General features: G+C 69.2%; 44 protein-coding genes and 5 pseudogenes (1 of these 49 cut by a window edge). 28 read left to right on the forward strand and 21 right to left on the reverse strand.

Going from position 1 to position 57,457, the window contains the following annotated elements; all coding sequences use genetic code 11:
- Positions 1-814 precede the first annotated feature (814 nt).
- Positions 815-2,413, forward strand: coding sequence for a tyrosine recombinase XerC (xerC, locus tag AB2U05_RS07570; RefSeq protein ID WP_369182830.1), 1,599 nt, complete (start codon positions 815-817; stop codon positions 2,411-2,413).
- On the opposite strand, the gene AB2U05_RS07575 is transcribed toward xerC, so the two are convergent.
- Positions 2,388-3,446, reverse strand: a complete 1,059-nt coding sequence (locus AB2U05_RS07575; RefSeq protein WP_369182831.1) for a nitrilase-related carbon-nitrogen hydrolase — start codon at positions 3,444-3,446, stop codon at positions 2,388-2,390. The genes xerC and AB2U05_RS07575 overlap by 26 nt on opposite strands.
- 280 nt (positions 3,447-3,726) lie before the next feature.
- On the opposite strand from AB2U05_RS07575, the gene AB2U05_RS07580 reads away from it, so the two are divergent.
- The 4 genes and pseudogenes from AB2U05_RS07580 to AB2U05_RS07595 all read left to right on the forward strand — a co-directional run bounded on the left by AB2U05_RS07580 (position 3,727) and on the right by AB2U05_RS07595 (position 6,985).
- Positions 3,727-3,999, forward strand: a complete 273-nt coding sequence (locus tag AB2U05_RS07580) for a MerR family transcriptional regulator (RefSeq protein ID WP_369182832.1) — start codon at positions 3,727-3,729, stop codon at positions 3,997-3,999.
- 177 nt (positions 4,000-4,176) lie between these two features.
- Entirely contained in the window at positions 4,177-4,590 is a 414-nt protein-coding gene (locus tag AB2U05_RS07585) for an ATP-binding protein (protein ID WP_208615433.1), read from the forward strand.
- Between the two features lie 223 nt (positions 4,591-4,813).
- Entirely contained in the window at positions 4,814-5,209 is a 396-nt protein-coding gene (locus tag AB2U05_RS07590; protein ID WP_045711095.1) for a hypothetical protein, read from the forward strand.
- A 475-nt stretch (positions 5,210-5,684) separates the two neighbouring features.
- Positions 5,685-6,985 (forward strand): annotated as a pseudogene (locus AB2U05_RS07595) (PP2C family protein-serine/threonine phosphatase).
- Positions 6,986-7,158: 173 nt separating this feature from the next.
- Here the strand turns inward: AB2U05_RS07595 and AB2U05_RS07600 are convergent.
- A complete protein-coding gene (locus tag AB2U05_RS07600; protein ID WP_369182833.1) occupies positions 7,159-7,389 on the reverse strand; it encodes a hypothetical protein in 231 nt (76 codons plus the stop codon).
- Positions 7,390-8,521: 1,132 nt separating this feature from the next.
- Between AB2U05_RS07600 and AB2U05_RS07605 the strand changes: the two genes are divergently transcribed.
- Positions 8,522-8,803, forward strand: a complete 282-nt coding sequence (locus tag AB2U05_RS07605; RefSeq protein ID WP_107072915.1) for a MerR family transcriptional regulator — start codon at positions 8,522-8,524, stop codon at positions 8,801-8,803.
- 137 nt (positions 8,804-8,940) lie between these two features.
- Here the strand turns inward: AB2U05_RS07605 and AB2U05_RS07610 are convergent, their stop codons facing one another.
- The 3 genes from AB2U05_RS07610 to AB2U05_RS07620 all read right to left on the reverse strand — a co-directional run bounded on the left by AB2U05_RS07610 (position 8,941) and on the right by AB2U05_RS07620 (position 11,603).
- Positions 8,941-9,321, reverse strand: a complete 381-nt coding sequence (locus AB2U05_RS07610; protein ID WP_045694352.1) for a CBS domain-containing protein — start codon at positions 9,319-9,321, stop codon at positions 8,941-8,943.
- A gap of 160 nt (positions 9,322-9,481) precedes the next feature.
- A complete protein-coding gene (locus AB2U05_RS07615; RefSeq protein ID WP_045694353.1) occupies positions 9,482-11,029 on the reverse strand; it encodes a DEAD/DEAH box helicase in 1,548 nt (515 codons plus the stop codon).
- Between the two features lie 370 nt (positions 11,030-11,399).
- Positions 11,400-11,603 (reverse strand): cold-shock protein, encoded by a 204-nt coding sequence (locus tag AB2U05_RS07620; protein ID WP_045694354.1) that lies wholly within the window; start codon positions 11,601-11,603, stop codon positions 11,400-11,402.
- A gap of 507 nt (positions 11,604-12,110) precedes the next feature.
- Between AB2U05_RS07620 and AB2U05_RS07625 the strand changes: the two genes are divergently transcribed.
- Complete coding sequence (locus AB2U05_RS07625) at positions 12,111-12,338, forward strand: hypothetical protein (RefSeq protein ID WP_078859755.1); 228 nt, start codon at positions 12,111-12,113, stop codon at positions 12,336-12,338.
- A gap of 522 nt (positions 12,339-12,860) precedes the next feature.
- On the opposite strand, the gene AB2U05_RS07630 is transcribed toward AB2U05_RS07625, so the two are convergent.
- The 6 genes from AB2U05_RS07630 to AB2U05_RS07655 are packed head-to-tail and all read right to left on the reverse strand — an operon-like array spanning position 12,861 to position 17,646.
- The gene (locus AB2U05_RS07630) at positions 12,861-13,565 is read right to left on the reverse strand and encodes a TauD/TfdA family dioxygenase (protein ID WP_369182834.1); all 705 of its coding nucleotides are present in this window, start codon (positions 13,563-13,565) and stop codon (positions 12,861-12,863) included.
- The gene (locus AB2U05_RS07635) at positions 13,495-13,683 is read right to left on the reverse strand and encodes a DUF255 domain-containing protein (protein WP_078859756.1); all 189 of its coding nucleotides are present in this window, start codon (positions 13,681-13,683) and stop codon (positions 13,495-13,497) included. The genes AB2U05_RS07630 and AB2U05_RS07635 overlap by 71 nt, the downstream gene beginning before the upstream one ends.
- 45 nt (positions 13,684-13,728) lie before the next feature.
- A complete protein-coding gene (locus AB2U05_RS07640; protein WP_052706769.1) occupies positions 13,729-14,532 on the reverse strand; it encodes a methyltransferase domain-containing protein in 804 nt (267 codons plus the stop codon).
- Positions 14,529-15,899 carry a cytochrome P450 gene (locus AB2U05_RS07645; protein WP_045694358.1) on the reverse strand — a complete coding sequence of 457 codons (1,371 nt, stop codon included), beginning with the start codon at positions 15,897-15,899 and terminating at the stop codon, positions 14,529-14,531. The genes AB2U05_RS07640 and AB2U05_RS07645 overlap by 4 nt, the downstream gene beginning before the upstream one ends.
- Entirely contained in the window at positions 15,896-16,954 is a 1,059-nt protein-coding gene (locus AB2U05_RS07650; RefSeq protein WP_369182835.1) for a terpene synthase family protein, read from the reverse strand. Before AB2U05_RS07650 ends, AB2U05_RS07645 begins: the two co-directional genes overlap by 4 nt.
- Complete coding sequence (locus tag AB2U05_RS07655; protein ID WP_045694363.1) at positions 16,951-17,646, reverse strand: hypothetical protein; 696 nt, start codon at positions 17,644-17,646, stop codon at positions 16,951-16,953. Before AB2U05_RS07655 ends, AB2U05_RS07650 begins: the two co-directional genes overlap by 4 nt.
- Positions 17,647-18,004: 358 nt before the next feature.
- Here AB2U05_RS07655 and AB2U05_RS07660 point away from each other — a divergent pair, with 358 nt between their 5' ends.
- From AB2U05_RS07660 to AB2U05_RS07670, 3 genes are all read left to right on the forward strand, one after another.
- Positions 18,005-18,982: a cyclopropane-fatty-acyl-phospholipid synthase family protein gene (locus AB2U05_RS07660; protein WP_369182836.1), complete on the forward strand. Its 978-nt coding sequence runs from the start codon at positions 18,005-18,007 to the stop codon at positions 18,980-18,982.
- Positions 18,979-19,995 (forward strand): polyprenyl synthetase family protein, encoded by a 1,017-nt coding sequence (locus tag AB2U05_RS07665; RefSeq protein WP_369182837.1) that lies wholly within the window; start codon positions 18,979-18,981, stop codon positions 19,993-19,995. Before AB2U05_RS07660 ends, AB2U05_RS07665 begins: the two co-directional genes overlap by 4 nt.
- Positions 19,996-20,121: 126 nt before the next feature.
- Positions 20,122-20,799 carry a hypothetical protein gene (locus tag AB2U05_RS07670; RefSeq protein WP_369182838.1) on the forward strand — a complete coding sequence of 226 codons (678 nt, stop codon included), beginning with the start codon at positions 20,122-20,124 and terminating at the stop codon, positions 20,797-20,799.
- Positions 20,800-20,977: 178 nt separating this feature from the next.
- Here the strand turns inward: AB2U05_RS07670 and AB2U05_RS07675 are convergent, their stop codons facing one another.
- Positions 20,978-21,292 (reverse strand): hypothetical protein, encoded by a 315-nt coding sequence (locus AB2U05_RS07675; protein WP_244178710.1) that lies wholly within the window; start codon positions 21,290-21,292, stop codon positions 20,978-20,980.
- A 115-nt stretch (positions 21,293-21,407) separates the two neighbouring features.
- On the opposite strand from AB2U05_RS07675, the gene AB2U05_RS07680 reads away from it, so the two are divergent.
- The 3 genes and pseudogenes from AB2U05_RS07680 to AB2U05_RS07690 all read left to right on the forward strand — a co-directional run bounded on the left by AB2U05_RS07680 (position 21,408) and on the right by AB2U05_RS07690 (position 23,087).
- Positions 21,408-21,818, forward strand: coding sequence for a hypothetical protein (locus AB2U05_RS07680; RefSeq protein ID WP_369185919.1), 411 nt, complete (start codon positions 21,408-21,410; stop codon positions 21,816-21,818).
- Between the two features lie 636 nt (positions 21,819-22,454).
- Positions 22,455-22,664 (forward strand): annotated as a pseudogene (locus tag AB2U05_RS07685) (Arm DNA-binding domain-containing protein); the annotation flags it as partial.
- Positions 22,665-23,087 carry a hypothetical protein gene (locus AB2U05_RS07690; RefSeq protein ID WP_369186066.1) on the forward strand — a complete coding sequence of 141 codons (423 nt, stop codon included), beginning with the start codon at positions 22,665-22,667 and terminating at the stop codon, positions 23,085-23,087.
- Positions 23,088-23,110: 23 nt separating this feature from the next.
- Here AB2U05_RS07690 and AB2U05_RS07695 read toward each other — a convergent pair whose 3' ends face one another.
- Positions 23,111-23,572 (reverse strand): SMI1/KNR4 family protein, encoded by a 462-nt coding sequence (locus AB2U05_RS07695; RefSeq protein ID WP_369185920.1) that lies wholly within the window; start codon positions 23,570-23,572, stop codon positions 23,111-23,113.
- An 80-nt stretch (positions 23,573-23,652) separates the two neighbouring features.
- On the opposite strand from AB2U05_RS07695, the gene AB2U05_RS07700 reads away from it, so the two are divergent.
- Positions 23,653-24,533 (forward strand): IS5 family transposase gene (locus tag AB2U05_RS07700; RefSeq protein WP_369182839.1). Its coding sequence is split into 2 segments (ribosomal slippage): positions 23,653-24,025 and positions 24,025-24,533, totalling 882 coding nucleotides; the frame shifts between segments, so codons are not numbered across the junction.
- A 107-nt stretch (positions 24,534-24,640) separates the two neighbouring features.
- Here the strand turns inward: AB2U05_RS07700 and AB2U05_RS07705 are convergent.
- Positions 24,641-25,129: a hypothetical protein gene (locus AB2U05_RS07705; RefSeq protein ID WP_369182840.1), complete on the reverse strand. Its 489-nt coding sequence runs from the start codon at positions 25,127-25,129 to the stop codon at positions 24,641-24,643.
- Here AB2U05_RS07705 and AB2U05_RS07710 point away from each other — a divergent pair.
- The 4 genes and pseudogenes from AB2U05_RS07710 (at position 25,117) to AB2U05_RS07725 (ending at position 26,910) form a co-directional block, all read left to right on the forward strand.
- Entirely contained in the window at positions 25,117-25,656 is a 540-nt protein-coding gene (locus AB2U05_RS07710; RefSeq protein WP_369182841.1) for a winged helix-turn-helix domain-containing protein, read from the forward strand. The two genes, AB2U05_RS07705 and AB2U05_RS07710, sit on opposite strands and share 13 nt — an antisense overlap.
- Positions 25,581-25,760 (forward strand): annotated as a pseudogene (locus AB2U05_RS07715) (IS630 family transposase); the annotation flags it as partial. The gene AB2U05_RS07710 and the pseudogene AB2U05_RS07715, both read left to right, overlap by 76 nt.
- A gap of 86 nt (positions 25,761-25,846) precedes the next feature.
- Complete coding sequence (locus AB2U05_RS07720) at positions 25,847-26,386, forward strand: winged helix-turn-helix domain-containing protein (RefSeq protein WP_369182841.1); 540 nt, start codon at positions 25,847-25,849, stop codon at positions 26,384-26,386.
- Complete coding sequence (locus AB2U05_RS07725; protein WP_369185921.1) at positions 26,383-26,910, forward strand: transposase; 528 nt, start codon at positions 26,383-26,385, stop codon at positions 26,908-26,910. The genes AB2U05_RS07720 and AB2U05_RS07725 overlap by 4 nt, the downstream gene beginning before the upstream one ends.
- Before the next feature lie 17 nt (positions 26,911-26,927).
- Here the strand turns inward: AB2U05_RS07725 and AB2U05_RS07730 are convergent, their stop codons facing one another.
- Positions 26,928-27,134 carry a hypothetical protein gene (locus AB2U05_RS07730; RefSeq protein ID WP_369182842.1) on the reverse strand — a complete coding sequence of 69 codons (207 nt, stop codon included), beginning with the start codon at positions 27,132-27,134 and terminating at the stop codon, positions 26,928-26,930.
- Between the two features lie 148 nt (positions 27,135-27,282).
- On the opposite strand from AB2U05_RS07730, the pseudogene AB2U05_RS07735 reads away from it, so the two are divergent.
- Positions 27,283-28,101, forward strand: a pseudogene (locus AB2U05_RS07735) (IS5 family transposase); the annotation flags it as partial.
- A 49-nt stretch (positions 28,102-28,150) separates the two neighbouring features.
- Positions 28,151-28,573, forward strand: coding sequence for a hypothetical protein (locus AB2U05_RS07740; RefSeq protein WP_369182843.1), 423 nt, complete (start codon positions 28,151-28,153; stop codon positions 28,571-28,573).
- On the opposite strand, the gene AB2U05_RS07745 is transcribed toward AB2U05_RS07740, so the two are convergent.
- From AB2U05_RS07745 to AB2U05_RS07755, 3 genes are all read right to left on the reverse strand, one after another.
- Positions 28,565-28,846: a hypothetical protein gene (locus AB2U05_RS07745; RefSeq protein ID WP_369182844.1), complete on the reverse strand. Its 282-nt coding sequence runs from the start codon at positions 28,844-28,846 to the stop codon at positions 28,565-28,567. The genes AB2U05_RS07740 and AB2U05_RS07745 overlap by 9 nt on opposite strands.
- A 66-nt stretch (positions 28,847-28,912) precedes the next feature.
- Positions 28,913-29,449 carry an SMI1/KNR4 family protein gene (locus AB2U05_RS07750; RefSeq protein ID WP_369182846.1) on the reverse strand — a complete coding sequence of 179 codons (537 nt, stop codon included), beginning with the start codon at positions 29,447-29,449 and terminating at the stop codon, positions 28,913-28,915.
- A 35-nt stretch (positions 29,450-29,484) separates the two neighbouring features.
- The gene (locus tag AB2U05_RS07755) at positions 29,485-41,148 is read right to left on the reverse strand and encodes a LamG-like jellyroll fold domain-containing protein (protein ID WP_369185922.1); all 11,664 of its coding nucleotides are present in this window, start codon (positions 41,146-41,148) and stop codon (positions 29,485-29,487) included.
- A gap of 271 nt (positions 41,149-41,419) precedes the next feature.
- Between AB2U05_RS07755 and AB2U05_RS07760 the strand changes: the two genes are divergently transcribed.
- The 3 genes and pseudogenes from AB2U05_RS07760 to AB2U05_RS07770 all read left to right on the forward strand — a co-directional run bounded on the left by AB2U05_RS07760 (position 41,420) and on the right by AB2U05_RS07770 (position 44,168).
- Positions 41,420-41,956 carry a hypothetical protein gene (locus AB2U05_RS07760; protein ID WP_369182847.1) on the forward strand — a complete coding sequence of 179 codons (537 nt, stop codon included), beginning with the start codon at positions 41,420-41,422 and terminating at the stop codon, positions 41,954-41,956.
- A gap of 958 nt (positions 41,957-42,914) precedes the next feature.
- Positions 42,915-43,124, forward strand: a pseudogene (locus AB2U05_RS07765) (Arm DNA-binding domain-containing protein); the annotation flags it as partial.
- Positions 43,125-44,168, forward strand: a complete 1,044-nt coding sequence (locus tag AB2U05_RS07770; RefSeq protein WP_369185923.1) for a tyrosine-type recombinase/integrase — start codon at positions 43,125-43,127, stop codon at positions 44,166-44,168.
- Positions 44,169-44,484: 316 nt separating this feature from the next.
- Here the strand turns inward: AB2U05_RS07770 and AB2U05_RS07775 are convergent, their stop codons facing one another.
- Entirely contained in the window at positions 44,485-45,579 is a 1,095-nt protein-coding gene (locus AB2U05_RS07775; RefSeq protein ID WP_369182848.1) for a three-Cys-motif partner protein TcmP, read from the reverse strand.
- Between the two features lie 90 nt (positions 45,580-45,669).
- Positions 45,670-46,425, reverse strand: coding sequence for a DUF5131 family protein (locus tag AB2U05_RS07780; protein WP_369182849.1), 756 nt, complete (start codon positions 46,423-46,425; stop codon positions 45,670-45,672).
- A gap of 261 nt (positions 46,426-46,686) precedes the next feature.
- Between AB2U05_RS07780 and AB2U05_RS07785 the strand changes: the two genes are divergently transcribed.
- From AB2U05_RS07785 to AB2U05_RS07805, 5 genes are all read left to right on the forward strand, one after another.
- A complete protein-coding gene (locus tag AB2U05_RS07785) occupies positions 46,687-46,881 on the forward strand; it encodes a hypothetical protein (RefSeq protein ID WP_369182850.1) in 195 nt (64 codons plus the stop codon).
- A gap of 191 nt (positions 46,882-47,072) precedes the next feature.
- Entirely contained in the window at positions 47,073-48,578 is a 1,506-nt protein-coding gene (locus tag AB2U05_RS07790; RefSeq protein ID WP_369182851.1) for a DUF2397 family protein, read from the forward strand.
- A gap of 74 nt (positions 48,579-48,652) precedes the next feature.
- Positions 48,653-49,891: a DUF2398 family protein gene (locus tag AB2U05_RS07795; protein ID WP_369182852.1), complete on the forward strand. Its 1,239-nt coding sequence runs from the start codon at positions 48,653-48,655 to the stop codon at positions 49,889-49,891.
- On the forward strand, positions 49,884-55,265 hold the full coding sequence (locus AB2U05_RS07800) for an SbcC/MukB-like Walker B domain-containing protein (RefSeq protein ID WP_369182853.1): 5,382 nt from the start codon (positions 49,884-49,886) through the stop codon (positions 55,263-55,265). Before AB2U05_RS07795 ends, AB2U05_RS07800 begins: the two co-directional genes overlap by 8 nt.
- Positions 55,265-56,554: a DUF2399 domain-containing protein gene (locus AB2U05_RS07805; protein WP_369182854.1), complete on the forward strand. Its 1,290-nt coding sequence runs from the start codon at positions 55,265-55,267 to the stop codon at positions 56,552-56,554. Before AB2U05_RS07800 ends, AB2U05_RS07805 begins: the two co-directional genes overlap by 1 nt.
- Before the next feature lie 59 nt (positions 56,555-56,613).
- On the opposite strand, the gene AB2U05_RS07810 is transcribed toward AB2U05_RS07805, so the two are convergent.
- Positions 56,614-57,457: the 3' end of a UvrD-helicase domain-containing protein gene (locus tag AB2U05_RS07810; protein WP_369182855.1), read on the reverse strand. It continues 1,499 nt past the right edge of the window; only the last 844 of its 2,343 coding nucleotides appear in the window; the start codon falls outside the window, past its right edge — the gene reads right to left on this strand; it ends in the stop codon at positions 56,614-56,616.

Here is a 57,457-nt window from a genome sequence, read left to right on the forward strand (position 1 = left end):
AACAACAGAAAGAGCCGGCACTCGGTTTCCCAAGTACCGGCTCCCACAACCGACATCACTGTCGGGACGACAGGATTTGAATCTGCGACCCCTTGACCCCCAGCAGGAAGGGTTTCCCTATTCCTACCTGAAATGCGCTCGTGCACACGTCGCGCGCGTGCAGATGAGCATGTTTCGCGCACCTCGTGCGCCAGCGCGCATGACGTGTGGTCCCCAGCTGGTCCCCAGTCCAGGGGCTTGACGGAGGGTCCGGGTGGCGTTCATGTCTCCAGGGTAGCTCCGCTCCGAGCGATGATCCAGCGATCCCCGAGGATCGCCGAGGATCGCCGAGGATCGCCGAGAAACTCATCAGACAGCGGCCATGAACTGCCGGTAGAAATCAGTCCGATCCGGGCCGAACGCCAGCCATAAACTAGCCACCGAAAATCCCGGACTCACCCATTCCCTGCAGGCTCGAAGAATTCTCGGCGTTGGCCGTCGCGTATTCCGGGGACCGGTCCGAGACTCGGCTCCCTCGCGCCGCACCTGCTCCGGGTTGTACGAGCCCCACAAGCCACGGCCGACCGACAGACGCCTTCTCCCGACCTGTGACCACTCCTCCGAGCAGCAACCCCGTGCGGGCAGAATCGGCGCGATCAAGCTGCCCTACCCACCGCACATGCTCCGCGATCACCCTCGCGGCGTGTCATCGGGCGCGTGTCCCGGCCAGTCGATCTTGTCCGTGCTCCACGCCCCGCCCCGCACGCTCTGCCGCCACACCCACCACTCCCGCAACTCTGGACACGCCATCACCACCAGGTTCGAGGAGGACTCCATGGCACAGCGTCCCAAGCGGGGCAGGGTGTACCGCAGGTGCGGATGCAAGGACGGCACCAGCGGGAAGCAGTTGGGTTCGTGGTGCCCGCGGCTGGCCACCGACACCACGCATGGTCGGTGGACGTACGCGGTGGACCTGGCGCCGGAGGACGGCAAGCGCCGCACCCGGCGGCGGGGCGGGTTCGCCAGCCGGGCGGAGGCGGCCCGGGAGATGGCGCGGGTGCTGGATGCCGAGTACCGAGGCGTGTACGAGGACCGCACCCTGCGCGTCGGGCTGTTCCTGTACGAGTGGCTGGAGGCGAAGCGGCCGGCGCTGGCCCCGAACACCTGGGCGGGCTACCGGGCGTGCATCGAGCGCGACCTCGTCCCGGCGTTCGGCGGCATGCTGCTCATCGATCTGCGGCCCAAGCACGTCGACGCCTGGGTAGGCGCGCAGCTCGCCGCCGGCCGCGGGCGCACCACCGTTCACCACGCGGTGGCGATGCTGCGCAACGCCCTGAACCACGCGGTGCGCACCTGGCGGCTGCGCTACAACCCGGCCAAGCACTCCGTACCCGCCAAGCCCCGCGCCGCGGTGCGCACATGCTGGACCCCGGACCAGGCCGCGGCGTTCCTGCGGCACAACGCGGAGCACTACGCCGACCGGCTCACCGACCTGTTCGAGGTCATGCTCGGCACCGGCATGCGCCGCGGGGAGATCCTCGCCCTGCACTGGTCCGACGTGCACCTCATGGACCGCCAGCTTTACGTCCGCTGGACCCTCACCGCCGTGAACAACGGGAAGATCCACCTCAGCGAGCCCAAGACCGAAGCCAGCCGCGCCTGGATCAGCCTCTCCCCCAGAGTCATGGCCGCCCTCCACCGCCAGGCCGCCCTCCAGATGGCCGCCCACCCGCAGGGCAAGCTGGAGGGGCTCGTCTTCGCCCGTCCGGACGGCGAGCCCCTGCGCCCGCAGTGGGTCCTCGACCAGCTCCGCAAGCGCAGCGCCGAACTCGACCTGCCGAAGATCGGCCTTCACGACATCCGGCACACCGCGGCCAGCATCATGATCGCCGCTGGCATCCCCTCGCCGTCGTCTCCAAGACCCTGCGCCACTCCAACCTCGCCATCACCGTCGACCTCTACGGCCACCTCCTCAAAGACTCCGCCGACGACGCCGTCAAGGCGCTCGCCGCCGCTCTCGACCAAGCGGACGCCCACCAGCGGAACGGCAGTCGCCAAGATGGTCCTACCGTTCGCTTGGCCGCATAGGTGTAGCGGGCGGTCGGCCGCGCGCGCAGCCGGGGCCGGGAGCTCGAGCGCGCTCTCACACAGTCCCCGGTTCTGCTCGTCGTCGACAGTGTGGAGGCGGACGGACCTACTACCGGAACGGGACCGGGCCGCGACTCGCTCACGGTCGCCCTCAGCTGATGAGCATGACCTCTGCCCGGTGGACCGCCTCGATGTCCGACCGCTCTTCCCGGTCTGCATTCGCCGAGGCGAAGCGCTTGTTCGGGTGGTTGGCCACGCCCTCGTCCTCGAACCGCTTGTCCGCCATGACACCTGGGGCCAGAACTTCGCCAGCGCGCGAGTCACTCAAGCCCGTGCCGATCCGTGACCAGTCGGTTCGGCTGCAGTTCCCGGTGGTCTGCCGTTACGGCGCCTCTTCTTGATCGGTTGATCAGCCCATCGAACGGGTCTGCCTGGGTGGTGATCAGCTCGCGGGCTTCAGGACGGGGTTGAGGGTGAGGCGACTGTCGGTGGGGTGGTGGCCTTCGGGGCTGAAGGGCGGGACGGCAGCGGGCAGGCAGTCGGCGATGAGCAGGCAGTCGTGGTGGCGGTCCTCGGCGGTGGCGGCGACGAGGGGTTCGCCGTCGGGCCCAGATGCCGGAGTTGCCCTGGTACTGCCAGGAGCCTGCGGGGACCTGTTCCCAGCCGCGGCGGTTGGCGTAGGCGATGAACAGGCGCCAGATGCTGGTCATGGCGGGGATGATGTGGCGGGTGGCGTCCTGGTAGGGGACCTGGCTCATGGCGCCGTCGGCCAGACGGAAGTGTCCGTCGGCGGCGGTGGGCCCCAGGACGACCTGCGCGCCGCGCTCGGCCAGGTACTGGTACAGCGACGGGAACTCGCACTCGTAGCAGTTGAGTACCCCCACGCCGATGCCATTCATGGTGACCACGGGTGGCAGGTCCTGTCCGAAGGAGTAGTTGCGGCGCTCGGCGGCGCCATACAGGTGGGTTTTGCGGTAGTTCGCCGCCACCAGTCCGTCGGCCGCGATCACACTGATCGAGTCGTAGAAGTCCCTTCCGTCGCGTTCGGGGTAGGGCAGGACGACGGCGAGGCCGTTCTCTTTGGCGGCCAGCCTGGCGCGTTCGACCGAGGGGCCCTCGCGGTGCTCGGCCAGCTCGCGGCACTGCCCGGGGTCGATGGCGTAGCCGGTGGTGTACTTCTCCGGGAACACCACCGCCTGGCAGCCGTAGTCTGCCGCCAGCGCGGTCACCTCGACCAGGAGCTTCAGGTTCTGCTCCACTGCCTGTCGGCTGCCAACCGGGCCCTGGCCCTGGTACAGGGCCGCCACCCGCAGCCCTTCGCCGAAAGCGGGCGCCGTGCGCGAAGCAGAGCGGAAGACGACGCGGACGGGCTGGGTCATCAGCACAAGATCCCTTGGTAGAGGACGGTCCACGTGACCGCCACTCCAGGAAGAACGATTCACCGCACCGCCGGACGCCAAGATCCTCGTCGGCACGAGCCGTCGGCGATCGACCCTCGCACCCGATCGCAGGCCTCGGCGCGGGCCGTCCACGGGGAAATCGTGGGTGACCGCTGTCAAGTGGGCGGCCCGAGCAGCTCTATATGGTGCAGGGACGGTACGGGCGAGAGGTCAGGCCACGACCGCAGCGGCTTGGTTCTCCGGGGCGGCCAGGGCCACCATGAAGCGCTCGGCGTCAAGGGCGGCCTGGCTACGCGCCCTTGGTGAACACGGCCTCATCACCCCACTGCGCTCCGACGGCGGCCACCGCCGCTTCTCCCGCTACCAACTACGCATCGCGATGCGCGCCCGCGACCTCGTCGACCAGGGCACCCCCATCGACGCAGCCTGCCGCATCATCATCCTCGAAGACCAACTCGAAGAAGCCCTGCGCATCAACGAACAGCTCCGCGCGGGACACTCGGACCGACAGTCGCCGGCAGCCAGCATCTGACCCGCGAGCCGCCGCTCTCTCTTCCTGCCCCCGCCGGCTCCCCCGGGGTGTGCGTGCGGGGCCGGACGGGGGGGGTAGGCGCACTCTGCAGCTGTTGCTGCTTCGAGAGAGGTAGTGATGCGGCAGATGGCGTGCGAGAACGAGACCCGGCCCCTGGAGGTCCGTCGGGAACTGTCGATGAGGGTGTTCGTCGACGGTCAGCCGCTCGCGTGGGCCCGCCGCACCGCCCGGGACTTCCTGGCCCGGGCCCGTGACGCCCACAGGGTCGCGGTCTCAGATCGGGTGATGGACACCGTTCAGCTGGTCGTCTCTGAGCTGGCGACCAACGCCCGCACGTACGCGCCGGGGCCGTGCCTGCTGGAGCTAACGATCACCGACAGCGCCGTGGAGGTCAGCGTGTGGGACAGCGAGCCCACCCTCCCCATGGCACACGCCCCCGACCCGGCCCGCATCGGCCGCCACGGCCTGGAGAGCGTGGCGGCCGTCAGCCTGCGCTTCGAGATCCGCCGCGAGATCGTTGGCAAGCGCGTCACAGCCGCCGTCGCCCTCGCGGACGCCCCGGCGGGGAACCCGGAAGGCCCGGTGACATGACCAGCAGGCCCGGCCGGCATCTGCATCCGGGCGGCCGCTTTCAGGGACCACACTGTCGCCCCGAACCACCGCGGATGCGCCATGTCCGGGACCAGCCCACCACCAGGCCCCACAGCCCCCACCTGAACTGCGGTCTTGCCCGGCTCGACTCCCGCCTCGGATACCGTGTCCCTGCACGGGGTGCCATAACGGATGTGGCGCCCCCTACGGAGGTAACCAGCGTATGAGTTCCAAGCGCAGCCAGAATCCAGCCCTGCCCGTCCTCGACGATGCATACCGACTCGCGTCGGTCAAGGACACCGAAGAGTCCACCCGCGACTTGGCCGCACGGCTGGCCACAACCGAGCTGCGCCGCGTCTCCCACCCCGGCCGGGTCACCTGGGACCCCATCGATCAGGCCGATCCAGTACCGGCCCCGCCGACTGTGGTCGACGGTGACGGGGACCTGTGGCTGCGGGACCGGAGCACCGGCACCTGGACCATGCCCGAATTCGACCCGAAGACGTTCCCGGCCCGCTGCGGCGAGGTTCTGACATGGAACGAGCTCGCCTGTGAGTACGGCCCGCTGACCGCACTGGCCAACGACCGCCACATCGGCGGCGGCGGCCGCCGCCGCTGACCGCGTAGCCCTCTGAGCAGACCGCGCCCCTGCAAGGCACCGACCCGGCCCCGACAGTAGCCCTTCTCCCCGACCAGGCGCGGATCGGGCAACACGGTCCGGCGGTTGTCCTGGCCGTGTTCCCACTTCGAGGTGCTGCGTGCGCCGGCGGGCGAGCGAACCGCCGCCACGGGATGCCTGACCTGACTGGTGATGCCCTGGGAGCAAGCCCGCAGCAGCGGCCGAGGCGGAGCACACCTGCTCCCTGGTGGGGCCGCTGAGATGCACTGATCTTCACGGCGCTGAGCGGTCGCGGTCGGCGATGGGCATGCCTACGGTTGAACGCAGGACGCGCCGATGCGTCCGGCTCCGGGTTGCGCCAAGCGCCGAAGGTGCGGTCGTCCAACAGGGTCATCGAAGATGGGCCGGGTGGATCCGGACGACGGATCCGGGTGGAACGGACGTGTCGGACCACAGTCCCCGAGTCGATACCGAGATGGACCGGATCGTCGGAGGTCTACGGGACATGGTCCACACGCAGCGCCGTTTCCAGGACCTGCTGGACGCGGTGATGGCGGTGGGCCGGGACCTGGACCTGCCGGTCGTGCTCCGCCGGGTGATCACCACCGCGATGGGCCTGGTCGACGCCCGCTACGGCGCACTCGGCGTACTGAGCGACGACGGCGAACACCTGGAGGAGTTCATCCCCGTCGGGCTGAGCCAGCAGCAGGTCACAGCTCTGGCCGGGGTCGCGCTCCCGCAGGGGCGCGGACTCCTGGGACATCTCATCAAGCACCCCGAACCGCTGCGTGTCGCGGACATCGGCGGCCACCCGGACGCGGTCGGCTTCCCACCGGGCCACCCGCCGATGCGGACACTGCTCGGGGTGGCAGTCACCGGACGCGGGCGGGTCTACGGCAACCTCTACCTGTGCGAGCGGCGCGACGGGCAGCCCTTCGACGACAACGACCAGGACATCCTCGTAGCGCTCGCCGACGCGGCCGGCCTCGCCATCGAGAACGCCCGCCTCTACCGACAGGTCCGCGCCAACGCCGAGTACTTCCAGCGCCTCCTCCTTCCCGGCCTGCCCGATGTGACGCCCTTCTCCGTCGCCGCGATCTACCGCCCCGCCGCCACCCCGGACCACGTCGGCGGAGACTGGTACGACGCCCTGATGCTCCCGACGGCGCCTGCGCCCTGGTCATCGGCGACGTCGCCGGACACGACCTGAAGTCCGCCGCCACCATGGCCCAGACCCGCAACATGCTGCGCGCCCTCCTCTACGACCGCCGCACCCCGCCCAGCGCCGTCCTGGCGCAGCTCGACCGCACCCTCCAGGCGATCACCGGCAACCCGATCACCACCACCTGCCTCGCCCGCATCGAACCCGCCGAGGACGGCTGGACACTCCACTGGAGCAACGCCGGACACCCGCCACCGCTCCTGATCAGCCCCGACGGCACCACCGGCTACCTGCACGCCGACCCCGGCCTGCCCCTCGGTGTCGACCCCGACGTGCCCCGCCCCGACCACAAGCGCCCACTGCCCGGCAACGCCACCCTCGTGCTCTTCACCGACGGCCTGGTCGAGCACCCCCACCGCCCCCTGGACGCCGGCCTCACCGCCCTCGCCCAGGTCGCCGCCGCCCACGCCGCTCTGCCCCTCGCAGACCTGTGCCGCACCCTGGCCGACGCCCACCTCGGCGACGGCCACGACGACATCGCCGTCCTCGCCCTGCGCACCCCGCCCGCCGGACCGACCCACGGGACGCCGACGACGCACTCCCAGGCCCGATAAGAGGACCGGCTCCGTTCACGTGTTTCTCGTGAACGGAGCCAGAAGACTCACCCCGCCCGCGCGTCGGCCCGTTGCCCGGTATCGCCGATGGTCCCTGGCCACCTGATCCGGGCCGCCTTCACACGTGGAAGCGATCTCGGCCGCTGCGCGGGAGTGCGGCGGACCGGCTCCGCCTATCGGGTCTCCGGCGGACGGTCACCGTGCTGCCCGGTGGTGTCGATGGCATCGCGCAGGGCTGGCAGGTCCGCGATGGCGGCCTGCTCGGCGAAGCGGGCCAGCAGCCGGCGGAGGACCCGCTCGTCCCGGTCGCGGACGGCTTCGGCGATGGCCGCCACAAGCGACGCCTGTGTATGCGGGTCGGGGGTGCGCGCCCGCCGCGCTTCCAGCGCTCGCCTCCTGCTCACTCGTCCTCCTGGCCGCCTTGTGCGGCGTCCTCCGTCCTGGCGCGGCTGCGGCGGCCGACCGCCCCGCCCTGTGCGGGGCGAAGAATACCTCCCCGACCGGCATCGAAAAATCTATGCTCGCTGGAGTAGACATTGCCACCCGCCGTGGTTAGTGTTTCTCTCATAGACGAGGTCAAGCGGTACCCGCCAGACATGAACTGGCGGGCAGCAGGTAGAAGTTCGCAGGTAGGAACGGTTGCAGGGCCCTGAAGCCAGGGATGGTCCATCAAGGCGACAGGGTCGGCGGCCGGGCCTGGCGGCCCGCAGGCATCAGGGGTCGCCACCGAGCGGTACCGCAGTTCAGCAGAACGCAGGACACGCCGGGCAGGTGGGCGTGAAGAAGGCGGCGCGGTAGCGGAGTCCCGGAGCCACAGCAGGTGCAGGACGGCGACGGGGCTGGCGACCGGGCCAGGTGGCCCGCAGGCATCAGGGGCCGCCGCCCAGTGGTACCGATTTCGGCAAGTGCCTGACCAGCAGGTGAAGTCGAGTCAGGCAGTACCGGCAGTCGCAGTACGCGGTATCCCAGTGAAGGCGCCAGGCTGCCGGCGCGCGTGCTGGGAGTCCGGCAGTGGGGTTCCAGGCCGAGTGGTTGAGCAGGATGGGCTACGGGGCTGGCTGCCGGAACCGGCGGACCGCAAGGACCGCCACAGCAGTACCGGGTAGTTGGCACCACCACGCAGTTCGCAGTACCAGCAGTTCCGAGCAGTTCGCAGTACCTGGAAGTTGGAAGTACCCGCAGTTCGCAGTAATCCGGTCAGTACAAAGGATGAACGGAGGGGACAGAGCGCCATCAGGATCGCCCGGCCCGTGAAGCATCACCCGGGCGGATTCCGAAGACCCCCAAAGCAAGGACGGTGGTTTCCGGTCACGCATACGCGATCCCCGCACGCCCCCACCCCCGGGGCGAGGCGGACACAAGGAACCCGGCCACAGGGCCGGCAGATGGTGTAAAACCCTTCGGGGCCCCGGGCGCAACGGCCCGGGGCCCCTCAGCGCGTCCACCGACACAACAAGAAGAGGTGCAGTGACCACGGCAACCATCCGACCGCATACCCCCGACTCCCTCGACGACGACGACTACCCCGCCTACACCATGGGCCGCGCCGCCGAGATGACCGGCACCACCCCCGGCTTCCTGCGCTCCCTCGGCGACCAAGGCCTCATCACACCGTTGCGCTCGGAGGGCGGACACCGCCGCTACTCCCGCTACCAGCTGCGGATCGCGATGCGCGCCCGCGACCTCGTCGACCAGGGCACCGCCATCGACGCCGCCTGCCGCATCATCATCCTCGAAGACCAACTCGAGGAAGCGCTGCGCATCAACGAGCAACTGCGCGCCTCCCAGCACGGCCAGGAACCCGCCGCCGACACCTGACCCGCCCGCCAGGGCAACGAGACCGGCCCGCGGTGGGCGACAACCGCGCACCGCCGGCCGCCCCGCAGGCGAGTCCCCCGTTCCGGTGCATGGCCGACCGGCACCTGCCCCACCGGTCGCGGCCCGACGGGACGGTCCTAGAAGCTGAGCAGGCCGATGGCGTGGCCGTCATGGTCCACCACCGGCCACACGGCAAGGCCGCGGGCGCGCATGGCGGCGGCCGCCGCGTCTGCGGGCATCTCGGCGGTGGCGAACGGGGCACGGTCAAGGACGACGTCGCGCACCGGGGTCCGCTCGGTGTACCAGGAGCGGGCCTGGAACGGCGCGAGGTGCAGGCGCGTCAGCAGCCCCGCGCAGCGGCCGTCGTCGTCACGGACCAGGAGGTGGTCGGCGCCGGAGCTCTGCAGGATGTCCATCGCCATGTCGACCATGACGTCGTCGCTGACCTGCAGCTCGGGGCATTTCATGAGGTCGCCGACCGTGGCGGCGATCTCGGTACGTTCGAGGGTGATCGTCATGGGCAGACTCCTTCGCGTATCCACCGCCGGGACCGGCGGTAGGCAGGGCGCTGACGGTGGGACGGCCGGCGGGTGCGCCGGAGCAGGCCGAGAATGTTCGTCGCTTGGCGAGTGGTGGGGCCAGGGACTGCGGCGCCAGTCCCTGGCCCCACGGCACGTCCTAAGCGGCAAGGGCGACGCGGCGCGGTGCCCGGCGGCGGCCGGAGGAGCCCTTGTTCTCGCGGCCCGCGGCGGTTGCGCGGGTGTCGACTCCCGCGTGGGCGGGGCGGCCGCGCCGGCCGCGACTCGTGGACGCGCTGCGGCGGGAGCGTTCGACGACGGGAGCGGCGATCACGGTGGGGATGCCCGTGGGCACCCGGGCGCCGGTGATGCGGGCCAGGTCGTCGTCGCCGGCGCTGACGCGGGTGGTGACGGGGGTGATGGCGGCCGTGGTCATCATGCGGGCCATCTCGCGGCGCTGGTTGGGCAGGACCAGGGTGACGACCGTACCGGACTCGCCGGCGCGGGCGGTGCGCCCGCCGCGGTGGAGGTAGTCCTTGTGGTCGCTCGGCGGGTCGAGGTTGACGACCAGGTCGAGGCCGTCGACGTGGATGCCCCGGGCGGCGACGTTGGTCGCGATCAGCGCGGTGACCTGGCCGGTGCGGAACTGCTCCAGGGTGCGGGTGCGCTGCGGCTGGGACTTGCCGCCGTGCAGGGCGGCGGCCTTCACCCCGCAGGCGAGCAGGTCGAGGACCAGGCGGTCGGCGCCGTGCTTGGTGTCGATGAACATGATCACGCCACCCTCGCGGGAGGCGATGTGCGCGATCGTGGCGGCCTTGTCGTAGTTCTGCACGTGCAGCACGTGGTGCTCCATCGTGCTGACCGCGCCTGCGGACGGGTCCACCGAGTGGGTGACCGGATCCTTCAGGAAGCGGCGGACCAGCCTGTCGACGTTGCGGTCCAGGGTGGCGGAGAACAGCATCGTCTGGCCGCCCTCGGCGACCTGGTCGAGGAGCTCGGTGACCTGCGGCAAAAAGCCCATGTCGGCCATCTGATCCGCCTCGTCGAGGACTGTGACGCCGACGCCGTCCAGCTGGCAGTCACCGCGCTGGATCAGGTCCTTGAGGCGACCGGGGGTGGCGACCACGACCTCGGCCCCCTGGTTCAGGGCGTGGGCCTGGCGTCCGATCGACATCCCGCCGACCACGGCCGCCATGCGCAGGCGCACAGCGTGGGCGAACGGGGTGAGGGCGTCGGTGACCTGCTGCGCGAGCTCGCGGGTGGGCACCAGCACGAGGGCCAGCGGACGGCGCGGCTCCGCGCGCCGGCCGGCGATACGGGCCAGCACGGCGAGGCCGAACGCGATGGTCTTGCCGGAGCCGGTGCGGCCCCGGCCGAGGACGTCACGACCGGCCAGCGAGTTCGGCAGCGTGGCGGCCTGGATCGGGAACGGCGCGGTGACGCCCTGCCGGGTCAGCACCGACAGCAGCGCCTTCGGCATGTCCAGCTCGTCGAACGCTTCGACGGCCGGCAGCGCCGGGGTGGTGCTCACCGGCATCGCGAACTCGCCCTGCAGGGAGTGTCCCTGACGCGAGTTCCGGCCGCCGGTGGGCCGGTCGCCGTAGAAGGAGCTGCCGCCGGAGCGGGATCCGTGGGAACTGCCGGAGCGGGCGGAGGCCGAGGATCGGGAGTTGGTGTTCTGGTACGGGGAGCGACTGGAGCGCTTCATGGAAAACCTTCCTGGGGCGGCACGTCACGAGGCGGCTCCGCAGCGCCGGGCGCCGGCAGGAGATCGCGAGGAACGGGCCGAAAGTATGGAGAGGGCCGGGCGTGGACGGTGAAACCGTGCGGCACGTCACCTCAGGACCGCGCTCACCGCCAAGGGCGGGAGCGGAGGATCCTCGAACCGTGGGTGTCACGGCAGGGCGCCGATCCGGACGCGGCGCGGGGCGTCTCGCGTGGGGATGGCCGCCGGTGGCGGAGCCAGGAGGCCGGAAACGGCCGGGGATGTGCGTCGTGGCGCAATGCCGAGGGGCCCGCACCGGGCATCATGTACGCGGTGCGGGCCCCTCGCTGCTAGGCGGGTGCCGTGGCAGAAACTACAGCGGACGAATGTTCTCGGCCTGCGGGCCCTTCTGGCCCTGCGTGACGTCGAACTCGACCTTCTGGCCCTCGAGCAGCTCACGGAAGCCGTTGGCCTGGATGTTCGAGTAGTGGGCGAACACGTCAGCGCCGCCACCCTCCTGCTCGATGAAGCCGAAGCCCTTTTCCGCGTTGAACCACTTCACAGTGCCATTAGCCATAAAAAAATTCTCCTTCAAGGGGCTGTCCGAAGCGTGCACAGTGCGCGCTCCGAGTCGCCGCGATGAGCACCCACCCGGGGAAGAGCCGGGAAACAAAAATGCGCCTGCGAAACATCAGCAGGCGCACACAAAGTTCATGGGAACCACTACTGCAACTAGCATGACTGTAGCAGGTCCGAGCCCGCCGCGGGCGGATATTCCGACCCCAGTTCTGCGGCGCTTCGCGCCGGGCGCCGCCGACCACGAGGCCGCAGGACCGTCAACACGACTGATTGGCAGCGCAGTCGGGCACCAGCTATCAGCACCTTCGGAGCCCGCCGCCCGGCTCCCCGGCGGGCGGGTCGTGCAGGCCCCGAGCCGCCCGCCGGGCCCGCACCGCGACCACCGGCGCCAGCTGTGCCACCGGTGACCATTGCGAGCGGCGTGCGCGAAATTCTTGCCGCGGCCGAAAAAATCGAGCCTGCCGGAAAAATCCCACTCCGCGATTTTCGGCGCATACTGTAGGGGATGACGAAACCTGTAGCAGTTCGCCGCGTCCTACCCACCAGTCCCTTCAAGACCCGGATCGAAGCGCCGCGCAAGCACTTCGCAGTCGGCGACCGCGTCACCCACGACACCTACGGCCTCGGACGCGCCATCGGAGTGGAAGGCGGCGGCGACATCGCGGTACTCGTCGACTTCGGATCGCGACGCGAGCGCATCACCCCGCCCTATGCCGCGATGTTCAAACTCTGAGCCCGGGACGCGCGCGGCTCCCGGCCGGGAACACCGCAGCGCACAGGGTGCGCCCCGGACAGCACACGCCGGCACGGCACCCAGGAGACACACACCCCGGCCGGACCGAACGGCACCCATCGGTCCGAGCCGGAGTCTCACCCGCAATGGCCGGAAAGGCACGCGACGAGTCGCCCTTGGCGGCCGACGGCGGGCCGGGTTGGCGATAAAATCCGCGCGTGGATGACAAACACCTGTTTGAGTCCGTCTGCGCGGTGCTCTCCGCCCGAGGGTTCGAGCCAGCATCTCCCTGGTGAGACCCGCCGCTGGCGCGGCATCACCCGGACCGGCAAGGCCCGTACGGTCACAGCACGGATACTCTGGCCGGGAATGCTCGCCGGGTTGGCGGCGAGCATTCCCGGCCAGAGTAACGGGCGGTAGACATCCGGCCCTTCGGCCCGCCGCCCCGCGCCACTCACGCGGGTGCCGTGCGCCCACAACGCTGGACCCCACCCGACCCTGACTATAGAGATGACGGCTCGGTCAGGTCCGCCTCCGCAGCGATCTTGGCGCCCAGTGACAGCTGCACCGGACCTTGGTGGATACCGAAAGGGAGGGGCTGGTAGAAGTCGGAGGCATGGTAGGCACGTGGATGCGTTGCCCGGTTGGCCAGGGGCGGATCTCGGTCCTTGGAGCGTTGAGGACGTATCGGTCGTGGAACGCCCTGGCGGCCGCGAGCGCGCGCTCGATGCCGTAGACGGCCTTGTCGAAGCGCCAGCGGACGCTCACGGCCGCAGGGGTGCGCTGCCGGACGACAGGCGGGTACACGGCTACCAGCTCGTCCCGGCAGAACGTGAACTGCGGTCGTAGGAGCTCACGCAGCAGAGCTGGGTCCGCGCGCTGGGCTGTTTCGAGCAGCGCCGCGACGTCCACCAGGACACTCTCGCCGCCCGTGTCGGCCGGCTGGGCGCAGTGAAGGAGCAGCAGAGCCGGCGGGACCACGCCGGGGCCGTCGATGAACGCGCCGTCGGTATGGCATCCGACGTCCTTGAGCCCTACGGCCTGGTACTCATCGACAAGGTCGCGCCACGCAGCCGAGAGCTCGTTCACCGCCTGGTCGCCGGTGCCTGTCACCGTTCCGATGACACCGAACTCGTCGCCTCGCGGGTGCAGTTGCCTACGCCCCAGCGCGTTGCCCGGGACCGTCAAAGGGTCCTGGTCCGGCGAGAACGTGTCGACTTTCGCCACCCACGTCCCGCCTTGCCGCTTCTGACAACGCCTCCTCTCCCCGCTCCCACCAGTGCACGGGATTGGTGGCGTGCTGCTGGAGACAAGCCGACTGGGCATGGGCCAGTCGATTCACCATGGCGGCAGTATTCCAGCCCGCTGACCCACGATGGGGACGATGCCGTCAACACGCCGCGACGGCGACGTAGCCGAAGGTCGTGCCGATGCCGGAGAGAGTCTTGCGGAGGATGCGGGTGAGGGCGTCGGTGGCCTGGGCGGTGTGGATGTCGCTGAGGTGCCGGCGCTGGCGGTTGAGGTCGGCGTCGAGGCGGCGGAGGGAGTGCCGTAGGTGCTCGTCCAGGTCGGTGATCTTCTCGATCTGGAAGCCGCTGGCTTCAAGGTGGGTGCGCAGAGCGGTCAGCGGTGTGAGGGAGGAGTGGTCGTGCCGTTCGGGGTCGGGAGCGCGCAGGATCATGTCGCTGATCAGCAGAGGGCTGCCGGGGGTGAGGACACGTCTGAGTTCGGCAAGGGCTCGGCGGGTGTCGGGGATGTGGAGCAGGGACTCGATGGCCCAGGCGCCGTCGAAGGACCGGTCGGGGAAGGGCAGGTCGGTGGCGTCGGCGTACTGGAATCGGGCGAGGTGGCTGAGGCCGGCGGTTTCGGTGCGGGAGGTGGCGAGTTGGACCTGGGTGGTGCTGATGGTGATGCCGGTGACATGGGCTCCGGTGGTGCGGGCCAGGCGCCTGGCTGGGCGGCCTGTGCCGCAGCCGACGTCCAGGAATCGGTGGCCGGGATGGAGCGGCAGTTCGCTGAGGAGGAGGTCGGTGAGGCGGTCGCCGGCCGCGGCGACCGCGGCGGTGTCGTCCTCGGCGGGTTGGTCTGCCGTGGCGTCGGGCCACAGGCCGATGTGGAGATTGCCGCCCCACAGGTGTTCCAGGAGTGGGGTGATGATGTCGTAGTAGGTGCCGATGTGTGCTGTCCGGTTCATGGCTGGGTGTCCCGGGCGTCCGTGGCGTGTGGCGTGGGTGGGGTGTCGAGGGTGACCTGCAGGCTGGTCGGGGTGGTCATGGTGGGTCCGTTCTTCACCGTTCTCAGGCCCGGGACGGCCGCGATAAGGCGCAGGCCCGGGGCGCGGGTGAGGCGGGCGAGGGCCAGGGGGAGTTCGAATTCGGCGAGTTCGGCGCCGGGGCAGCGGCGGGTGCCGGTGCCGAAGGGGAGGTAGTGGGTGCCGGGGGGTTTGTGGTTCAGGAAGCGTTCGGGGTCGAAGCGCTCGGGGTCGGGGTAGAGGTCGGGGCGGCGGTGCACGAGGTGGATGGCGGGGACGAGTTCGGTGCCGGCCGGGAAGCTGTAGCCGTTCCAGTCGAGGTCGGCGGGCGTGACGCGGGCGAGGCCGGCCGGGACGACGGAGCCGTGGCGCAGGGTCTCGGCGCAGACGGCGTTGAGATACGGAAGCTTCACGGTGTTGGCCGGTGTAAGGGCGGTGCCGAGCCGGGCGAGTTCGGTGTGCAGGCGGTGGCGTACGTCGTGGTGGAGTTCCAGTTGATACAGAGCCCAGGCCAGGGCGCTGGCGGTTGTGTCGTGGCCGGCGATGAGCAAGCTCATGATGTGTCCGCGGATCTGCTCGTCGGCGGGGGCCGCTTGGCTGGTGGCGAGGTGGAAGACCAGGTCGTTGCGGTGGGCGGCGGGCGCTTCGCGTGCGGCGGCGGCCTCTTGGGTGACGAAGTCCTGGACCTGCTGGACCAGGCTCCCGATCTGCCGTAGGAGGCCCTCGGGGTCGCTCCCGGAGGTGGCCGCCGGTTCGTACATCAGGTCCATGATCTCGGTGAGCAGGTGGACGCAGTGTTCGTGGCGGTGCGGTGCCAGTTCCCCGAAGGCGGCACGGACGATCAGCCGCAGTGTGATGTCGCGGGTGACGTCGATCAGGGGCTTTCGGCGTCCTCGCAGGTGGTCCAGTACGGTGATGATGATGGCGTCCAGGGCGGGGCCGAGGGCGCGCAAAGGTTCGCCGTGCAGGGGCGGGGCCAGCAGGAGCCGGATGGTGCGGTGGGCCTCGCCGGTGAGGTAGGGCAGGGCCTGGGTGCCGATGACGGGGCGGAAGTAGAGGGTGCCGCGGGCGTGCCAGGTGGTGCGGTCGCTGATGAACAGCTGCCGGATGGCGGTGGGGTCGCCGACGTAGACGCGGGGCGCGGTGTCCTCGGTATGGAGGGTGAAGACCGGTCCGTAGGTGCGGGCGTACGCCTCCCAGGAGGCGAGCAGGTGCTCCGTTTCCATGGCGCGCAGCTGGGGAGCGGTGAGACGGGGACCGTCGGGCAGGTGCGGGCAGGAGCCGTCGGCCGCGGGGGCCCGGTCGGTCACAAGGGCCTCCCTTCGGCATTGCGGGCGAACCCTTCGGCCGGACATCCGCCCGGTGGCAGGCTGCCCAGGTCGGTGTAACGCGGGCTGGTGCGGTGATAGGAGTGGTTGCCCCGCACGACATCGAGGTAGGCGTCGGCGCAGCGCAGGGCGTCCGCGGCGCTCGCTCGGGGCAGCCCCGCCAGGTCGAGCTGGCGCGGCAGGTCGCGGCGCGCGGCGGTGATGAGGTCAGCGCCGTCGGCGATCATCCGGTCGACGTGGGCCGCCGCTTCCCGCGGTGTCCAACCGCGGTGGTGTTCGAGAATGGTGACGGCGTTGTGGAGGTAGCCGCTGGCTCGCTCGCGGTCGGCGGAGACCCGGTCGTTGCACAGGGCGGTGGTGTCGCAGACCGCGCTATACAGGGTGCGGAAGGCCGGCAGGCGGTGGACGGCGTCAGGCAGGTCCACGGCGCAGGCGACCTCGCACAGGTCGAGGTACCAGGGCACGCCGAACATCTCGCGGCGGCGCTCGTGGTACTCCGCCGGCTCGGGCAGGCGGTGGACGGCCCGGTCGACGGTCTCGCCGTAGAAGCCCCACAGCCAGTTGGCCAGGTGGGCGCAGAACCGCGCGGTCCAGGCCGGTGAGCGGATCGGCGCCAGCTGCCCCCACAAGGCGGCGGCCGCGTCGGCCATGGCGCGGTGCCCGCCGCGTCCGACCGGTTCCCTGCGGGCCGGGCTGTGTGGGGCGGCGGGAGTGAAGGGAGCGAGCAGCGCGGTGACGGCGCTCAGGCAGGCGCCGGGGTCGTCTCGTGCGGGACCTGCGTCGAACTCCTCGTCGATCAGCAGCGACCAGCCGGTGAAGCGGGTGATGAGGACGAGGACCTCCAGGGGCGCGGACGGGTAGTACAGGCCGATGCAGTACGCGACTCGGGAGCGGCGGACGTTGGCGCGCGCCTCGGGGGATCGGCACAGGCCGAACTCGTCGAGCCAGTGCCACATGTCCTGCTCGGCCTTCTCGGCACCGGGGTTGAGGCGGATCGCGGCCGGGAACAGGGGGGCAGGGCTGCCGTTGCCGGTCATATGTCGGGCTCCCCGTGAGGTGTTGGCCGAGTGCCGACGGGAAGCCCGCCGGCAGCACGGTCGGCGTCTCGCTCTGCGCGGGCAATGCCGGTCAACGAGCGCAGGTACGCCGCTTGCAGTACCACCTGCGCTACGCCGAGGCACAGGTTGAGCTGTCGGTGGCCGCCCCCAGGTGGCGCTGCGACGGCGCCGACGCTGAGCGCCGTCAAGGCGATCAGCAGGCACGCCGCGCCCGGTACCGACTGGCCTATCGCCGAACCCCGGCGGCGCAGCTGCGCCAGGCACAGCACAGGCGTCGCCGTCTGCAGGATCATCCCCGTCGTCACGCCGTACTGGTCGCCCAGGGCACGTCCGGCGAGCTGGAAGGCCGTCGCCGTGACGACGAGTGCGATCAGCACGGACAGCATGAGGCGCCGGCGCGGGACCCCGGGGTAGTCGGCGGGCCCGTAGCGCCAGAAGAGCCAGAACAGGTAGATCTCGAAGGCGACCAGGAACGGCTCGAAGGCATAGGTCAGGCTCCACGCCGTCGTGACGCCGAAAAGCATGAAGCCGTCCCAGGCGAAGATGCCGCACAGCACCAGCGGCGGCAGCGGGGAACGACGGTCCCGGTGGCCCTGCACGACCGACAGGGCGATCCACAGCAGACCGAAGACGAACCCGATGAGTCCTGAGATGACGAAGGCAGGCTGCACCGCCCCTCCTCACCGCCGCGCATCACACTTGACACCCGACGCGATCAGCTGAACGGGACCGCCAGGTCCGGCGTGTCTCCGCAGCACGTGGGATGTTCTGTCCTTCCGGGCCCCGCGTCAACCCCGCCGTGCACCGCGTTCCACCGGACATGGGGGCGCGCTGGCGCGCGACGCCGGCGTGCGTAGCGTTGGTGCGGCGCGTGTGACCGGGCGCGCCCCCGGCTGCCGTTGCCCACCGCCACCGGACAGGCATCTACTTGTCAGCACCCCACCGCTCCCTGCCTGATGCACGGGCCGCCTGGCGACGCGGCCCTCGATGCCGTACCCCGGCCAGGCCGAGCGACGACCGGAGCCCCCGATGACGCGCGACCCCCAGCCCCCGCCCGCCGTGATCCACGTGATCGACGGCCCGCGCCCCAACTCCTACCGCCCCAAGGTCGAGTACACCTACGACGATCCCGTCTGGATGTGGCAGAAGGCCCTCGGCTCGGACACCCTCCTCTTCCAGTTCGGCCTCTTCGACGCGGACGAACTCACCGAAGGCCCCACCCCGGGCCCGGTCGGACCGGCCGAACTTCGCCACTTCGAGCGCCAGTTGACCATCGCCGGCCTCACCCGGCCCGACTGCCCGCCTGTACGCCGCATCCTCGACCTCGGATGCGGCTGGGGCTACCTCTCCTGCCACCTGGCCCAGCGGTTCCCCGAGGCGCACCACATCGACGCCGTCAACATCAGCCGGCGGCAACTGGAGCACTGCGCCCACCGGCTCACCCAGGAGCCCCAGGCCGCAGACCGCGTCAGGCTGTTCCTGTGCGACGGCCAGGACGTCGACCTGCTGCCCGAACCAGAGGTCCCCTACGACCTGGTGATCGTGCGCGGGGTGTACACGCATTTTCTCAACGACGTCTTCGAGGCATCGGTGCGCGCCGTGTCGACGCGCATGCGCCCTGGCGCTCTGCTGGTCATATCGGACACCCTCTACAAGGACGACCTGGCACAGTACACATCGACCATCCCCGATCTGGTCGACCGGCTGGCCTGCGGAAACCGCAAGTCCCCGGCGTACTTCGTCCGCGTCCTGGAGGAACACGGCCTGCTCCTGGAGGACATGCGGATCATGCCGTCCAACGCGGAGATCATCCACTGGTTCCAGAAGGTCGGACTCAACATCGAACAGCACTTCCCGGACGGGGCGACCGGTCCGATAGAGGAACTGCGGGAGATGGCGGTGAGCTTCTCCGCCTCCCTCGCCCAGGACAAGGCATCCGTCTACAGCATCATCACCCGCCGCACCGATCCCGCCGCGTCCTCCTCCCCGCGGGTCGGCGTCTCATGACCGAGCCGGCCACCCCGCGCGCAGCGGCAGCCGCCTCGCTGCTGGCACGTACCCGGGCCGCCGTCGAACCGGTGCTGCGGGACGCCGTCGTTAGCCTCCCCGGCCGTATGAGGCTCGTCGCCGGCTACCAGCTGGCCTGGTGGGACGAGCACGGCATCCCGATCGACGCCTCGCCTGGGAAGGCCCTGCGGCCTGCGCTTGTGCTGGCCGCAGCCCGTGCGACGGGCGGCGACGACACCATGGCGCTGCCCGCCGCGGCCGCCGTCGAACTCGTGCACAACTTCACGCTGCTGCACGACGACGTCATGGACCGCGACGAGCTGCGACGACACCGGCCCACCGCATGGCGCGTCTTCGGAGTCAACGACGCTCTGCTGGCCGGGGACGCTTTGCATGCCCTGGCGTTTCGGATACTGGCCGACGCGGCGGCCTCGGTACGCCTGGCGGCATGCGTGATCGAGCTGTGCGAGGGCCAGCACGCCGACTGCGCCTACGAGATCGACAGCACGGTGACGCTGGCCGACTGCGTCACGATGGCCGAGGCCAAGACCGGTGCGCTGCTGGGCTGTTCCGCCGCGCTCGGCGCCCACGCGGCCGCTGCCCCGCAGCACCGGGTGGTCCAGCTGGACGCCTTCGGCCGCAGGCTGGGGCTCGCCTTCCAGATCACCGACGACCTGCTGGGCATCTGGGGCGACCCGGAGCGCACCGGAAAGCCGGCAGGCGCCGACCTCGCCGTACGCAAGAAGTCCCTGCCCGTGGTCGCCGCCCTCCGATCCGGCACCCCGGCCGGGGAGCACCTGCGCACCGCCTACGCCGCCGACAGCGGGGCCACTCCCGCAGAACTGGCCACGCTGGTCGAGGCCGCCGGAGGCCGCAGCTGGGCCCGCACACAGACGGCCCGCCACCGCGAGGAGGCCCTCGCCCTCCTGCACCACGCCGTCCCCGACTCGAAAGAAGCAGCCGACCTCCTCATGCTGGCATACCAGTTGACGGAGCACAGCCGCGAAAGCTGAGATCATCCGCCGCCCCGGGCTGGGGAGCGCCCCGCGAAGAACCTCACCTTCTCCGAACCGCGCGACCCCGGCAGGCCCCTGCTCGGCCTGCATGCCTTCGAGCACGTCGAGCTGCCCCGCCTGCTGATGACCACCAGCCGTCCCGACGGCCACGCCTCCCCCGTCCAGGCCGCCGCCGCCGACCGCTTCCTCCAGCAGGCCCCCTTCGGACCGGCCGGACTCTTCTCCGACATCGACCCCACCGCCGCCGCCGTCGCCGCAGCGCACTGGCTCGCCGCAGCGGCCGAAGTCACCGCCGACACCTCCGGACACAACCCCGTCCAGGTCGTCCAGGAAGCCGACAACATCGAAGCCCTCCCCCACGAAACCCCCACCCTCGTCCTCGGTCTCATCGACGACGGAGCCACCCCACACGAAGCCGTCACCGGACTCGTCCGCCACGCCATGCACGTCGCCGACGGCCTGCTGCCCGACCCCGGTGCCCTCCGCGAGCAGCTCGACGACGTCGAGCAGACCCTCGCCCGCAGCAGCGACGACGGCCTCGATCTCGAAGACGTCCTGCTGCGCCTGACACCGCTGGACCCCAAGCGCCCCGCCCGCGACCTCCTCGAAGACCTCCTCACCGGCATCCACGCCTGCTGGCTCCTCCACAGCGAATACGACGACTACGCCGGCGAGAACGACACCGACGACGCGCAGGACTGGGACGACGCACAGGCGGAGCAGCACGACAACCGCAGCCGCGAACGCTTCGCCCAACTCGTCCGCGACACCGCCGCCACCCACCACGACCGCCTCCTCTGAGTCGGCCCCGACGATCGAACGGACCTGCGGGTCTCCCTTTGCCGCTGGTCAAGGGAGACCCGCAGGTCACAGGCATTCTGCGAGCTTGGTGGTCGCACGGTGGTCGCCCCGCGGAGGCAGACTGGAAGAGCAAGAACGACCCCGCGCGCGATCCTTCGAGGCGATCACCATGCGCTGCTCACCGAACCCCGGCAACGACCGAGGCCGCGTCTACCGGCGCTGCGGCTGCCGCGACGACCACCGCCGCCAGCTCGGCACCGCCTGTCCCCGCCTCGCGGTCGACCCCCGCCACGGCACCTGGGCCTTCGCCGTCGACACCCCGCCCGTCGACGGCCACCGTCACACCGTCCGCCGCGCTGGCTTCCCCGACGAACTCGACGCCCGCACCGCACTGCGCCGCTTCAACGAGGGCCTGGCCCTGTGCGTCATCACCGACCCACGGCAACGCACCGCCGAGTACCTGCGGGACTGGCTGGACGAGAAGGAACTGCACCTCAAGCCCACCACGATGGCCCGCTACCGCGCCTACGTCGAACAGGACCTCATCCCCGCCCTTCGGCCAGATCACACCCGCCGGCGGCTACGTCTTCCACCGCCACGGCCGCCCCCTGCACCCCAAGCACGTCCTCGACCGCTTCCACCTGCTCTGCGACAAAGCCGGCGTCCCCCGCATCGCCCTGCACGACCTGCGCCACCTCACCGCCAGCTTCGCCACCGCGGCCGGTGTCCCGATGCCCGTCGTCTCCAAAACCCTGCGCCACCGCACCCTGTCCACCAGCGCGAACATCTACACCGACCTGACCTTCCCCGCCGCCCGCGCAGCCGTCGACGCCGTCGCCTGGATCCTCGACAACGCCGACCGCGCAGCCCTCGGCCGACCCACCTGTCGCGCCCAGCGCCCCTGGCACCAGAACCCCCGCCCGCACCGGCAACTGCCCGCACACCAACCGCAGCGAACAGATGAACCATCAGCGACCTGGCCGATGTGGCGCGGCGATCACCATGCGACCACCACCTGACCGAACAACAGAAAGAGCCGGCACTCGGTTTCCCAAGTACCGGCTCTCACAACCGACTTCACAGTCGGGACGACAGGATTTGAACCTGCGACCCCTTGACCCCCAGTCAAGGGGTTCAACTATTGTCGGCAGCCGGGGCCTCAAGGACCCGGCTTCTTTGTTGCTCAACTGCCATGAGGTACACGTGAGTTGGAGACTCTCGGCGGAAGTGATGCCACGAACTGCTGACGATGGCCCAGTGTTTACTTTGCGCACAAGCGTCCGTTTTCGACCATCAGCGTTCATGGGCGCTCATCGGGTGTGGTCCCAAAGTGGTCCCAGGGTCAACGACCCCGCCGCAGCTACTGCCGGTGACCGAGATCTGTCGGACCTTCAGCAAGCACGGCCGTGCGATTCCGACAGCCGCTGCGTCGACGACGCCGGCCGGCCTGCAGCACCGGTTCCTGCGAGCGGATCACGGTCGCATACCCACCGGCTACGGATGGTGATCTTCCGGGCGGTGTGTCGTCTTGAGCGTGTCTTCGCCGTCTGGATCTGAGTGCTTCGCGCACCGCCCCGCACGCTCTGCCGCCACACCCGACACGGCAGCCACTCTTGCCCCAGAGGCACCACCCAGTCCGAGAGAAGGGGAAGCTCATGGGACAGCGTGCGCAGCGTGGTCGGGTGTACCGGCGGTGTGGTTGTTCGGACGGTCACGGGAGGCAGTTGGGTCCGTGGTGTGTGCGGTTGTTGGAGGAGGCGGGTCACGGGTCGTGGACGTACTGCGTCGACCTGGCCCCGGAGGACGGGAAGCGAAAGACCCGCCGGCGGGGCGGGTTCGCCAGCCGTGCGGAGGCGGCCCGGGAGATGAGGGCGGTGCTGGACGGTGAGCTGCGCGGGGTGTACGAGGACCGGCGCACGACCGTGGCGAGTTTCCTGCGGCAGTGGCTGGCCGTGAAGAAGGAGGAGCTCGCGCCGAACACGTACGCCGGCTACGAGGCGTGCGTGGAGCGGGGCAAGGTCACCGTCTACCGGATCGTCTCCACCCTGCGCAACGCCCTGAACGCCGCGGTGCGCGCCTGGGGGCTGCGCTACAATCCGGCCAAGCACTCCGTCCCGGCCCGGCCCCGCGCCGCCGAGCGCACCTGCTGGACCCCCGACGAGGCCGCCACCTTCCTGCGCCACAACGCCGAGCACTACGCCGACCAGCTGACCGACCTGTTCGAAGTCATACTCGGAACCGGCATGCAGCCGGAGCTCGCCGGCCGAGTCAGGAGGTCAGCCCGCTGAAAACCGTACGTACACCGTGCGAGTCAGAGCGGCTGCCGCCAGTTGCGGTAGGCATGCAGGGGCTCAGCGAAGCCTCTGTCGCTGAACGGGTTCGGCAGCGTGCCGCAGAGGGTGCCGAGGAGGAATTCGCCGAAGCCCGCCTCGAAGCGGATCCAGCGTTCCTCCCCAAAACGGGGCTGGCGCTTAAAGACGACGACATCCCAACTGTCCGGCTCCCGGGTGTCGCAGAGCCAAAAGACCACGTCGCCATTGGAGGTCCTCGCGAAGGGGAGAAGCCTCCCTTCCTTCAGGTCTTCCGGGGAGGTTCCAGTAGGGACCAGCTCTTCTCTTGGGTCGAAATCCAGTCCGTCTACGAGGTCGCCGTACGGGGAACCGGCCACCGGCGGCGTGCTGACGCCGAGATACTCGTCCAGCTCGCCGCCGCCGTAGAGCGCGACGAAGTCGCGGTAGTCAGCGGGTAGCCGCAGGCCTGTAGCCTGTGCCAGCTCATCCCAATCGACAGTGTCGCCTAGGGCCTGTCCGGCGGATCATGTGACTTTTCCATGCCGGGCTCGTTGTGCCCGGCATGGGGCGGGGTGATCTGACGAACGATGAATGGGCCCGACTGGCACCGCATCTGCCGGGGAGCGGTCGACGGGGCGGGCGCTGGAACGACCACCGCAGAGTGATCAACGGGATCCTGTTCCGGCAGCGCACCGGTGTCCCGTGGCGAGACCTTCCGGAGCGTTTCGGCAGCTGGAAGACGGTCTACGAGCGGCACCGGCGATGGTCCGCAGACGGCACGTGGGACAGGATCCTGCGGGCCGTCCAGGCCGATGCCGACGCGGCGGGCCGGCTCGACTGGAGCATGGTGAGCGTGGACTCCACCTCCTGCCGGGCCCATCAGCACGCCGCCGGAGCCCGGAAGACGCCGCCACGCGTCCCGGGAAAAGAACGACGCCCCGGCAGCACCGCCCCGATGAAGGACTCGGGCGTTCCCGGGGCGGGCTGACGACGAAGATCCACCTGGCCGGCGAGGGCGGGCGCCGCCCACTGGGCCTGCTGATCACGCCGGGTCAGTGGGGCGACGCCCCTCAGCTCATACCGGTCATGGAGCGCATCCGCGTCCCGCGCCCGGGCGGTGGGCACCCGCGCACGCGACCTGGCCGGGTGAGCGGCGACAAGGCGTACAGCTCCCGCCGTAACCGCTGCTACCTGCGCAGACGCCAGATCAAGCACACCATCCCGGAACCTCGGGACCAGCGGGCGAACCGCCGCCGTCGCGGCAGCAGGGGCGGGCGCCCACCCTCGTTCGACAAGGAGGCCTACAAGCGCCGCAACGAGGTCGAGCGCACGATCAACCGACTCAAGACCTTCCGTGCCGTCGCGACCCGCTATGACAAGCGGGCCTACGTCTTCCACGGCACGGTCACCGTCGCAGCGATCCGTCTCTGGCTCCGACCATGATCCGCTGGACAGAACCTAGCCCGTTCGAATCCCCGAGTAGGGCTGAGAGGCGCGTGATGGTCGGGTGGACCATGTCGATGTCTCCTCCTTGGGGTCGCGCGGTTCGGTCAGTCACCGTACTGCCCGGCATCCTCCCCGGTGCCGCTATGGATCGACTTGCCGAGATTCTTCCAGCCGCTCCCTGCGGTGTAGATCAAGTTCGGCGTCTTGCCACGGTCCGCGCCGATCAGATGGCCGTCTTTGTCCCAGGCAATGTAGGACATCTCGATCTTGTATGGCACGTTCCGGTTGCCCTCGTAGTACAGGATCACCTCGTAGAGCACCGTGTTCCCAGCGTCGATCTGACTCCTCACCTTGTCCTCGAAGGTCAACATGCTGTCCATGGGGCCCGGGTCGGAGCTGCTCGGTTTCTTCTTCCCAACGTAGGAATTGGCGTCGCTGCCACAGGTGACCAGGTTGGCCGGGTTGGTGCCGGATCCCGACAGCTGAGCCCCTACTGAAGTTGAATTGGTGATGTCGCTCGCATGGGTGAAGCAGTAGCGTTCGCCCGCCGGTGGAGGGTCGGTCCCGGTAGTCGTGTGCTGTGAGGTATGCACAGGGCGGCGGTTTGACCGACGCGGAGAGGGCCGCGCGGGAGCGGATCCGGCAACAGGCCGTGGAACGCTTCGAGCGCGGCGAGAAGAACCGGGAGATCGCGGCCGCACTGCGGGTGAGCGTGCGGTCGGTGGAGCGCTGGCGCCGGCAGTGGCGCGAGGGTGGTGCGGCGGGAATCTCCTCGAAGGGCTCGCCTGGTCGCCCCAAGCTGTCCGACGCCCAGATCGCCCGCCTGGAGCGGGAGTTGGAGCGTGGTCCGCTGGCCCACGGCTGGGAGGACCAGCGGTGGACTCTCGCACGGGTGAAGACGCTGATCGGCCGGCTGTTCCACGTCTCCTACACCGTGGAGGGCACCTGGGCCCTGCTCAAGCGGCACGGCTGGTCCTGGCAGCAGCCGGCCCGCCGGGCCATCGAGCGCGACGACGCGGCCGTCGAGTTGTGGAAAAAGGACACGTGGCCGCGGGTAAAAGCGCCGCGGCGGCCCGCGGGGCCTGGCTTGTCTTTGAGGACGAAGCCGGGCAGTCGATGAGGCCGCCGCGCGCCAGAACTTGGGGCAGGCTCGGCTGCACTCCGGTCGTGCGGGTGCGCGGGCGGGGAGCCGGCCGGGTCTCCATGGCGGGGCTGAGCTGCTACTGAAGTTGAATTGGTGATGTCGCTCGCATGGGTGAAGCAGTAGCGTTCGCCCGCCGGTGGAGGGTCGGTCCCGGTAGTCGTGTGCTGTGAGGTATGCACAGGGCGGCGGTTTGACCGACGCGGAGAGGGCCGCGCGGGAGCGGATCCGGCAACAGGCCGTGGAACGCTTCGAGCGCGGCGAGAAGAACCGGGAGATCGCGGCCGCACTGCGGGTGAGCGTGCGGTCGGTGGAGCGCTGGCGCCGGCAGTGGCGCGAGGGTGGTGCGGCGGGAATCTCCTCGAAGGGCTCGCCTGGTCGCCCCAAGCTGTCCGACGCCCAGATCGCCCGCCTGGAGCGGGAGTTGGAGCGTGGTCCGCTGGCCCACGGCTGGGAGGACCAGCGGTGGACTCTCGCACGGGTGAAGACGCTGATCGGCCGGCTGTTCCACGTCTCCTACACCGTGGAGGGCACCTGGGCCCTGCTCAAGCGGCACGGCTGGTCCTGGCAGCAGCCGGCCCGCCGGGCCATCGAGCGCGACGACGCGGCCGTCGAGTTGTGGAAAAAGGACACGTGGCCGCGGGTAAAAGCGCCGCGGCGGCCCGCGGGGCCTGGCTTGTCTTTGAGGACGAAGCCGGGCAGTCGATGAGGCCGCCGCGCGCCAGAACTTGGGGCAGGCTCGGCTACACTCCGGTCGTGCGGGTGCGCGGGCGGGGAGCCGGCCGGGTCTCCATGGCGGGGCTGAGCTGCTACAAACCCGGTCAGCGATCCCGGATGTTCTACAGCTTCCACGTCTACCGCGGCCGCAAGGGCGAGAAGAAGGGCCTGACCTGGCAGGACTACCGGGACCTGCTCATCCGCGCGCACATCCAGCTCGGCGGCCCGATCGTGCTTGTGTGGGACAACCTGCGCGCCCACCTGATGCCGCCGATGCAGGAGTTCGTCCAGGCGAGCATGGACTGGCTGACCGTCTTCCAACTCCCCTCCTACGCACCGGACCTCAACCCGCAGGAGGGCGTCTGGTCGCTGGTCAAGCGCACCATCGGCAACCTCGCCGCCGCCAACCTCGACCAGCTCGCCCGAGCCGTCAAGCGCAGCCTGAAGCAGATCCAGTACCGCCCCCACCTCATCGATGGATGCCTCGCCGTCACTGGCCTGATCATGGACGGTTGATAACCCACGGACCGACATCACGAATTCAACTTCAGTAGCACGTGACAGGCGTTCACATCGCTGACCTTCCCACCCCACCAAGCAACCTGGTTGCGGGCCCAGTCGTAGCCGGCAGGCTTGGTGCCGTTCTTCACGTCTGTGCTGGTGCCCTGGTGCGACTTCAGGTACGAGCTGTCCACGCAGGCCGTGACGCCGGTAGCGCGCCCCCCATTGGCAACGTCCACCTGGCCATAGTTGACCCAGCCCGCGCCATCGCACTGGCAGTTCTGAGAGGGTGTTCTGCGAGTCTTGGGCGGTTCTCGTCGTCCTTGAAGGCAGGTTGTCCGGTTCCGGTGCTTCACAGCGGGCCGTCGGCGCGGTGTGCTGATGGATGTGGGTGAGCGTCCTGCGTACCCGAGCGACCTGTCTGATGAGGCCTGGGGCCTGATCCGGCCGGTCCTCACCGCGTGGAAGGCGAAGCATCCCTCGGTCAGCGGCCATACGGGCCGGTACGAGATGCGGGAGATCGTGAATGCGATCCTCTACCAGGCCCGCACCGGCTGCCAGTGGCGCTACCTGCCCCACGACCTGCCGCCCAAAAGCGCCGTGTACTACTACTTCGGAGCATGGCGCGACGACGGGACCGCCGAGACCATCCACGACCTGCTGCGCTGGCAGGTCCGCGAAAGCCGCAGGCGACACGAGGACCCCACCGCGGTCGTCCTGGACTCCCAGACCGTGCGGGCCTCGACGAACGCCCCGAAGGACACGACCGGGCTGGATCCGGGAAAGAAGAGCCCGGGCCGCAAGCGGAGCATCGCCACCGACGTGCTCGGCCTGGTCATCGCCGCCGTCGTGGTCGCGGCGAGTGTCCACGACAACGCGATCGGCATCGCGCTGCTGGACAAAGTCGTCCGCGCCGCGCCCACCGTGACCAAGGCATGGACGGACGCCGGGTTCAAGAACGCGGTCGTCGAGCACGGCGCCCACCTCGGCATCGACGTCGAGATCGTCCAGCGTGAGCCCGGCACACGAGGGTTCACACCGGAGCCCAAACGGTGGGTGGTCGAGCAGACGCTGGGCACTCTCATGCTCCACCGCAGGCTCGCGCGGGACTACGAGGCGAAGCCGGCCAGCTCGGTGGCGGTGATCCACTGGTCCATGACCGACGTGATGCTCCGCCGCCTCACCCGCGCCGCCACCCCGACCTGGCATGACCCGCCACCCTGGCGTCCGGCACCTGTGACCAGCGGGAGCGTCGATGAGGGAACTCCTGGACAAGATCGAGTCCCGGCAGCAGCTCGTCCTCGAGACAGCCGACCAACTACGTGAGCAGATCGCCCGTCTCGCCGAACAACTCGCAGCCGCCGAAGACACCTTGAAGCGACTGCAGATCACCCGGGAGACCATCCTGGAACTGGCCGCCGAGGACGAGACGGGGCCACCCGAGGCGCTGCCTCCCGGATACTGCGCGATCCTGGCGGCCATCGAGACAGCGGGAGAAGGACTCCGTGCCAAGGACGTCTGCCGAGCCCTCGGCCTCGGCACCGAGGCACGGCACACCGAAGGCACCCGCGCCAAGCTGAAACGCCTGGTCAGCCGCGGCATCCTCACCGAACCCGAGCCCGGCCTCTTCACCCTCACCAACCCGGCACCGGCCACCCCAGAGGCCAACTCAAGCTGAACCCCGAAGGCTCACAGAACACCCTCTGACGTCGGCGCTTGTCTTCTCCCCCCGGTCTCCGGGGCGCGGAGCCGGAATTGGCTTGGGCTCCGGCTCGGTGAGGAGGTCGATCAGGGCATCGCCACCGGCGACGAGGCCGGGACCGACTGTGGTGACGATGCCGACGACGGCCGTTGCGCCTTCAGCGACCACGGTGGTCACGACGGCGGTGACGACTGCGACGATGGTGTCCGTGGAGAAGTCGAACGGGCTGGGGTCGGCGTTGGGGCGCACTCGCCAGAACCGTTGGCTGGACACACCCGCGAATCACCAGACCGGCTACTGGTGCGCCTGGCTGCGTTACGCATCCCTCCAGTTGATGAACTGCTGGCTCGGACGCCCCCAGAGGGAGAGGTCACTGAGCGGGCACTCGTCCAACTCTCCTGCAAGCAATCCGACCAGGAAGTCGACCATCCCAACGTCGTGGACAAGCCACTTCCGCTCGAAGTCGCTCCATACCACGACCGGCCAGCGGTCTGAGTCGGGCCCGATGGCGAGCCAGCAGAGTGCATCGGCGGCATCGCTGTGCCCCCAACCGATCAGTGCCGAATCGTCAACCACCTCCGCCGGCAGGCCTGCGCGAGTCCGGCCGAACGTGAAGCGGGCCTCCTCGGTCTCCTCCGCCACATCGGTTGGGCGCTCGCCCGGCCCACTCACGGATACCGGATGGGCCACACCAAGATGGTCGCTGATCGTACCCGCCCCATAGAGCTCGATGAACTCGCGGTAGTCGGTTGGAAAGCGCCGGCCGAGGGCCGCTTCCGCAGTAGCCCAGTCGATGCTGTCCCCGCCGGTTGCTGGGGCAGGCATCATCGCCTTTAGCCTGTCAAGCCTCATTGGATCTCCTTGTCATCAGAGTGATGGATCAACGGTCAGGGCTCACTGCCGACCGGAACCGGCTGGCCGGTATCAGTGTGCGTCACCAACCCGAGGTTCCGCCAACCCTTACTCGGGCTGAGGATCATATTGGGCACCACCTCGTTGAACCGGAGGCCGGGTCGACCATCGGGATACATTCCTTGAGCAGACATCTCGTAGGAGACGGGGACGGTTCTGTCTCCATCATATTTTGGAACCACCTTGTAATGAACGATCTGCCCGCCATCTATGGCCTCCCTCGCCTTATCCTCCCAATAGTTCATATTCTGCGGGATAGGACCGAACTGAGGCTGCTTCACATAGGTATTAGCGGAACGCGAGCAGGTCGAGATGTTCCGAAGGTCGGTGCCCGAGCCGCTCAACTGGCTGCCGAGTACGTGGCAGGCGTTGATGGCCTGGCTGGCGTTCAGGCCGAGCCAACCCGCATACCTCTTGGCCCACAAGTATCCGGGAGGTGCGACCTTCTCGACATCGGTCCGGGTGCCCTTGTGTTCGGGGTCAGCTAGGTATGCGGTGTTCAAGCATGCCTCGACACCGGTAGCACGGCCGCCGTGTTCAGCATCGGAGTCACCTAGGTCGACCCAGCCCTCGCCACCGCGCAAGCAGTTGTCGTCCCGACGCTTGTCTACTCCCCCCGGGTCTCCGGGGCGCGGGGCCGGAATCGGCTTGGGCTCCGGCTCGGTGAGGAGGTCGATCAGGGCGTCGCCGCCGGCGACGAGGCCGGGGCCGACTGTGGTGACGGTGCCGACGACGACCGCTGTGCCTTCAGCAACCACGGTGGTCACGACGGCGATGCCGACTGCGACGATCGTGTCCGTGGAGAAGTCGAACGGGTTGGGGTCGGCGTGGGGGCGCTCGTGGTCGTTGATCGGGCGGATGTCCGCTGGCGGCTTAGGCCGGGGCAAGGTGGGGCCGGGATGTGTGCGTGGAGCGGGTTGCTTGCGGCCCGGACCTGGGTGGCTGCGGCCACCACCTCCGGAACCATCGCGGCCGGGGAGCAGGCCAAGGCTTTCGATCGGGATCTCGCGCGGTATGGGGGTCGAGGCCCTCCCACTGCTGTAACCCGGGATCTCCGGATCATCGGGCCAGCCATGTTCGAACCCCGGGGGTATGTTCTTGTCGAACAATTCCCTGAGCGCCGGGGGGAGGTCCCACCCATAATCCTCCGGCTCGGGGATGCACACGAGCGGGATTCGAAAGGGCACAAAACGTCGGAGAGTCTGACAGGGACTGTGCCCGGACGGGTCGGTCGAGTCGGTCGGGTCGCCGTTGCCATAGGTGAACCGGTTCCCCTGGGCGGACGGGCTGGTGCCCAGTTGCCGGGAGTCACGTGAGGCGAAGGTACCACTGCCGGGCCGGTACCAGCGGGCGGCCATGTTGACGTCGCCCGAGGTTGGGTCGGTCCACCCGCTCTGGTAGCCAATCGAGTTGGTGGCCCCGGCGCTGGCCGTGGGCTTGCCGAAGGGGTCGTAGGCGGTGGAGCCTGCGACGCCCTTGGCAGCCGGGTCGATGGTGGCGACCACGTCGGTGTGCTGGTCGCTGATCACCAGGCGCGGGTTCGGCGTTGCGCCCGTAGTGGCCGTGCCGAGGAGCCTGCCGCCGGGGCTGCGGGTGTAGCTGGCCGTGCCGTCCGTGACGACGTTGTTGGAGCCGCCGTCGTAGGTCAAGGTGGCGTTTCCTGCTTGGGCGACGCGATCGGTCGAGTCGTAGGTGTAGGTGGACGTTCCTTCCTTGACCATCCGGTCGAAGCCGTCGAACTGGACGTCCTTGGGCTGGGAGCCCTGAGCAGTGCTGCCTGCAAGGGTGCCACGGGCCGAGTAACTGTACGCCGTGGAGCCGTCGTTGAGCAGTTCGTTGCGCTCGTCGAAGGTCGACGTGGCGCCCCCGGCCGAGGTCCGGTTTCCGGCCGCGTCCCAGGCGTACGCGGAGGCGGTAGCGCCGTTGTTCCACGAGGTGAGTCGCCCAGCCAGGTCGTAGCCGTACTGGTTGGTGGCGGCCCCTGCCGTGCCGGTAGTGGTCTTGCTGGTGATCCGGTTGTTGAGGTCGTAGCCATAGCCGATCGACGCGACGGCCGCCCCGCTCGGGTTCTTGATGGTGTCGTCGCGCAGCCGGCCGAGGTTGTCGTAGCCGTAGCTGCGGGTGCCGCCGGTACCGTAGCGCTCGGTGGCCAGGCGCCCAGCCGTGTCGTAGTCGTACCCGACCGTGGTACCGGTCAACGGGTCCGTTGCGCTCGTGACTTGGCCGGCTGCGTTGTAGCCGAAGGAGGTGGTGCCCGCCGCGTCGGTTCGGGCGGTCATCCGGCTGTCGCCGTTGTAGCTGTAGTTGCTGGCGCCGCCGGGGCCGGCGGAGGTGAGCAGTTGGCCGCGGTCGTTGTAGCTGTAGGTGTCGGGAGTGGCGCCGAGGGTGCCGGCCGATGTGAGGCGGCCGGCGGCGTCGTAGCCGAGGGTGCGGTTCGGGGTCGCCACCTCCGCTCCAGTGGCGGTCTCCTGGGTCAGGTTGCCCGCGCCGTCATAGCTGCGGCGGCGGACCACGCCTCCGGGCTCGGTCAGGGTGACGGCTCGGCCGGCGGCGTCATAGCTGGTGGTGAACAGGCTTTCGGCGGCGGTCGGGTGGGCGCTGGTAGGAGGCTCGACGGTCGATTCGGGGAGGCCGAGGCTGTTGTAGGTGTAGTAGACCGGGATGTTCTTCCCGTTGGTCCAGCGGGTTTTGCGCCCGCCAGTGTCGTAGCCGTAGGAAGTGGTGATCGTCTGGCCGGCGGCGACCGGTTCGACCTGCTGGACGATTTGCCCTGCCGGGTTGTAGCTGAACTGTCGTGCGTGTGCAGCGATGTCGGCGCTGGTCGCCACCTTGTCGGTGGCGCTGAGGACGTTGCCTTCCAGGTCGTACGTGGCGTACTGGGTGGCCACGGCTGCGCCGATGGTGTCCAGGTCGGTCGTGCTCACCGTCCGTCCCAGCCTGTCGTACCCGGTGACGGTCGTGGTGCCGTCTGCTTTGGTCACCCGGCCGGCACGGCCCAAGCCGTCGTAGGCCTGGCGGACGGTGAGGCCTGCGGGGTCAATGGCGCTGAGCACCTGGCCTGCGGCGTTGTAGGTGGCCTTGCTCGTGCCGCCGCCGGGCGTGGTGGAGCTGAGCTGGTTGCCCGCGTCATCCCAGGTGAAGGTGGTGGTGTAGGCGGCCGCTGCCGGGTAGCGCTCCAGTTGGGTGCTGGTGATGCGCCGCCCGAGGTCGTCGTAGGTTGACTGGCTGACCGCGCCCGTGGGACCGGTGGTGGCGAGCAGTTCGCCGTCCAGGTCGTAGGAGTTGGTGACGGTCGGGGTGCTAGTACCCCCGGATGGTGGGAGGGTGGTCTGCACCACGTTGCCGGCCTGGTCGTATCGCATGGTGCGGGTCAGCTTGAGGCCGGTCGGGTCGATGACGGTCGTGACGGGCCGGCCGAGCGCGTCATATTCCGCCGTCGAGGTCGGGGTGATCGTGGTGCCGGACTGCGGGTCGGTGTAGGCGGCACCAGCCACGGCTACCCGGTTGCCGTCCAGGTCGTAGGTGTAGGTGACCGTGTTGCCCAGCGCGTCGACCTGGGAGGTCGACTGGCCGAAGGTGTCGTAACCCATCCGGCCGATCGGCCGGACCTGCTGCGACTTGCTGCCGCGGCTGGTCGGGTCGAACGACTCCGCGCTGACCAGCGGGCCGGTGGTGACCGTAGGCCGGCCGGCCTCGTCGTAGGCGACGCTGCTGGTGTAGGCGGCCGGGTCGGCGCCGACCGCGTTCCCGTTCGGGCTGATGGTGCTGATCCGCAGACCGCGGCTGTTGTAACCGTTCACCACCACCGAGTCGGCGGGCTGGTTGCGGGCTGTCTGCTTGAGCACGTTCCCGGTGACGTCGTAGGCGTAGTCCGTCTCGGTCGAGCTCGTGTCCGCGCCGCCGGTACTGACCACGGTGGTCGGGCGATTCGCAACGTCGTAGGTGTACACGGTGGTGCGGTTGAGGCCGCCGGGGTCCACGGTCGTCCGGATGACTCGGCCGGCCGCGTCGTAGGCGGTGGCGGTGGTGGTCTTGCCGCCGCCCGTCACCTGCTGAGCGAGGTGGCCCGCGTCGTCGTAGGTGTTCTGCTGGAGCACCACGTTGCGCAGCGTGCCGTCGGTGTTGTGGTAGCCGTCGAGGTCGATCTCGGCGACGGTGTTGTCGTCGTTGTAGTACGTGTGGGTGGTGCGGCCCATGCCGTCTGTGTCGGTGGCGAGGCGGCCTGCGGGGTCGTAGGCACGGGAGCCGATGACCTGCCAGCGCGGTGCGGTCGGGGTGGCGCTGCTTCCGGTGTAGTTGGTGATGGCGGTCTGCTGCAGCTGCCCCATCGGCGAGTAGCTGTAGCTGTAGGTGGTGCCGGCCGCGTCGGTCCGGGTGGCGGTGTTGCCGTAGCGGTCGTAGGTGAACGAGGTGAGGTGGCCCCCGGCGTCCTTGACCTGCTTCACCCGGCTGGTGTCAGGCTCGTACGTCCAGGTCGTGGTGCGTGCCTGGTCACCGCCAGTGGTGTCGGCGACGGTACGGCTCACCTGGTTGCCGTCGATGTCGTAGGCACTGGTGGTCTGCCGGGTGTGTTTGGCACCCGTGACAGCGTCGGTGGTGTACGGCTCGGTGCGGGTGACCTGGTTGCCTTGGCCGTCCCAGGTGTAGTCGGTCTCCAGCGTCCGGGGTGCGGTGATGGTTCCGCCCGGGCAGTCGTCGCAGTTGAACGACTGGCTGATGGTGCGGCCCAGGTTGTCGTAGCCGTAGCTGGCCTTGGGCCGAAGTGGCGAGATGACGGAGGCTACGTCGCCGTTGTTCTGGTAGAGGTATGTGGTCTGTTGGTCGGCGGGGATGTTGTTGGGGTCCGGGTAGGCCACCGGGTCGAGCAGGCCGGTCTGGCTCCGAACCAGTCCGATCGGGACCGTTCCACCGTTCACGGCCGGGGTGGACGCGTTGGTGCGCAGGGTGTAGCTGACCCGGCCCTTGGGAAAGTCCGGCGTCGCCGGGAGGGTGGTGGAGGCCAACTGACCGTAGGCGTCGTAGGTGTAGCGGGTGGTGTACGTGGTGTCGCTGGGGCCGGAGGACCGGGCGTCGCTGGAGGTCAGGATCTTGTCGTTGGCCAGGTTGAACGGGTTGCCGGCGTCGAGGTAGTAGGTGGCGTAGCTGGTCTGGCAGCTCCCGGCGCCGCGGCAGGTGGTCCGGGAGACGGTGTTGCCGCGGGCGTCGTGCCCGGTGGTGATGGTGTGTCCGTTCGCGTCGCTGACGGCGTAGAGGTAGCCGGCGGTGTCGTAGCTGTAGCGGGTGGTGTTCCCATAGCCGTCGCTACGGGAGAGCAGCCGGGAGGAGCGGGTGTCGTACTGGTAGGTCAGCTTGTAGCCGGTCGGGTCCGTGACGATCGCGGTGGTCACTGGTGTGGCGGTACCGCCGTTGCCCATGGCCTTGTAGTGGGCTGCCACCGTGGCAGCGTCGATCCGGCTGGTGTAGTAGGAAGCCTCCGCAATGTTGCCCGCGAAGTGGTCGGAGCCGCCGCCGGGCCAGCCCGGACTGGTAGTGCCGGCACCGAGGTAGACGTACGGGGTGCCATTGAATGTGATCTTGCGCCCGCTGGTGTCGGAGGCGCTGGCCTGTCCGTCGATGTAGATGGTCTGGCCGCTGTCGTCGGCGGCAAGGACCACCTGGTGCCACTTGCCGTCATTGACCGTCCGGTCGGAGGTCATGACGGTGTTCGGGCCCATCCAGAACTCGCCGTGGATTCGGCCGTCCGAACCGACGTACAGGGCAGGGTTCCAGCTGTTCCCCAACGGACCGCCCACCGGGAAGTCCTGGTAGCTGTACAAGGGTCCACCGCTCGTGGTCTTGAACCACAACTCGATACTGGCCGGCCCCCGGACGGGCGCGGCGTCGGCCGGTAGCTGGATCTGCGAGGTGGTGCCGTTGAACACGGCCGACCTCTGGTTGGGGTCGCTGGAGGGGCCGTTGCCGTTCAGCAAGACGTCGGTCAGGTTGCCGCTGTTGACGTCCGGACGGGCGGAGCCCAGTTGGCTCGCGGCGTACCAGGATCCGGACGGATCGTTGAGGCGCCAGTAGCCGACTGCGCTGTCCTGGATCTCCTCGGCGCGGTAGGCGCTCGCGGCGTCCAGGCCGCCTACCACGGCTGCGGAGGTCGCGCGGTTGTAGTGGGCGGAGACCGTGTCCTTGCTGAGCGGGTAGCGGAAGATCGAGAAGTCGGCGATGGCACCGTTGAAGTAGCCGACCTGGTCCGAGGGAGGGTTGGGCCAGCCACCGCCGGTCCAGCCGGCGCCGAGGTAGGCGTAGGCCGAGCCGTTGTAGGTGATGGGCAGCGCCGTGGTGCTGGTCGCGGTGGGGGCGCCGTCCAAGTAGAGGGTCTGGCCGTTGCTGTCGCCTGCCAGGGCGACGTGGTGCCAGGCTCCGTCCGTGACGGTGGAGGACGAGACCAGGGCGTTGTTCGCCGAGCCGGTCCACAGGGCGCCATAGAGCTTCTTGTCCGAGCCGATGTAGAGCGCCGGATTCCAGCGGTCGGTCGATCCGTTCGGCTTTCCGTCGATCGGGAAGGACTGGTAGCTGTACAGCACGCCGGGGGCGGTGGTCTTGAACCACAGCTCGACGGTGGCCGCGCCCCAGTGCTTGGGCGCGGTGTTGGGGGGAAGTTGCACGTAGGCGTTGGTGCCGTTGAAGCCGGTGGCCGTCGAGGTCCCGGAGGCCCAGGGGCCGGTCTGGCAGCAGGTGGTGTTGTGGTTGGTGCCACGGTTCTGGGCGAGCGCGGCCGAGGAGATCAGCTCGGCGGCCTGGTTGCCGGCGGTGTCGCCGAGACGCCAGTAGCCGGTGGGCTTGCCGTCCACCACCGCGGCGTCGTACTGGGTGGCGTCGGCGGTGGTGGCGAGCCGGTAGAGCGCGGAGACGGCGGTGGCGCTCAGACCGTGCGGGTACGCGGCTGCGTCGGCGAGCTGGCCCTTGAAGTGGCCCGCCCGGTCGGCCGGTGCCTGCGGCCAGCCCCCGGTGACGTTGCCCGCGCCGAGGAAGACGTGGCCGGTGCCGTTGGGAATGATCGTGCCATTGAGCGGGCCGGCGGCCTGCGTGCCGTCGAGGTAGAGGGTTTGGCTGCTCTGAGTGTCGGCGGAGATCACCGCAAAGTGCCACTTGTTGTCCGTGACGGTGGCACCGCTGGCCAGGGTTGGTGCGGCATCGCCCATCCACAGCTGGGCGCGCAGCTTGCCGTTGCTGTCGACGTACAGGGCCGGGTTCCAGCGGTCGGTCGTGCCGTTGGGGGTGCCGTTGACCGGGAACGACTGGTACGAGAGCAGCACGCCGGCGCGGTCCGTACGGAACCACAGGGCGAGCGCGCCAGGACCGTTCTGCGGGGCGTAGGCAGCGGGCAGTTCCGCCCAGGAGGTAGTGCCGTCGAAGGACGCGGAGCCGGTCGAGCCGGTCATCGGGCCGGGTGAACCGAGGTCGACGTTGGCGTAGGTGCCGTTGTTGGGGGTCGGTCGTGGTGTGTAGACCTGGTTGGAGGCCTGCGCGCCGGCGCCGTCTGACAGCCGCCAGTATCCGTTTGGCCGGGATCCCATGACCGAGCCGCGGTATTCCTGGGAGGAACCGGTCACGGTCGGCTGCTCGAGCGACCAGGTGCCGCCGTTCTCGTCGGTCACCTTGGCGGCCCGGTCGTTGACGGTGTCGTAGGTCACGGCCAGCCGGGACTTACCCGAGGGAAGCTTGATACCGGAGAGTTCGACCGACTGCTGGCTGCCCGCCTGCCACAAGGACTTGACGGCCGGCGCCCCCAGGGCCCTGTTGTAGAAGGCGACGTCGCTGATGCTGCCGTTGAAGTAGTTCGCCTGGCCCGGCTGGCCGTACGGGTTGTCCGGCCAGCCGGAGCTGAGGAAGCCGCCGCCGACCGCTTCGGACCGCTGTCCGGGGGCGATCACGGCTCCCGGGAGCGTGCCCTGCGCGTCGCCGTCCAGGTAGAGGGTCTGGGTATTGCCGGCCGCCGAGAGCAGGGCGAAGTGCCACTTGTCGTCGTTGACCGGATTCTTGGAGTCGATGGTGTTCGACGGGCCGTTCCAGAACTTGCCGTGCAGCTTGCCGGACCGGCCGACGAACAGTGCGGGGGTGTAGTTGACCGGGGTGGTTCCGTTCCCCGGGAAGGCGTCGGCCTGGTAGCTGAACAGTACGCCCCAGCTGGTGGTCTTGAACCAGAGGCCGACCGAGGTGTACGAGGAGGTGTCCAGAACACTCGACGGGAGCCCGACGAAGCCGGAGGATCCGTCGAAGGTCGCGGCCGTGGCACCGGAGGCGGTAGGCCCGAAGGCGGTGGGGCCGGGCGTGCCAAGGGTGACACCCGTGCTGGAGTAGCGTGCGTTGTCGTTGCCCTGGTTCTCGGCCACCTCGCTGGCGGCGGTGCTGCCCGACTTCTCCCCGAGGCGCCAGTACGAGGCCGGCGCGGAGTCCAGGACCGCCGAGCGCAGGTGCGATCCGGTGCCGTAGGTGTAGGTGGTGCAGGATCGGGCGGTGTTCCCGCCGGTCGCCGGTGCGCAGACCTGGTCCAACTGATCGAGATTGCTGGTGTTGTACGTGTAGGTCCAGGCCTGGGCGGTGTTCCAGTCAGCCCCGGTCGCCGGGTCGGTGTAGACCTTCGCGACGTGCCGGTTGCCGGTCGTCCACTCGAAATGCAGCACCCGGCTCGACGATGTGTCCTTCACCGTCGTCAGAACGCCGTTGGTGTAACTCAGCTCCTGGGTGCGGCCGACCGCGTCGCGCACCAGGGACAACGCATAGCCGTCGCCCGAGACGACGTGGAACTCGTAGCGGGTACCGTCCTTGGCCATCAGGTCGAACCCGGCAGCGACCTTGGTGAGGGACTGGAACTCGCCCGATGGCGGCGTGTACAGGGCACCCTTGTTCGGGTCGGCCCCGAAGCGGGCCGCCCGGCCGCTGGCGGTGGTGAGGACGACAGAGTCGGTGCCGTCGTTGTCGGGCTGGACCCGCATGTCGAAGTTCGAGGTCCAGCCGTTGCCGAACAGCGTCGACGCGCGCGGATCCAGGGAGTTGTACGAGCGGTTGACCGTCAGCGCCGGTCCGATGCTCTTGACGTCCGCGTCGGTGGCTGCCGTGGTGTAGTTGCCGACCTTGGCGTCGAAGGGACGGCCGGCCCCGTCGCCGACCGCACCGCCCAGGTGGGAGGTGATCACCGGCTGTTGGACCTGAGTGGAGAAGGAGACGGTGCTGGACAGCGGGCTCTCACCGATGTGGTCGCCGACCTTGACGTTCCATAGGTAGCTAGTGTTCCAGGCGAGTTTGCCGGTCGGTACCGCCCACGAGGTGCTGGACTGCCAACCCGATTCGGCAATGAGCTGCGGGTCGCCCGACGACGGGTTGGTGTAGACCCGGAAGTCGTAGTCCAGCCCCGTACCGGGATAGTTGTCCGGGTCGTGGCCGGTGGCGTAGAGCTGCGGGGTGAGGTTGCCGACCACGGTGTTGTTGGGTGGCGCCAGTACGTCCAGCTGGGGAGCGGTGTTGGCCCCGGAGACGGTGTTGCAGGTGCCGAAGGGTATCGAGTGGGAGTCGTGCAGGGACGTGGTTCCGCCGACGTACCCGTCCCAGCAGAGGTAGTAGGAATGTCCGAGCGGCAGTGGCGGGATCACCCCGTTGACGGTCACGGAGTCATAGGTCTTGACCAGCCCGGAAACGCCGGTGAGCGGAGCGTTGAACCATTGCTCGTTCCAGTTCGAGTCGAACAGGCGCGCCTTGACCTGCATGCTCTGCGAGTTCCACCAGTTGGCCGCCATGTTGGTCAGGGTGACCTGCTGGTAGCCGGGCGTGTTGTAGGTCGGCGGCATGTAGCTGCCGGCCGGAGCGTAGGTCGCCGCCCAGTCGCTGTAGACGATCGACAGGTAGGGCGGGTAGGCGCTGTTGGCGCTGGAGAACTTCTTCCAGTGGTTGGAGTCGGTGGTGCTGGCCGTCAGCGCGAGGCCGTAGTTAGCGCCGCCGCGGGCCCAGCTCTCGACCAGTTGGACGCCCGGGTCGTTGTGGCTGCGCCCCAGGTCGATGGGCTCCCACATCGCGCCCCCGCACGTGTCGCCCGCGGAGAAGCTGGCGGTGCCCACCTGCTGACCGATCGATACACCCGGGTAGGTGTTGATCGTCGCCGGGTCCCACCCACTGGTGATCTGGTTGACGTACACCGGGTGCGGCGAGCACTCATACGAATGCGTGTTGTTCAGGTTGAGGCTGACGGCGTGCAGGTAGTCGTTCTGTAGCGCGCCGGCCACGCTGGGGAAGTAGAGGTAGCTGTTCACCTTCGAGGCGCCGCCGTCTGAGGTGCCGATCCGCAGTAGTGGGTCGGTTGAGAAGTTCGCGGTCTGGTCTGACCGGACGAAGGTCGACTGGCCGACGCCAATGGACGTGGTCGACGGGTCGACGGTGATCGGGAAGACACGCCTGGGATCGTGCAGCCAGGTTTCGTCCAGGTCCATCTGCAGAGCGGGAACGCCGTTCTGATCGACCAGGCGGTAGCGGACACCGTCGCTGACCACGCCGTCGCCGGAGGCCGGGTCGACCTTCGCGTCCATCATGAAGCCGCGCGGAATCGTCAGCCGAACCGCACCGGAGGCATCCTTGAACTGCACCTCGCCGGCCGGCCCGATCGCCGGGGTCAACCCGGTGGCGTGCAGCGGGAAGAGCCAGCTCGTCGGGGCGGTCGCATCATGCAGGACCAGCGATTCCTTGATGCCCTGGGCAAGGCCGTTGTAGACGACGTCACTTGCGGGGCGCGCGAGTGGGTAGGTCAAGGTGTCGCCCTGGACGACACCGCGAACCGATGCCGCGCCCTGCAGGCCGTAGGAGACCGTGTGCCCGGAGTCCAGGGACCAACTCACGACCGAGGGATCATCGGACTTGACGGCAAAGGTGGCCTGCTGGCTGTTGGCCTGCTCGGCCCAGCGACCGGAGCGGTCGAGCGAGAAGTTGGTGTTGATGTCGCCCCAGCTGCCGTCTGCCTTCCGGTAGTGCACGGGCCGGGGGTACACGCGCAGAGTCCTGGTACCGTCCGGGTTCTGGTAGACCGAGGTGCTGTCGGTCCGGGCACCGGTGACCTCGGTGCCCTCGGCGGACGGCGCCGGGGAGCCGGCACCGGTGACCGCGTCGTTACGGGCCTGGAGGTCCTGCGCCGAGGGCACCGCGGACTTGGCGTTGCGGTTCTTCGCCCCCTTGTCGTCCTTGGTGTCATTCTGCGGTGCGGCAGCCTTCGGCTGCGCCGGGTCGCCGGACCGTGGACTGCCGGGCTTGGCATCACCGGGGCGGTGTTCCAGTGACGGCGGCGGGGTGACAGCCTCGCCCCTCACCTGGGTCTTGGGTTGCCCGTCGCCCGAGGGGTGAGTGGCGGTATCTCCCGCCACCGCTCTGGTCTCGGGCAACTCGCCTGGGCCCGGCTGGTGAGCGGTCCCCCCGGGAGCGCCGCCGTCCTTCTTGGTTTGCGAGGAGGAAACCGTGTGGCCCCCCTGGCTCGGGTCACCACTGAGCTGTTGCGGGGTGTTCAGAGTGGCCGTCCGGGCCGGCGCATTGGCAGCAGTGAACGCGCTCGCCTCCTGAGTGCCGACCGTCAGCAGGACACCCAGGGCCGTGATGAACGCAAGCCAGCGACGCATGACCAATCCCCCACAAATACCGACGAAGCAGCCGAGTCTCCCCTGACTCCGGCCCGCCTCCTTCCTATCCGGCTCAAGCCCTTTCGGTACAGATCAAAATCGACAACCCCATGGTCAATTGATGGAAATACCTCCCATAATGCCCGCATATGATCTTCAGACTTTTTTCATGTTCTTTACCTGGCGAGAGAAACCGCTGGGCGAAGCTTGACGTCACCGCTGGACTCCGTCGTCCACGCCAACGACCACTACGCGCCAGGAGCAGCCCGTCATGATGTTCCCCACCAGCCCGCACGTGCGCTGGGCGCTCGGACTCGTCTCAGCCCTGACCGTCGCCACTGTCGTCGCGCTGCTCACCCTCGGGACAGACGACACGGCGGACAATCGACCGGCCCCGGTCACGCCTTCAAACATCGCCGGACGCCGCACCGCCTGCCTGACCGGCGACACCACCGAGGCCGGCAATCGGACTGACACGAGTACGATCTGGGCAGCCCTCCAAGAGGCATCCCAGCAGGGCAAGTTGAATGTCCAACAGCTATTCCCTGCAGCCACCACCGCCGACCAGGCGCTTCCCTATCTCGCCGGACTCGCCGCTCAGCATTGCGACTTGATCGTCGCAGTTGGCCCCACCTTCGGGCAGGCACTGAATGCCGCAGCCAAGGCCAACCCGCACACTTCATTTGTCGCCGTGACCGTCGAAGGACAGCCCTCGCCCTCCGGGGTCGCCACGATCACGGGCAGCGACACCGACAAAGCGGCCGAAGTCCGCCGCCAGGCGCTCGCACTGCCCTCTCCTGGGCACTGAGCCGTAGAGCCGCCGACGAACACGGGCATCCACGGCTGCCGGCCCCTCCACGAGGAGGACGACGACCTCGACGGCGTAGGCGGCATTGACGGCGATGCGCAGGACTGGACCTATGAACAGGCCAAAACAACACCGGTGCCGAAGCCGCGAACACATGGCCCAGCTCGTCCGCGAAGCCGAAGCCCACCGCGACCGACTCGTCCGACCAACGCGCCCGACCGCATGAGCAGGCACGCCCGCCCGCAGGGTTCCCCAGGCCCCGTCCGAGCGCGGGCAGGTCGGCGCATGCGGAGCGTTCCTCCGAGGCCCCGGCCACCCGCCCGCTTCGACCAGGCGCCGCCCTTGGCCGGCTCACCTGACCCACCGTTCACCCACATGACCTCCAGGTCGAGAAACTGATTAGTGTCGGCATCATCCGCAGAGGTACCGAGGCAGCCGTCTGCGCATCGGTACGCCCAGGCGAGGTCCCACCGAGGGACGCGGGTCAGAGCCCCAATTCCGCATTGGCGACCGCATGGTGATCGCAGTCGATCATCCGGACGTGGAACCTCTCCAAGGCCGAGACGGCCACCCGTCTGGGGCTTGGGAAGGGCGATCCGACCGGGCCGGGGACGCCGTTCGATCGGCCACCAATCGCTAGTCCGGCTCGCCTGCCTAGACCCCGATCGTGTCAGTCGGCGGAGCGGAATCAGACGTCTCGGCGGATCAAACCGGCGCTCTGCAGTAGACAGGTCGACGACATCGGCCTGCCTGCAGCACTGGTTCCTGCGAGCGGATCACGGTCGCTTACCCACCGGCTGCGGATCGTGATCTTCCGGGCGGTGTGTCGTCTTGAGCGTGTCTTCGCTGTCTGGTTCTGAGTGCTTCGCGCACCGCCCCGCACGCTCTGCCGCCACACCCGACACGGCAGCCACTCTTGCCCCAGAGGCACCACTCAGTCCGAGAGAAGGGGAAGCTCATGGGACAGCGTGCGCAGCGTGGTCGGGTGTACCGGCGGTGTGGTTGTTCGGACGGTCACGGGAGGCAGTTGGGTCCGTGGTGTGTGCGGTTGTTGGAGGAGGCGGGTCACGGGTCGTGGACGTACTGCGTCGACCTGGCCCCGGAGGACGGGAAGCGAAAGACCCGCCGGCGGGGCGGGTTCGCCAGCCGTGCGGAGGCGGCCCGGGAGATGAGGGCGGTGCTGGACGGTGAGCTGCGCGGGGTGTACGAGGACCGGCGCACGACCGTGGCGAGTTTCCTGCGGCAGTGGCTGGCCGTGAAGAAGGAGGAGCTCGCGCCGAACACGTACGCCGGCTACGAGGCGTGCGTGGAGCGGGACCTGATCCCCGCCTTCGGCCACTACCGGCTGCCCGACCTGCGTCCCAAGCACATCGAGCGCTGGATCGCCGCCCAGCGCAAGGCCAAGCGCGGCAAGGTCACCGTCTACCGGATCGTCTCCACCCTGCGCAACGCCCTGAACGCCGCCGTGCGCGCCTGGGGGCTGCGCTACAACCCGGCCAAGCACTCCGTGCCGCCCAAGCCCCGCGCCACCGAGCGCACCAGCTGGACCCCCGACGAGGCCGCCACCTTCCTGCGCCACAACGCCGAGCAGTACGCCGACCAGCTGACCGACCTGTTCGAGGTCATGCTCGGCACCGGCATGCGCCGCGGCGAGGTCCTCGCCCTGCACTGGTCGGACGTCCACCTCATGGACCGCAAGCTCTACGTCCGCTGGACCCTCGCCGCCATCGACAACGGCAAGATCCACCTCCGCGAGCCCAAGACCGAAGCCAGCCGCGCCTGGATCAGCCTCTCCCCCAGAGTCATGGCCGCCCTCCACCGCCAGGCCGCGATCCAGATGAACGCCCATCCGGACGGCCGGCTGGAGGGGCTGGTCTTCGGCCGCCCGGGCGGATCGCCGCTGCGGCCCCAGTGGGTCCTCGACCAGCTCCGCAAGCGCACCACCGAACTCGGCCTGCCCCGCATCGGCCTTCACGACCTGAGGCACACTGCGGCCAGCATCATGATCGCCGAGAACATCCCCATCGCCGTCGTCTCCAAGACCCTGCGCCACTCCACCATCGCCGTCACCATCAACCTCTACGGCCACCTCCTCAAGGACTCGGCCGACGAAGCCGTCACGGCACTCGCTTCCGCCCTCGACCGGGCGGACGCCGAGATGGCCAGCCAGCCCGGCTCATCGGTCGGCCACCACTTCGGCAAGGCGGCGTGAGCGGTCGGGCGTCAGGCCCTCGGACCCGGCTGCTGATCGGCCGGGTCCGAGCCACTGGACTCCGTGGCCGGTGATCTTTGATCTTGGTGGGCGTGAGTTCGAGTACCACAGCCTCGCTACTCCGCAGCAGCGACTGACCAGTGTGGTGCGCCGAACTCCATGGGGCCACTACGCCACCGCGCGACCCGTTCGCCCCAGCACGAGGACCGTCCCATGCGGCAGCGATGCGAAGCGCCGCCAGGCACTGAGGTCGCCCTGGGGGGCTTCTCGGCGTCGGCACCCGCTTGGGGGCACGGCTTGCGGCTTGCTCGAAGCGTCAGAACAACGCGCCCTGGCGCAACGGGGTAACGGTACTGGTGCCGGTGATCCGACCTGGGGAGACGTTGATCTCCTCTTGGTCGCGCATCCGTTTGAGGAGCGGTATGACCTGGGTCGGGCGGTAGACGGTCTCCAAAAGGGCGAACTTCTTGAGCTGGTCGACGCTGCGGGCTGTCTCCACGGTGGCTAGGTGGTCAAGCAGGATGCGGCGCAGCGGTCCGGTGTCCGGCTCGAGTTCGAGATCGAGGGCCTGCTGGTTGGGGTCCTTGGGGTCGCGGTAGCGGATGCCGGAGGTGGTGTCGACGACCCACATGGCCTCTTTCATCTTCTCCACGCCTCGTTCGTGGCGGGTGCCGAAGATCAGGTAGAGGAGGCGGCTGCCTTCGTCGATCATCTCGAAGACCAGGGTGTGCTGGAAACCGGCGCGTCCGAGGGACTCGCGGTAGCGGTCGCGCAGATAGGCGGCTTTCCGGGAGGACGGTTGCTGGAAGACGCCCTGCCAGTCAGTGCCCCCGAAGAAGGCGTCCCCGGCTGAGCGGTGGCGCTCGGCCTTCTCGGAGAACCGTACGAGGAAGGCGGGTTGGAAGGTGACCATCACCTCGCTGCGGCGCTGGGTGGCGATCCGTTGCAGCAGGGGGAAGGGGACTTCCGGGCCGCCGAAGCCATCGAGGAGGACGAACATGGGGTGGTGGAGACTACCGGTCCGGTCCAGTTGCTGCAGCAGGTCGGGGTGGCACTGGCCCTGGGCTATGTGCACGTCGAGCCGGTCGTCTCGGACGCTGGACGAGTCGACGGCTACCTTGATGCGGCGTTCCAGCTCGGTCTTGCGCCGGCCGTCCTCCTCAACCAGCACCATCTTCACCCTCCTGGGGCTGCGCCGAAGCGCCGCGGAGAAGACCTGGTGGGCGACGACGGGAGAGCCGGGCTCGCCGTCCCGGTAGATGCCAGGGCCTGCGAAACCTTCGGCGTAGGTGACGACTTCGTTGTGGCTGAGCATGATCGGTGCCCAGGCTTGGAGGTAGCGCCGCAGCAGGGCGTGCTTGGCGGCGGTGTGCGGATCGCGTGGCCAGATGACGTCCTTCGGTGCCGCCATGTGTCTCCCCGGTACGGTGAGCCGTCGCTGCCGGTGGCAGGATCACACAATCGTCACGGTGCGACCAGGGAGCGTGCACGGCGCACTGGATCAGGAGGTGGTGATCGGGTCTCGTGCGGGCATCTCGTCCCAGGTCCGGCCGTTGAGGTCGCGGCCGCGGGCCTTGGGGTTGCGGCCGCCCCACTGCTTGAAGAAGAACGGCACGCTGGCCGTCTGGCAGGCGTCGCGAATTCCGGCGACCCACGCGGGGTCCATCGGACGGTGGTGGGGGCCGGACTCACCGCCGGCGATCACCCATCCGATGCCGTCGAGATCCAGGCCCGGCAGCGGTCCGAGCAGCGGTTCCAGCGAGAGGAACCGGACGGCGGCCGGGACGGCTCGCAGGTCGTCGACGCGACCGAGCTGGTTCTCGTCCTCGACCGACACTCCCATCCAGAGGTTGTCGGGCCACTCCAGCCGGTCGGCGACCCGGCGTAGCCGCAGGGATCGTTTCGTCAGTACCTGGTAGGTGTGCTGGGGGGTGTCGGAGATGACCTGGAACACGTCCCGGACGAATGGCAGCGGCACCCGGGCGTGGAAGAGGTCGCTCATGGAGTTCACGAACACGACCCGTGGGCTGTGCCAGCGCCTCGGGATGTCGAGGGCGTCCGGGTGCAGTGCAAGTCCGAAGCCGGGGCCGGACGTTCGCGAGTCGCCGTCCGTCTGGTACTTGGCGGCGCCCATCGCCTTCAGACGCTTGGCCAGGGTGAGGGCGTAGCAGTTGTCGCAGCCGGCGGACACGCGGTCGCAGCCGGTGGTCGGATTCCAGGTCGCTTCCGTCCACTCGATAGCGCTTCGATCGCTCACTGCCGCTCCTCGCCACCGGGCCGGGCCTCGCGCCGGCCGCCTGCTGGCGGACGCCGCCAAGCCCCTACCTTCCTCCGCGGACACTGCTGGTGTCGAACCCGCTGGCCAGAGCCGTTCTGCTGCCTGGCACAGGACAACGGCCCGGGGTTGCGCCATGGGCGTCACGCCCGCCCGACTACCCTCGCGCCTCCGCAAACGCACCGCCGAGGTCGAACTGCCCAAGATCGGCTTCATGACCTCCGGCACACCCCTGCCAGCATCATGATCGCCGCCGACATCCCCTCGGCCGTCGTCTCCAAGACGATGCGCCACTCCACCCTCGCCATCACCACCAACCTCTATGGCCACCTCCTCAAGGACTCCGCAGACGAGGCTGTCGTCGCCCTGGCCATCGTGCTTGACCGCGCTGATGCCCGGCTTGAGCAGCCCCCTCGGGGTTTGAGTCGCGCTGCGTAAGTTGCCAGGCCAATTTCGTTCGCCCTTTTGTTCTATTTCCGTGAATTGTCAGTGCTGCTCCTTATGGTGCTCGATGTCGCTGTGTCGTGGGAGTCGGACACTGGGGCGGCTGTGCCGCGCCCGGCTTCAGCTGAGAGCTCGCCTCGGCCATCGACGTGTCCGGGGAGTCGCACTCGAAAGGGCAGCTGAACGTGACCGGTGCCTGGTGGCGCATGCTCGATACGGACCTGTTCGGGGTCTTCGCCGACAAGGACGACGAGCGGAGGGAGTTGTCGGCCGCGGTACTCGGGGCGCTGCTGCTGGCGAGCAGTCGAGGGCCGATGTGGACCTTGTCCGACATCCGCGGGCTCCTTTCCGAGGTCGGGTACGCCGATCCGGTCAGCAACGAGGCCCTTTCGGAGGTCGTGGAGAGGCTGACGGACACGGGGTATGTGACCCGTTTCCGGAACTACAGCGCCCCGGTTGGCAGCTACGCCGATGGCGGGCGACGGCGTGAGGCGTGGTCATTGACCCGGGAGGGGCGGGTGATGGTCGCTGCCGTGCGGGAGGCCGTGGGGCGTCTCGACCGCACCCTGCAGCTGCCGCCTCGGCTGCTCGACGCCGTGGAGCAGACTCTTCGCGGACTGCTGCTCAACTACCGCGAGGACGCGGGGATGCTCGCCCCTGCGTTGGCGCATGTCAACGCGCATCTGGAGCAGTTGCAGGAGGCGGGCGGCGACTTTTACAGCGCGGTGGGGACGTTGGCCCAGCACGATGTCAGCAACGACGCCGTGTTCGCGACCAGCCGCGAGCACATTCTGCTCGCCCTGCGGCAGTTCGCCCGACGTACCGAGCAGTCCTTGGGGCGGGTGCGTTCGGCCTTCGACGAGCTGAACGCGGCGGGTGTGGCGTCGGTGGTGAGGCGGGCCCTTCCAGGTGCTGGAATCTTGGAGCCCGAGGCCCAAGACAGCTGGTCGGCCGACAGAGAGCGGGAGTTGGCCGACCTCCAGGCATGGTTCACACCCAGGGGGTCCATCGAGCGTCTCGTGGATGCGGCGGCGGATGCCATCCACGCGCTGCTCGGCGCCATCGACCGCCGTTACTACGCCACGACACGCGGCAGTGACGTGGGTGCGGACTTTCGGCAGATCGCTCGGATGCTGCACGCGCAGCCGACGACTGCCGCTGCCTATGAGGTGTTCGCGGCGGCGTTCGGGATGTGGCCGGCACGCCACGCGCTCGCGCCGGCCGAGGAGGACATCGCCGTGCACGACATCGCGCAAGCCGGCGCCTGTCACGAGGTGAAGGTCGTCCTGCGCAGTACCGAGCGGGGTGCGAAGTCGACTGGGCGGCCTCGCAAGATCCCTGACCTCGGCCTCGAACGACGCCACGGGGAGGAGCAGAACGACGCGGAGCTCAACCGTCTGGAGACGATCGCCCGCGATCTGGTCACCCCCGGCCCGGTCCCGCTGTCCTTCTTCAAGGGCCTGGCGGCGGAGCACACGGCGGTGCTGGTCGGGCTGCTTGAGGAGGCCCTGAACGGTTTCGACGACTCCGCCGGGTGCGGGTCGACCTACACGGTCGGCGCGGCGCTGACCCTGTGGCCCGGCGATCCGGAGCAGATGGTGACCGTGGAGTTCGAGGACGGGACCTTGACCGCGCCGGATGTGCTCGTCGAGGTCAGCCTGCTGGACTACGAGGAAGGGGAGGTTGCGTGATGAGTGCTCAGTCTCGTCCTGCAGGCGGCTCAGCCCGAGGGTTGGAGCCCGAGGCCGGCGTCGTGGTGGCAAGGATGCTGCGTCAGCAGATCCATTCCGTCGAGGACGATCCGGAGCTGTTCGGCCTGGCTGCCGCGCACCAGCGGGAGGTGGCTGCCTGGTTCGACCACACGGTCGGGTGGCGCTTCGAGGTCTACCGCTCCGAGGGGCTGTGCCGGTTGTACAAGCGGCGAGCCGATCCGCCGTCGGACCGCGGCCCCGTGGTTCGCCGCAAGTCCGGGGAGGTTCCCGCTTCCCCGCTGGTCCTGGTCCTGGCCAGCCTGATCTGCGAGCAGTTGTGGCGCAGTACACAGGCGACCTTCAACGACCTGCAGCGCGCGGTGGTCCAGGCGTGCGGGACCGAGGCGGAGCTCGGCCGCTTGCCGCGCTTCCGCCCCGTGGCCGATGCCGGCGAGAAGCAGGCCACTGCGGGCGCTCACCGGCGGGCGTTCATCGACGCCCTGCTGCTGTTGGAATCCTGGCGCGTCATCGCGTCGGACGTCGCCCTGGACCAGCTCGAGCAGGACCAGGGACTCGATCTGGTCATCACGGCGCGCCGCGAGCGCCTTGCCCTGCTGACCGCTTCCGTCGCACCTTCGCTACTGGACATCGATATCGACCGGCCGGACACCCACGCTGCGGCTCTTTGCGCGGATCAGCAGGACCTGCCGGAGGACGCCCCGGTGAAGGCCCAGGAGAGGCGCCGCAGGCACCTGGCGATGCGGGCGGTCCTCGACGATCCCGGTGTGGTGCCGGACCCCGCGACCGAGGCGGGCAAGTACCTGTCCTCCTACACGGGGCGTGAGCGTGCCCTGAACGCCGCCGCAGCTGCCGGGCTCGTGTGCACGGTGCGCCGCGACTGGTGGTCGGTGTCCGACCCGAACGGACGGAGCACCGATCTGACGTTTCCCGCCGGGCGCAGTCTCGAACAGCACGGAGCGCTGCTCCTGCTCGACGCGATCGTCGGCCGGAACGAGCCGATGGACTGGTTCGGCATCGAATGGGCGTCCTCGCAGCTACGGCGGGAGCTGGCCGAGCGTCCGTGGTGGGCCCGCCGGTACCAGGGGCCGGGCGGGGAGCGTTCACTCGCCGAGGCCGGCATCCAGCAGTTGCTGTCGGCCGGGATCGTGAGCGCCGATCCTCCGCCGGGCTCGGGCTGGCGGCCGACGCCGGCCGTTCACCTGTGGCAGGTCCGGGTTTCCCATGCCACCAGCGCGGCGAAGGCCGCGACCCTTTCAGGCGTTACCGATGGGCGGGAGAGCCTCGATGACTGAGCACCACCGTACGCTGGAGAGCCTGGCCGGGCTGGGCAGCTCGCGCAGGAAGACGGTCGTCCTGGATCCGCATCCGGGTGCCGTGGGCCGCTGGCAGGCAACCCGGGCCGGAGCCGTGAACTCCTGGCAATGGAACGAGGAGCAGTTCCTCTTCAGCGCCGGATGGCTCGCCCTGGTCGGGATGAACGGCTCCGGGAAGTCTCTGACCGGTGGCGTCCTGTGCCCGACGTTCATCGACGGCGACATCAGCTCCAAGGGTCTCTCGGCCTCGGGCGATGCGGCCGGAACACTCACCAGCATCCACACCCAGGGGCGGCCCGGCCCGGCGAAGAGCGGGACCTGGTGGCAGGAGTACGGCCGCACCGACCCCGGCCCTGACGGCACCGACTGCACGCAGTGGCTGACCGCCGGTCTGTGGCTCAAGAGCAGCGGCGGCGAGCGCACCTCCCTGGAGCGGGCCTGGTTCCTCGTCCCGGCACGGGTGAACGCCCAGCTGACCCTGGAACGCGACGGCATGCCGGTCGACATCGGCGACCTGGCGAATCAGCTTGCCCAGTACAGCGGCCTGTTGTTCACCTCCTCCACCGCCCTCGAGAACGCCTGCAGGGAGCACGCCTCGGTCGTACGCCGCGAGGAGGAGTACACCGAGGCGGTACGAACCGCGATGTACCAGCCGCTGGACCCGTCCCAGATGGACGCGCTCGGGTCGGTCCTTCGCGCCCTGCGCAGTGTCCAGGCCAACGATAAGATCAGCCCGAGCACAATGCAGGCCACCCTCACGTCGGCGCTGCCGTCGCTTGACGTCAGGCGGGTGCAGACCCTTGCCGACGCGCTGGCGAAGACGGAGCAACTTCAGGACCGGCTACGCAGCGCCCGCAAGGAGAAGGAGGTCCTCGGCAGCGTTCGCGCGGTCTACCGCCGCTACGTCGCAGCTGCCGCCTCCACCGCGGCGGTGGAATTCCGTGACAAGCACACACACCACGGCCAACTCGTCAGGCAGCACCGGGATTTGTCCGAGCGGCAGAGCAACCTTACGGAGAGCCTTCGGGACGCCGGCCAGCTGGTCCGCGACGAAGAACGCCGACTCGGCCTGCTGGCCCAGACGATCAAGACGTTGGAAGGCCGAGTCGCCGGCCACCCCGGGGCAGACCTCGGCAGCCTCGCGGCCCTCGCACAGCAGCAGGAGGAACGGGCCCGCACGAGCGCCAGGGAAGCCGGGGACGCCGCCAATGCGCACCTGGATGCACAGAACGCGTGCGGTGAAGCGGAACAGGAGGCCGACGAAGCAGTCGGTCAGCTCGCCTCGTTGACGCGGAAGGTCGGCCATTCGGCGGCCGAGGCCGGTGCCAGCGCCTTCCACGAAGCCATGGCCCAGGCGTGCGACCGGTTCGGAGCATCCCGTACGCAGGAGCCGACCGCCGCGCTCGAGCAGGAGGCGAAGAGCGCTCGGGAACAGATGGCCGCCTGGCTGGAGGCTCAGTCCTCCGCGGCAGAGGAGGTGAGCGCGGCCCTCGGAGAGCTCGGTGTGCTGCTCACCGCGCAGGCTGATGTCCAGGAACGGTACAACGGTGCCCGGCAGCGGTCCGAGATCGCCACCGGGGAGGCCCAACGGCTGGTCGGAGAAGCGGAGCTGGCCGAGGAGGACGCCCGCGGCGCGTTGGAGAGGTTCACCGCCGGGTTGGTACGGCTGCCGGCTCCGCCGAGTGAGCTTGTCGTCGCATCTCCACTGGATCCGAATGCCATCCACGGCTGGCTTCAGGGGATCTCGGCCGAAGCACTGGCTGCGCTCGACCTGACAGGTGTGCAGGCGCGGGCTCGGGCGCTGGCCGACGGTGCCGCATCCGCCGTCGCGCAGGCCGAAGCAGCCCGTGTCGCCGCCTCCGAGGCCGGCCGCCGGGCCCGGGACCGGGCGGGCGACCTTTCCGCCGAGGCTGCGAAGCTGGCGCGCATCCCTGCTGGCGTCGAGGAGATGGTCGAGGCCGTCCAGCAGGTCGCTGAGTTCGCCGAGCGTGTGCCCTCGCCAGACGCTGTGCTGGTGCCGGACGGCCTGGAGGTGACCGTCGCCGAACTCGCCGAGGACGCCCGGTCCGGGCTCGGCCAGCGGAGAGCATTGCTGCAGGGCGCTGCGGACGCGCTCGACGCCGCCGCTACGGCGACCGCCCACGCCTCCCACCTCGGGGGCGAAGCCGGCGAAGCGCGAGAGAAGGCAGCCCAGTTGCGGGCCCGCGCCGACGAGCACCAGGCGAATGCCGAGCAGGCAGGCCGATCCTGGGCTGAGGAGACCTGGCAGTGGGCCGCTTCGCTCACGGTCCTGGACCGTACGGCGCTACGGCTGCCGGACGATCAGAGAATCCCCCGAGCCGTGGACGCGGAAGTCCTGAGGGAGGACACGGCCGCGGCCTACCGCCTCGCCTCCACCCGGATCACCTCCGAGCTCACCACCGCGAAGATCGACGTGGCCTCCTGCAAGGCCCAGGTGGAGGAAATCGACGATCGGATCGTCGAAGCCCAACGAAGCGAAGCCGGTCCCGGCCAGCCCGCGTGGCGTCCCGCGCGCCACGGCCGACCGGGTGCCCCGCTGTGGGCGGTGGTCGACTTCGCCGGCCATCTGCCCGCCGAGGAGACCGGCCGGCTGGAGGGCGCGCTGCTCGCCGCTGGTGTTCTGGACGCCTGGGTGTCGCCGGACGGGGAGCTGACGGCCGGCGATGTCGCGCTGCTGCCGACGTCCAGGCACGCGGGCCCGACACTCGCCGATCTGCTGGTGCCCGACCCGCAAGCGCCGATCGCTGCCGGCCGCATCCGCGAGGTGCTGGCGTCGATCCGGGTCCTGGAGCACGGCGAGGCTCCCGCCCCCGGGCAAGCGGCCTTCGCCTCTGACGGCACCGTCCACCTCGGTCCGCTCAGCGCCCAGAGCCCCGCAGGCTGGACGCCTCGCTACATCGGCGCGTCCGCACGTGAACGCATGCGCCAGATCCTGCTCGCCGACCTGCGTGCCCAGCGACAGGAGGCGCTCGCTGCGCTCGATGCCGCCCGTCAGCTGGTCGAGGCCCTGGCCAAGAACCTGGCCACCACCGACCAGGAACGGATCACTCCCGACCCAGCCCACTGGCTGGAGCTGGAGAGCGCCGCCACGAACGCCGCCACGGACGCGGCCCGGCAGGAAACCACGGCGGAGGAGGCCGAGACCGCCGCCGCCTCAGCCAAGCGCGCCGCCGAAGACACCGGCCTGGCCGCAGCGCTGTCGTGCCAAGCCGCCTTCGTGGAACCGTCCACCAGCTCGGTTCGAGCCGCCCAGGCCCTGTGCACGGAGCTACCCGGCCTGGTGATGGCGTGCCTCGAAGTTGCCCGCACCGCACTGGCCAACACGGCGGCCATGCACACCGCCGCTCAGCACGCCGTCACCGTGCGAGCCAAGCAGAGGGCGGCCGAAGCCGCCTGGCAGACCGCGCAGGACACCGCAGCCGAGATCGAGCAGGACCGCGGCAGCCTTCCTGTCGAACTCGAAACGGTCCTGCCCACCAGGGCCGCAGCCACCGAAGCGCTCGGCAAAGCTGCAGAGGCCGCCGACGCGCTCGTCGACGTGGAGCGGGAGATCGGCCGGAACAGCGCCCTGGTCCTCGGAGCGAAGACGGCCCTGCACCGCAAGGCCCGCATCACCCACGTGACCGTTCCGGTCGAGGCCGAGGCTCTTCGCAGCCACCGGCAGACGCTGCGCGATCTTCAGAGTGGACTCGGGGAGTGGGCCGACCAAGCGATCCGAACGTTCTACACCCTCTCAACCGCGGCAGGCCATCGCTCGGCAGCCTCCGATGCGGAACGTCGAGCCGGCACTCTGCGTGAGCGTGCGGAAGACGACGCATCGGCTGCGGAAACCGCCCGTCACCACTACAGCGAGGAACTGCGCCAGCACGACCAGCCGTACAAGGACCTCCTGGCCGAGCTGGAGAACTCACGGACGGCCGAGGCCAAGTTGCGCGAGAACCTGGCCACGCACACGCAGGAGGAAAAGGACGTCGAGGTCGACCTCGCTCTCGTAACGCAGGAGCTCGGCAGCCACGCCGGCATCCTCGCGCAGGCGTCCGAAGCGGCCGAGAAGGCGTTGGAGACCGTCCAGGGACTCTTCGACCACGGCCTCGTCGACGAGCTCGCCGGAGCGGAGGCCCTCAGCCGTCCCGAGAGTGCGGCCGACGCCGTTCACACGGTCCAGCTGATCCTCGAACAGCGAGGCTCCTCCGCCGGCCAGAACGCGGAGGAGGCCCGTCGGGCTGAGCAGGCCGCGCGCGGTGCCCTGGAAGGCAGGGTGCGTACCGTCTTGGAGAAGCTGCTGGAGATCCGCCGGCACGTGACCACCGAGGAGGACCCCCGCAGCGGGTGGCGACGTGTCGTCGTCACCGAGCACGGCCACGATCAAGAGACCGGCACCGCCTCTGTCGGTGCCAAGACCCTGCGCCAGGCGCTGTCCGAACTCGACGTCGCCATCACCTCCCTCGAAGAGGACTTCAACGAGCAGGTCCAGACCGAGATCAAGGGGGTCGTCTTCTCCGAGCTCCGCAAGGACATCAACGTCCGGATCCACACCGCCGAGGAGATCGTCAAGGAAATCCGCACCACGCTCACGAAGGTGCGCACCGGCGTCGCCCAGGTTGGGGTGAAGCTGGAGTGGAAGCCCAAGAACGACGACCCGGTGGCCCGCGAAGCCCTGTCCCTGATCCGCGACGTCAACCACGAGGGCAGCTTCGACCGAATGTACGACTTCTTCGTCGAGCAGCTGAAGAACGAGGAAGGTACCCACCTCACCTGGGCCAAGCGCGTCGAGCACGTCTTCGACTACCGGAACTGGCACACGTGGGAGATCTCGCTGACCCACCGGTCCTTCTCCGACGACCCGACCAGCGCCACCGAGGTCTTCCAAACCGTCAGCGCGCGCCGCAACCCGCTGGCCCGGCTCTCCGCAGGCGAGAAGCGCCTGGCCACCATGCTGCCGCTGCTCGCCGCCGCCCACGCCTTCTACTCCACCAGCGGATACGAAGGCCCGCGGGCGATCTTCATCGACGAGCTGAACGCCGCCCTCGACGCCCCGAACCTGCGCATGCTGCTCGCCCTCCTGCGGACCTGGGACTTCGACGCACTCGTCACGCTCCCCGCGATGCAGCCACTGCTCGTCCCCGAGACCGGCGCGGTCGGAATCCACCGCATCCACCAGAAGAGCAACACCATGCGCTACACCATCCCCAGCATCTGGACCGGGCGCGGGACGCCCCAGACGGCGCGCATCCACGTCGGCGCTCCCCGCCGGCCCGCCGACGACCTCGTCGTGGACGCCGCAAACCAGTACCCCGACGATCTCTTCTCGGCAGCCGGACAGGAGGACTGATGTCCGGAGATCTCACCGACCTCGACGTCCGCCCACTCTGGGAGGCGGTCGCCGCCCGCCTCGCGCGCGGCGACGATGCCGCGGCGATCAGGAACGTCACCGCGCCGCTGTCGCGAACTGGGCAGGCGATGGTCGCCGGATGGCTCACCCGAGGCCGCCGACCCGGTAGTCGGCCTGTCGCCCTACGCGCGACGGGCAATGGCTGTGTCGTCCCGGTCCCGAAACTGCTTGACTCCCTCGGCCGGACCCCGGATGATCTCCGCGCCCTGATCGAGGCGGCCGGCGTCAAGATCCCGGATCTCGCCGGGCAACGCCGGGCCGCCGACCAGATGCGCGCGGACATCAACGACTACGCCGAACGGGCCCTGCCCGACGCCCCGCTGCTGACCGCCCGGCTGCGGAGCTACGGCATCAGCGACGAAACGCTGGAGGACCGGCGACGGCTCATCGACTCCCTGAGCCGCCTCCGTGACCTCCTGCCCCTGCCAAGGCCCGTGACGCTCGCACGGCTGGCCCACCACTGCGCCGGTGACCCTCACTACTTCGACCTCAACGACACCGGGCACGGAGACAAGGTCGTTCTCCTCGCCCGCGACCTTCTTCAGGCCCCGCAGCCGGACACGCCAGCCGCCGAACGCGCGCTCCTCGCGCGCCTCGGCGTCATCGCGGACCGCCTCTCCCAGACAGTCCTCGTCCTCAACGTCGCCGCCACCGGCGACGGACCCACCGACCGCGCACTGAACCTCGCGCGCTCCGACAACCGCCCCGTCCACGTAACCCTTCACGACCTGACCGCCCACCCGCCCACCCTCGACAGCAACCGGGCTTGGCTGGTGGTGGAGAACCCGTCCGTCGTCGACGAGGCGCTCATGCGGGGCACCGACCAGCCAATCGTGTGCACCTCCGGAACATTGACCGCAGTGGACCACACTCTCCTGGCCCTCGCCGTCGACAACGGCGTCCCGCTGGAGTACTCCGGCGACCTGGACCCCTCGGGGCACGCGATCGCCGCCGCCGTACAAGCCCGGTATCAGGCCGCGATCCGGTACATGGACGAGGCGGCGCGGCTCGCCGTCGACGCTGGCTCACGCTTCGGGTCAGTTCTTCCGCCTGGGCAGAAAGGTACTGAGCTCGAAGGCGACTCTCCTGCGAAGGCACCGACCGAGCCCACGGCTGGCAGCCAAACCCACCGGGTCATCTTCCAGGAGCACTCCGTTATCTTGGATCTCCTCCTGGGGCCGAGCACCGGCGATCCGTTGTCTGTGCCACGCCAAAGACACTCGTTGTGAGCGCCGCCCGGCCCGTAGGCATGCTCCTCCTGCAGGTTGTCCCGCTCGGCGCTGGGCGATCAGTGGACCGGCAGGAACGGGCTGGGGGCACCGTGCCAGGAGATCAACAGTGCGTCGCGGGCACGGGTGGCGGCCACGAAGAGCAGGTTGCGACTCTGCTTCAGTTCCCGTTCGTAGCGCTTGGGGTCGGTGTGCGCGAACTTCTCGATCAGTGCCGTGCGCGGCAGGATGCCGTCGCTCGCGCCGATGATGGCGAGCTTCTGGTACTCCAGTCCCTTGAACCGGTGCATGGTGCCGATGTGCACTTCGCCGCCGCCCTGGGGGCCGTCCTTGGTGAGGGCCGCGGTGGTGATGCCGTGCTTCATCAGGAGATCGGCGGCGACCCGGCCGGCCATGTCGCCGTCCGCGACGCAGACCGCCATGGCGCCGCTGGGGTCGCGGACGGTGCCGTCCTCGCCGGGGCGGGTGATCTCCTCGCGCCACAGCTTCAGTCTGGCGGCGAGCCGGGTGATCTCGTCGTCCCAGTCCGTGCAGGCGACGAATTCCGGTGCCGGGCCCCGAAGCAGGGAGTGGTAGCCGCTGAGGTTCTCGGTGCCGTCGTCGAGGTCGTCGTAGGTGGAGTCGCCGACGACCTTGGCGGCCTGGTCGAGGATCTCCTGGGTGGTGCGGTAACTCAGGGTCAGTTTGGAGGCCTTGCCCCGGATGTTGATCCCGACGGTGGAGAGGGTGACCTGGCGGTCGTAGATCCGCTGGTGGGTGTCCCCGGCAATGAACAGGTCGTTCGGGCCGGGGGCGGCCATCGCGCGCAGCATCTTCCAATGGGCGGCGCTGAGGTCCTGGGCCTCGTCGACGACGATGTGCTGGTAGCGGTGACGGAGGTAGCGGATCGCGGAGCTGTTGTCG

It is taken from the genome of Streptomyces sp. Y1, from assembly GCF_041053115.1.
In the GTDB taxonomy this organism is placed as follows: domain Bacteria; phylum Actinomycetota; class Actinomycetes; order Streptomycetales; family Streptomycetaceae; genus Kitasatospora; species Kitasatospora rubellomurina.

Bases quoted from the DNA above. Each gene is read 5' to 3' on its own strand.
- xerC (WP_369182830.1), top strand. From the start codon at position 815: ATGGCACAGCGTCCCAAGCGGGGCAGGGTGTACCGCAGGTGCGGATGC.
- AB2U05_RS07575 (WP_369182831.1), bottom strand. From the start codon at position 3,446: ATGACCCAGCCCGTCCGCGTCGTCTTCCGCTCTGCTTCGCGCACGGCG.
- AB2U05_RS07580 (WP_369182832.1), top strand. From the start codon at position 3,727: ATGAAGCGCTCGGCGTCAAGGGCGGCCTGGCTACGCGCCCTTGGTGAA.
- AB2U05_RS07585 (WP_208615433.1), top strand. From the start codon at position 4,177: ATGAGGGTGTTCGTCGACGGTCAGCCGCTCGCGTGGGCCCGCCGCACC.
- AB2U05_RS07590 (WP_045711095.1), top strand. From the start codon at position 4,814: ATGAGTTCCAAGCGCAGCCAGAATCCAGCCCTGCCCGTCCTCGACGAT.
- AB2U05_RS07605 (WP_107072915.1), top strand. From the start codon at position 8,522: ATGGGCCGCGCCGCCGAGATGACCGGCACCACCCCCGGCTTCCTGCGC.
- AB2U05_RS07610 (WP_045694352.1), bottom strand. From the start codon at position 9,321: ATGACGATCACCCTCGAACGTACCGAGATCGCCGCCACGGTCGGCGAC.
- AB2U05_RS07615 (WP_045694353.1), bottom strand. From the start codon at position 11,029: ATGAAGCGCTCCAGTCGCTCCCCGTACCAGAACACCAACTCCCGATCC.
- AB2U05_RS07620 (WP_045694354.1), bottom strand. From the start codon at position 11,603: ATGGCTAATGGCACTGTGAAGTGGTTCAACGCGGAAAAGGGCTTCGGC.
- AB2U05_RS07625 (WP_078859755.1), top strand. From the start codon at position 12,111: ATGACGAAACCTGTAGCAGTTCGCCGCGTCCTACCCACCAGTCCCTTC.
- AB2U05_RS07635 (WP_078859756.1), bottom strand. From the start codon at position 13,683: ATGGTGAATCGACTGGCCCATGCCCAGTCGGCTTGTCTCCAGCAGCAC.
- AB2U05_RS07640 (WP_052706769.1), bottom strand. From the start codon at position 14,532: ATGAACCGGACAGCACACATCGGCACCTACTACGACATCATCACCCCA.
- AB2U05_RS07650 (WP_369182835.1), bottom strand. From the start codon at position 16,954: ATGACCGGCAACGGCAGCCCTGCCCCCCTGTTCCCGGCCGCGATCCGC.
- AB2U05_RS07660 (WP_369182836.1), top strand. From the start codon at position 18,005: ATGACGCGCGACCCCCAGCCCCCGCCCGCCGTGATCCACGTGATCGAC.
- AB2U05_RS07665 (WP_369182837.1), top strand. From the start codon at position 18,979: ATGACCGAGCCGGCCACCCCGCGCGCAGCGGCAGCCGCCTCGCTGCTG.
- AB2U05_RS07670 (WP_369182838.1), top strand. From the start codon at position 20,122: ATGACCACCAGCCGTCCCGACGGCCACGCCTCCCCCGTCCAGGCCGCC.
- AB2U05_RS07690 (WP_369186066.1), top strand. From the start codon at position 22,665: ATGAGGGCGGTGCTGGACGGTGAGCTGCGCGGGGTGTACGAGGACCGG.
- AB2U05_RS07725 (WP_369185921.1), top strand. From the start codon at position 26,383: ATGAGGCCGCCGCGCGCCAGAACTTGGGGCAGGCTCGGCTACACTCCG.
- AB2U05_RS07740 (WP_369182843.1), top strand. From the start codon at position 28,151: ATGAGGGAACTCCTGGACAAGATCGAGTCCCGGCAGCAGCTCGTCCTC.
- AB2U05_RS07750 (WP_369182846.1), bottom strand. From the start codon at position 29,449: ATGAGGCTTGACAGGCTAAAGGCGATGATGCCTGCCCCAGCAACCGGC.
- AB2U05_RS07755 (WP_369185922.1), bottom strand. From the start codon at position 41,148: ATGCGTCGCTGGCTTGCGTTCATCACGGCCCTGGGTGTCCTGCTGACG.
- AB2U05_RS07760 (WP_369182847.1), top strand. From the start codon at position 41,420: ATGATGTTCCCCACCAGCCCGCACGTGCGCTGGGCGCTCGGACTCGTC.
- AB2U05_RS07770 (WP_369185923.1), top strand. From the start codon at position 43,125: ATGAGGGCGGTGCTGGACGGTGAGCTGCGCGGGGTGTACGAGGACCGG.
- AB2U05_RS07775 (WP_369182848.1), bottom strand. From the start codon at position 45,579: ATGGCGGCACCGAAGGACGTCATCTGGCCACGCGATCCGCACACCGCC.
- AB2U05_RS07785 (WP_369182850.1), top strand. From the start codon at position 46,687: ATGATCGCCGCCGACATCCCCTCGGCCGTCGTCTCCAAGACGATGCGC.
- AB2U05_RS07795 (WP_369182852.1), top strand. From the start codon at position 48,653: ATGCTGCGTCAGCAGATCCATTCCGTCGAGGACGATCCGGAGCTGTTC.
- AB2U05_RS07800 (WP_369182853.1), top strand. From the start codon at position 49,884: ATGACTGAGCACCACCGTACGCTGGAGAGCCTGGCCGGGCTGGGCAGC.
- AB2U05_RS07805 (WP_369182854.1), top strand. From the start codon at position 55,265: ATGTCCGGAGATCTCACCGACCTCGACGTCCGCCCACTCTGGGAGGCG.